The following is a 44972-nucleotide window of genomic DNA, read 5'->3' as shown; positions in this document are numbered from 1 at the left end:
GCCGGACTTGGCCGTCGCGCTTGGTCGTCTTGACCACACGCCGTCGCTCCGGCCGTTCGGTGGCCGGCGAGATGCCCCAATAATTGCGATAGATGTCTTCGAACAGATGCTTGATCGGGTGCATGGCTTAATCTCCTCTAGCTTTTTGAATCGATCCAATCAGCGGGCACAAAAAATAGGCCGCCGATCAGCTCCACTTGCGTCCTACGAGGAAACGCAGGTCGCGAATCCACGGACCGGTCCTGTCGCGCCCCTTACCGGCCTCCGCGTTCGAGCGGATGCTCCAGTCGTTCCGGTAAATGTCCTCGAACAGATAATTGACGGGGTGCATGGCACTCTCCTCTTGTATCGATCCAATCAGCGGACGAAAAACGCTCTTGGATCGATTCAAAGAATATGCGTCGCACCATAAATGTCAAGCAAAAATTTGAATCGATCCAACGAAGGTGTTAGTTAATTGGCGATACTGTTGGACAGGAGTCCTGGAGACAAACAAATGGCATCACTCACCGAAGGCGGCAGGAGACCCATCCGGCTGGCGGACATCGCCAAAGCCGCGGGCGTATCGCACGGCACTGCCTCCAATGTCTTCAGCCGTCCCGAAATCGTGCGCGAGGAAGTCCGCGAGCGGGTCAAGGCGGCGGCCGACGCGCTGGGCTACGCCGGCCCGGATCCCAAGGGCCGCCTGCTGCGCGCCGGCAAGGTCAATGCAATCGGCGTCGCCACAACCGAGCCGCTGTCCTATTTCTTCGACGACCCCTTTGCCCGCGTGATGATGGCCGGCATCTCGGAAGCCTGCGACGCCACCGGCGCGGGAATAGCCCTCGTGTCGGCTGGCAACGAGGAAAAACTTGCCTGGAATATCCAGAGCGCCCTCGTGGACGGCTTCATCCTGTTCTGCATCGAGGGCGGTCCGCGCCTCGTTGAGCTGACGCGCGAACGAAAGCTCCCCTTCGTCGCGCTCGAGCTCGGCTCGCAGGACGACACGGTCTCCGCGATCAGTATCGACAATGTTGCCGGCGGCCGACTCGCGGCGCGCCATCTGGCGGAACTTGGACATCGCCGCTTCGCCGTGTTGTCGCTGGCCTTCGCCGACGACAGCACCGGTCTTGTCTCGCCCGAGCAGGTCCGGACGGCAACCTATACCGGAACCCGTGACCGCCTCCTCGGCTATTTCGAAGAGCTTTCCCGGTTTGGTGTCGACACCGCCGAGGTGCCGGTCTACGAGACCGAAAACGACAAGGCGAGCACAAGGGCTGGTCTCGAAACCATCTTCGCCTCGGCGGAACCGCCGACCGCCATCCTGGCGATGTCGGACCGGATCGCAATGGTGGCATTAGAATGGCTCAACGCACGGGGCATCGCGGTTCCCCGCGATGTTTCCGTCGTCGGCTTCGACGGCGTGCCTGAAGCCGCAACTTGCGAGCCTCCGCTCACCACCATCGCCCAGCCGATCGCCGAGATCGGCCGCCGGGCAGCGCGAAGAATCCTCGACTTCGACGGCACGGTGCGGCGAGAAACGCTCGATGTCGAACTTGTCGTCAGGGCATCGTCCGGACCGCCGCCGAGCATAGCTTGAGGCCGGCAGATCGACCGTCCAGGTCTATCGGTTCGCTTGTGCGGCCATCGGCCCGATTTCAAAAGACGAGCGGGCCGCCTCGTTGCGGACCGGCTTGCCCTTGCCGGACCAGCCGATGGCGGACAGCCACTCCAGATAGAAGGCGAGTGCGAACTGCATGGCGATGCCGGCGGCGAGCAGCAGACTGTCATAGGCAATGCCGCCCGGGTTGATCAGCTTCATCACCTGCGCCGCCATGGCAATCACCGTGCCGGCGATGAAAACCGGCAGCGAGCGTTTGCCCAATATGGCGAGCGGATTGTCGCGGCCGGTGCGGAACAGGTTCGAGACGAAAGGCAAGGCGACGACCAGATAGCTCATCGCCAGGATGTGCAGCAGCCGCGGCAACGACAGGAACGTCTTGTCGAAACCGGTCAGCACCACCGGCAGGTCGAGCCATGACACATGCCCCCACAGCGGGCTGTGCACCCAGACGAGCGCCGTCAGCACGTAGGCGGCCGCCACGCCGACCAGCCAGCGATTGACCGGGATGGTGCCGCCGCGCCGCACATGCAACACGCTGGCCATGCCGATATTGAACAGCAATTGCCATGACAGCGGATTGAGGAACCAAAACCCGGGCTCCGGGTAGTTCGGCGGCGCGATCTGGTAGATTCCGGCAACCAGCCAAAGGGCTGCGGACACGGCAAGCGCGGCCAGTGGCCTGTAGCTGATGAACAGCAGGAAGGCCGGCGCCATCAACAGCAGCGCCGCATAGACCGGCAGTATGTTGTTGTAACCGAGCTGATGGCCGAGCGTGACGATACCGACCAGGACTTGTGGTGGGTTCCTGACGAGCGGCTCGATGTTGATCAGCGTCAGAAGGTCCGGCCGTTTCGCAAACACCGCCGCCGCGCAGAAGATAGCCATGACCACCATCGTCGTGACGATGTGGGTGACATAGAGCACACCGGCGCGGCGCCACATTTTCAGCGTTGCAATCAGCCGGTTTCCCGGCTGGAATTTAGTGCCGTAGGCGAGAGCGACGGACATGCCGGAGATCAGCACGAAGGCCTCGGCCGCATCCGAAAACCCGAAATTCTTGTAGGTCAGGGTTTCGAAAACAGTGCCCGGCACGTGGTCGACGAATATGGTCAGGAGAGCGAGTGCCCGGAACACATCAATACGCGTATCGCGTTCCGGCGAAACTGGCATGGTCATCGATAAAAGGCCTTAAAGCTGGTTGTTCATGCGCGGCAATGCGACCACCCGGGCGCACACTGCTTCGATCCCTCCCGCGGGGATTATATCGGCGAAGAAACGGACTGAAATGCGCCCGGTTCAATCAACTTTGGCGGAGCTTGAAAATATTTCGTTTTGAAGCCGGCAAATTAACGAAAGTAACGCAAAATCAAAAGGATGCGACTATGGCCGAGGAGAGCCTCGAAGACGGTATTTTGCAGGAAAATTCAGGCTTTTTCTACCGGCTCCTTCGACCCGCCAATTTACCCGGTGACTGGCTGTTCCTGTTGCATGGATCGGGTGTAGACGAGACGACCTTGCTGCCGCTTGGTCGGCAAATCGCGCCGCACGCGGCGCTGGTTGCGGTCCGTGGCCGCATTCCTCAGGAGCACGGGTTCCGTTGGTTCACGCGAATCACCCCGACGCGTTTCGAACAGGCCAGCATCCGTGCTGAGGCGGACGCATTCGCGGGCTTCGTCGACGGCATCGCGAAGCGCCGCCGCTTCGATCTCAGCCGCGCGACCTTTCTCGGTTATTCGAACGGCGCCAACCTGGTCTCAAGCGTCATGCTGCTGCGTCCGGGCCTGATCGAGCGCGCCGCATTGCTGCGTCCGATGCCGGTGCTCGACTCGGTGCCGCCGGCCGACCTGTCGAAGGCGCGAGCGTTGATCATCGCCGGCGCTGCCGACCTGACCTACGCGCCATTCGCGCCGGCGCTGGCCGCTCTACTGAGCTCGCATGGCGCCAAGGTCGAGACCCACACCATTGCCTCCGGCCATGAAATCGGCGATCCGGACGCCGAGATCGTCAGGCAATGGCTGACGGATCCTGCAGTCGCCGTTGCATCGTCAAATCGATGAGCCTCGAAGCTACCCTCGCCCCATGCGGTTCCAGGCGTCCAGCCCGGCGATCTTGTAGGCTTCGGCCAGCGTCGGATAGTTGAAGGTGTTGTTGACGAAGAAGTCGACAGTGCCGCCGAGATTAATCACCGCCTGGCCGATGTGGATGAGCTCGGTCGCGCCCTCGCCGACAATATGGGCGCCGAGCAGACGGCGTGTTTCGATCGAGAACAGAAGCTTCAGGAACCCGGTGTTGACGCCCATTATGTGGCCGCGCGACGTCTCGCGGAACCGCGCCACGCCGACCTCGTAGGCAGCACCACTCTCGCGCACCTGCTCCTCCGACTGGCCGACGGTGGAGATTTCCGGCACGGCGTAGATGCCGTAGGGAAAGGTTTCGGGCGGCGGCGGCAAGGGCACGCCGAACGCATGGCAGGCGGCCACCCTGCCCTGCTCCATCGAGGTCGAGGCCAGGCTCGGAAAGCCGATGACGTCGCCGGCGGCATAGATATTGGGCGCGCTGGTCTGGAAGGTGTGCGGATCGACCTTGATGCGGCCCCTGGGATCGGCCTCGATGCCGACCGCTTCCAACCCCAGGCTGCCGACATTGCCGGTACGCCCTGCAGCGTAGAGCACGATCTCGGAACGGATGGTGCGGCCGTCGGCCAGCGTCACCTCGGCGCAATCGGGTTTCGAGGCGATCTCCTTGACGGCACTGCCTAATCTGATCGTCATGCCGCGATCGCGCATCTGATGGATGAAGTCGTCGACGATCTCGCGGTCGACGAAATCCAACATTGTGTTGCGCGGCTCGACCAGCGTCACTGGAACGTCGAGCGCCGAAAAGATCGTCGCATATTCGACGCCGATAACGCCCGCGCCGATCACCGTCAGCGTGCGCGGCAGGCGGTCGAGTTCCAGCATCTCGTCGCTGTCGAAGATCCGTGTCTTGTCGAACGGCACGTCGCGCGGCCGGTGCGGCCGGGTGCCGACCGCGATCAGCGCATGGGCGAAGCCAACCTCGCTGTAGTCGCCGGTGTCGGTGGTCAGGCTGACCTTGTTGGGGCCGAGGAATTTTACCGCGGCGCGCGCACTCTTGACCGTGTTGCGCATGAACTGGTGCTGCAGCACCTCGACCTCGTGGTCGAGCGTCTTGTGCAGGCGCTCGACCAGATCGCCGACCGAAATGTCCTGCTTGACGCGGTAGCCGCGTCCATAAAAGCCGCGCTCACGCCAGCCGGAGAGGTTGAGCACCGTCTCGCGCAACGTCTTCGACGGTATGGTGCCGGTATGCACCGAAACGCCGCCGAGACGCCGGCCTCTGTCGACCACCAGCACCGACTTGCCGAGCTTGGCCGACTGCACCGCGGCGCGGCGCCCGGATGGGCCGCTGCCGATGACCAGCATGTCGTAGTCCATGTCGCCCCGTCCCCTCGGCTCGGCGCCTTTTGTTGCGCCGCAGCAAGCTAACGCTATCCGCGCCATGAATTCAACAAGTCAGACGGCTCAGACGACATCAGGCAGTCCGTCACCATCTACACGGCGGCGAAAGGCTCGATCTTGATTCCGCCGCGAACCTTCACCATTTCACCAAGGAGCGGCCCCGTGCATTAACCCGGGTTCGATTACGAGGAAATGACATGAACGCTCGCGTTCTCGACGGCGAAATCATCACCAGCAGGCTCGAAGATGTCCGCGCTTATGAGGGCGTGCGCACGCGGCGCATTCTCGCCTTCGTCATCGATTATTTCATCGTCGCGCTGCTCACCATTCCATTCGCGATCCTGGTGTTCTTGTTCGGGCTGTTGACGCTCGGCCTCGGCTGGATGCTGTTTTCCATTCTCGTGCCGGCCGTCGCCATCCTCTACATCTGGAACACGCTCGGCAGTAAAGACCAGGCCACCACCGGCATGAAGGTAATGGGCATCCGGCTCGACCGGCTCGACGGCAGCCGCATCGACGGGCTGACCGCCGTCGTGCATTCGGTGCTGTTTTGGGCCGGCAATGTCATCCTCTCACCGCTGGTCCTGCTGGTGAGCCTGTTTTCCGACCGCAAGCGCACGCTGCACGACCTGTTGCTCGGCACCGTCGTCAGCCGCAGCGGCCGCTGAGCAGACTTTTGAAGCGCGGCCGCAGCCTTTGCGCACAAAAGTGAAGACCTCCAGTCAACCAGGCTTTCACAATCCTGTTGAATTTTTCGGCGTCCGCGCCAAAGGTAGAACGATTCGCAGGAGTGTTTCCAAGGCTCGATGACGCAGCACCCGACCCAGTCGCCACAGTTCTTTCTGACCGCGCCCTCGCCGTGTCCCTATCTCGAGGGCCAGTTCGAGCGCAAGGTGTTCACACACCTGGTCGGCGACAAGGCCCCGGAGATGAACGATCTGTTGACACAGGGCGGTTTCAGGCGGTCGCAGAACATCGCCTACAGGCCGGCTTGCGAGACCTGCCGCGCCTGTGTGTCGGTGCGCATCCTCGCGCAGGAATTCACCGCCAGCCGCAACATGAAACGGGTCATACAGCATAATTCGGATCTGGTCGGCGCCATGCACGACGCCGAACCCTCCACCGAACAGTATTCGCTGTTCCGCAGCTATCTCGACGCCCGCCATCGCCGTGGCGGCATGTCCGATATGACCGTGCTCGACTACGCCATGATGGTCGAGGATACCCATGTCGACACCAAGGTCATCGAATACCGTCGCCGCGGACCCGACAGCTTCATCACCGGCAAGGGCCAGGGCGAACTGATCGCCGTGGCCCTCACCGACAAGATGGCCGATGGCCTGTCGATGGTCTATTCCTACTTCAACCCGGATTTCGAGGACCGCTCGCTCGGCACCTTCATGATCCTCGACCACATCGCCCGCGCCAGGGCGATGGGCCTGCCCCATGTCTACCTGGGTTACTGGGTCAACGGCTCGCGCAAGATGAATTATAAGATGCGCTTCCAGCCGCAGGAGCATCTCGGCCCGAAAGGCTGGGAACGCCACAATCACGAAGCGGTTTCGCGCTGATCTCCGCTTTCGGTATTCACTCTTAAATTGTTTCGAGGAGGATGCCGCTGGGCTTCCGGCCGATCGGCTGGAAGACCGGGCGAGTCAATTTTGCGCCTCCAAGCCTATCGCGAGAATTGCCGCATGCCTTCCCACAACGACCACCAGAGAGGCCTTCTGATCACCGCCATCGGCGGGCTGACGCTGACCTTCGACATTCCGCTGATCCGGCTCGCCGATGGCGAGGCGTGGACGATCCTGCTGTTGCGCACCGGCACAACCTTCGTCACCACGCTCATCATCTGGGCCGTCTGGCGTTCGCTGAGCGCAAAGGCACCGCAGCTTGTGCCGGGCTGGTCGGGGCTCATCGTTGCCGCCCTCTACGGGCTCGGCTCGATCGCCTTCATCACCGGCGTCTACAACACCTCGACAGCCAACCTCGTTTTCATCCTGGCGTTCACAACCATGTTCGCGGCCCTTTTGTCATGGCTGTTCCTGAAGGAGAGGCCACGACCGCTGACGCTTGCCGCGCTGGCATTGATGATCGTCGGCGTCACGATCATTGTCGGCGATTCCGTTGGAACCGGACATCTCTTCGGCGACTTGATGGCGCTATGCTCGGCTTTCATGATCGCCGCGGCCATCACCATCTCGCGCGCCAGCGGCAAGGATATGGGTTTCACGGCGCTGATCGGAGTGGTCCTGCCGCTGGCCGTTGCCGCCCTGATGGTTTCCAAGGTAGGTTTTCACGTCAACGCACCCTGGTGGATCATCTTCAACGGTGCCGTCATCATGCCGATCTCGTTCTTTTGCCTCGCCAACGGCCCGAAATACATCTCCGGGCCGGAAGTGGCGATGTTCTACCTGCTCGAAACCGTGCTGGCGCCGGTCTGGGTGTGGATGATCTTCGCCGAGACCCCGTCGCACAACAGCCTGATCGGCGGCGCGATCCTCATCGTCACCTTGATCGGCCATTCGCTCTGGCAGTTGCACGAGGGGCGCAAGCGCCGCGCCATGTTCGCCGTCAGTCACCCGGCCTGATTCTTTTTCGCGGCGGCGCGTTCGGCGACAATTTCGATCTGCGGCGGTGCGTCATCCTGCTCCGCCGGTTCGGCGGCAGCGAGTTCATCGGTCAGTTCCACCTCGCGCAGCCATTCGCGCCAGATTGCGACCAGCAGCGCCATCAGCACCGGGCCGATGAACAGGCCGAGAAAGCCCATCGTCTTGACGCCGCCGATCAGGCCGAAAAAGGTTGGCAGGAAGGGCAGCTTTATCGGCCCGCCGACCAGCTTCGGGCGCAATGTCTTGTCGACGATGAAGAGTTCGACCGCGCCCCAGATGAACAGCGCCAGCCCGGCCATCGGCGAGCCGCTGGCCGCGAGATAGATCGAGACAAGCGTGAAGGACAGCGGCGCGCCGCCGGGGATCAGCGCCATGATGCCGGTCAGCGCGCCGAGCGTCACCGGCGACGGTACGCCGGCCAGCCAGTAAGCGATACCCAACACCAGCCCTTCGCCGATGGCGATAACGGTCATGCCGGTCACCGTCGAGGAAATAGTCGCCGGCACCACGCGTGAGATCCGTTCCCATCTGGCCGGCAGGATGCGTTCGCCGAGGCGATCGATCTGTCCGGCGAAATGCTCGCCGTCGCGATAGGCGAAGAACAGCGCGATCATCATGAACAGCAGCGTCAGCAAAAGGCCGAAGGCGCTGCCGCCGGCGGCAAGCACGCCGCGATAGATGCTGCCGATATTGGCGCCACTGATCAGCTGGATCAGTTCGCCGATACCGCCGGGGTGGCCAACGTTGACCGTCCATTGTTCATTGAGCCATTCGCCCACCACGGGCATGGTGGCGATCCAGTGCGGCGTCGGCGCACCATAGCGGTTGGTCTCGATGGCCCAGCTGACCCATTCGCGCACCTCATTGATGGCGTAGGTGCCGGCAAGCGCGATCGGCACCACCAGGAAGGTCAGGATGAACAAGATCGCAAGCGTCGCGGCGATCGTGCGGTTGCCGCCGACGCCAGCGAGCAACCGCCGATAGAGCGGCCAACTGGCGAAAGCGATAACCAGGGCGGCAAGGACCGGGAACAGGAAGCCGTGGAAGAAATAAACGCCGGCGGCGACGATCAGCACCAGGAGCCAGCGCGCCGCCGACAGCGGCGGAATGACAGCGGCCCTGAGCGGCGTCGACAGGCCAAACAGGCGCTGCTGCCGCTCCGGCTTCTGTATCCTGACTTCCTTCAAGCGCCCAACTCTCCCTGGCCCATCGCATCGCTTATGCACTGATATAGTGCAGCAATCGTGACGACATTCCAAATGTTTGGGTGGAGCTGCTAATCTCCCCCCTTGAGGGGGAGATGGCCGGCAGGCCAGAGGGGGTCGCCGCGCGTGAGGCGCCAGCCTCCTCTGTTCGCGATTGGAGGTCGCGTCAGGACGTGCCGACCCCCTCTGTCGCCTTCGGCGACATCTCCCCCTCGAGGGGGGAGATTAGCAGCTACCCAAATTTCCCAGTCCTCGGGAATCCCTTCGGCACCATGCGTCCGGCCGAGGCTCGGGCACCGATCCATTCGATCAGCTCTTCACGCGACTTGACGAAGGTGCGGTCGGCCGAATCCTGCCAGGAGAGACCTGCCGCGAGCGTGAAGGTCTTGACGTCGAGGACACCGCCATCCTTGTACTTCTGCAGGCGCACGCCCTTGCCGCGCCCCATCTCCGGGATCTCGGCTAGCGGGAACACCAGCATCTTGCGGTTCTCGCCGACAATGGCGAGATGGTCGCCCGCGACGCTCACGCAGCGCTGGGCCTCGTCGGGCGCCTTGACGTTCATCACCTGCTTGCCCTTGCGGGTGTTGGCGACGACTTCTTCTTCCGGCACGATGAAACCGTTGCCGTCATGCGACACCAGCAGCAGCTTGCGCTTGGGATCATGGACGAAGGCGGTGACGATGTCCTGGTCGTTGTCCATGTCGACGATGATGCGGATCGGCTCGCCATGGCCACGCCCACCCGGAAGCCGGTCGGCGCCGATCGTGTAGAACTTGCCGCCGGTGGTGAAGACCAGCACCTTGTCGGTCGTCTGGGCGTGGAAGGCGAGCTTGAGGCTGTCGCCTTCCTTGAAGGTCAGGGCCGAATGGTCGGTCAGATGACCTTTCATGGCCCTCAGCCAGCCCTTTTCCGACACGACGACGGTGACCGGCTCGCGCTCGATCATGGCATGGGCGATATCGGTCAGGTCATGTTCGGGTGCATCTGCGAACTCGGTCCGGCGCTTGCCGATCTCGGTCTCGGGCCCGTATTTCTGGCGAACATTGGCGACTTCCCACTTGATCGTCGCCCACTGCTTGGCGTCGGACGCAAGCAGTGCCTCGATCTGCTTCTTCTCGCCGGTCAGGCCATTGAATTCCTCGCGGATTTCGAATTCCTCGAGCTTGCGCAGCGCTCTCAGCCGCATGTTGAGGATGGCTTCGGCCTGGGTGTCGGTGAGTGACCAGCGCGCCATCATCACTTGCTTGGGCTCGTCCTCCTCGCGGATGATCCTGATCACCTCGTCGATGTTGAGGTAGGCGATCAAATAGCCGGCGAGGATCTCCAGCCGCCTTTCGATCTCGCCGAGACGGTGCTTGGAGCGGCGGATCAGGACGTCGCGGCGGTGCTCCAGCCATTCCTTGAGCACGCCTTTCAGCGACAGCACGTTCGGCACCTTGCCGCGCGACAACACGTTCATGTTGAGCGGAAAGCGGCTTTCGAGCTCGGTCAGCTTGAACAGCGATTCCATCATGATGCCGGGATCGACCGAGCGGCTCTTCGGCACCAGCACAACGCGGATGTCCTCGGCGCTCTCGTCGCGGATATCCTCGAGCAGCGGCAGCTTGCGCGCCATCAAGAGCTCGGCGATCTTTTCGATCAGCCTGGCCTTCTGGACGCCGTAGGGGATTTCGGTGACGACTATGTTCCAGGTGCCCCTGCCCTGATCCTCCTGGTTCCATTTCGCCCTGACGCGAAAGCCGCCGCGGCCGGTTTCATAAGCTTCGAGGATCGAGGCGCGGCTGTCGACGATGATGCCGCCGGTCGGGAAATCCGGACCTTGTACGAAATCCATCAGCTTCGTCACCGGCGCATCCGGATGCTCGATCAGGTGGAGCGCGGCGTCGCAAAGCTCGGCCGCATTGTGCGGCGGGATCGAGGTCGCCATGCCGACGGCGATACCGGAAGAGCCGTTGGCGAGCAGGTTCGGGAAGGCGCCGGGCAGCACGGCGGGCTCCTCGTCTTCCTCGTTATAGGTCGGTCGGAAATCGACGGCGTCCTCGGTGATGCCTTCCAGCAGCAGCGTCGACACTTCGGTCATGCGCGCTTCGGTGTAGCGCATGGCGGCGGCGTTATCGCCGTCGATATTGCCGAAATTGCCCTGCCCGTCGACGAGCGGGTAGCGCATCGAAAAATCCTGCGCCAACCGCACCAACGCGTCGTAGATCGACTGGTCGCCATGCGGATGGAATTTGCCCATCACCTCGCCGACGATGCGGGCGCATTTGGCAAAGCCCTGGTCGGGGTTGAGTCGCAACAGGCGCATGGCATGCATAATGCGACGATGCACCGGCTTCAGCCCGTCGCGCACGTCCGGCAGTGCCCGGTGCATGATGGTCGACAGCGCGTAGGCGAGGTAGCGCTCTTCCAGCGCCTTCTTCAGATCGACCGGCTCGATATTGTCGCCGCCGCCACTCTCGGGCGGCAAAAGCCTTTTTCCCATGGGCTGGCACTAGCCGAGCGGGTGATTCGCGGCAAGAGGCACCGGTATGCGTCCTCCTAAAGCGCGTCGCGTTCGACCGGCCTCATGCGACGCTTTAGGTTTGTTTTGATGCATGTCGTAATCGCAAAACCGCTGCACACTTTTGCGCGACATCCATTATGAAACAGGAATTGGAAGCGTCACGACGCCGGCCAACATCAACCCGTTACATCCTGCTTCTATCGCAAGCCTGATGGATCGGGTTTGCCTTTGGCCGCGATTTTCGATCATTGTGCCGAGGCACGCCTTTTTCCGGTCCAGTTCGTCACCGAATGGTGACGACGCGACGATTCGAAAAGAATTTCAGGACACTCTCAGGGGAGCTCTCGATGACGATCAGACACTCGACACTTATTAAAAGACTGGCTTTTTCAACCTTTTTGCTGACGCTGCCGCTGAACGCGGCCCTAGCGCAGGATACCGCGGTCGCCGACCGGCTGAAGGCTGCCCTCGCCGCCCAAGGCGTCGACCTCTCCTGGACCGGAGTAACCGGCGACACCTCCAGCATGGTTCTGCAAGGCGTAGCGGTCAAGCCGGCGGCCGAAAAGGAGGCGCTCAAGATCGGCGACGTCAAGCTCGAAGGCGTGACCGAAGCCAATGGCGGCTATCAAATCGCGACCGTATCGACGTCGCCGTTCGAACACAGCGAAGATGGCGTCACGCTCAATCTCAGCCCCTTCGTCATCCACGACATGACGGTTCCGGCCGAAGGCGCAACCGGTCCGCTGGGCTCGCTGATGATGTACAAATCGGCCGAGCTCGACAACATGACAGTCAAAGTGGCTGACAAGACCGCTTTCTCGATGGACGGGCTTGCCATCGCAATCACGCCGCCGGCCGACGGCAAGGCCTTGGCGTTTTCCGGCACCACGGAAAAATTCGCTGCCGACCTGACACTGGTCGAAGATCCGAAGTCCAAGGAAGTCATCAACGCGCTCGGCTACCAGAACATATCAGGCAATCTTGAGATGGAAGGCACCTGGCAGCCTACCGACGGCAGGATGGACTTGTCGAAATACGAAATATCCGTCGACAATGCCGGCACGCTCGGCATGACCTTCGATCTCGGCGGCTACACGCTGGACGTCATCAAATCACTGCAGGAGATGCAGAAGAAGATGGCAGCGCAGCCCGAAGGCGCGGACAATTCCGCTCAAGGCATGGCCATGCTCGGGCTACTGCAGCAGCTTTCGTTCAACAGCGCCTCGATCCGCTTCGACGACGATTCGCTGACCAAAAAGGTGCTCGATTATGCCGGCAAGCAGCAAGGCATGTCCGGCAAGGACATCGCCAACCAGGCCAAGGCGATCGTGCCATTCGGCATGGCGCAGCTCAACAATCCGGAACTGACGGCGCAGGTTTCGGCCGCGGTCAACAAGTTCCTCGACGATCCGCAAAGCATCGAGGTCTCGGCCGAGCCGTCGGCAGCGGTGCCGTTCGCGCTGATCATGGCGGGCGCCATGTCCAACCCGCTCGACCTGCCGAAAACGCTCGGCGTGACGGTTACGGCGAACGAAGATTGATAGAGACAGGCTTCAAGCAAAAAGCCCGGCAGCGCTGCCGGGCTTTTTTATGAATCAATAGCACCCGGTTCGGAGCGTTTCCTAAACCTCTTTCTTCGTCGCCACCACGCGCAGCGACAATTCGCGAAGCTGCTGCGGGCTGGCTTCCGACGGCGCGTTCATCAACAGGTCGTAGGCCTGCTGGTTCATCGGAAACATGGTCACTTCGCGCAGGTTCCTTGCGCCGACCAGAAGCATGACGACACGGTCGATGCCGGCCGCCATGCCGCCATGCGGCGGGGCGCCATACTGGAAGGCGCGGTAAAGGCCGCCGAAGCGTTCCTCGACTGTTGCGCGGTCCAGCCCGACGGTTTCGAACGCCTTGACCATGGTTTCGGGCAGATGGTTGCGGATGCCGCCTGAGGCGATCTCGAAACCGTTGCAGACCATGTCGTACTGGAACGCCTTGATGCCGAGCAGATCCTCGCCGTTAAGCGCATCGATGCCACCTTGCGGCATCGAGAACGGATTGTGCGCGAAGTCGATCTTCTTCTCCTCCTCGTTCCATTCGAAGAACGGGAAGTCGACGATCCAGCACAATTCGAAGCGGTCGCGGTCGACAAGATTGAGCTCCTCGCCGGCGCGGCTGCGCGCCGCTCCCGCGAAGGAGACGAATTTCTTCGGGTCGCCGGCGACGAAGAAGGCGGCATCGCCATCGGCAAGGCCGAGTTGTTGGCGGATCGCCTCGGTGCGCTCCTCGCCGATGTTCTTGGCCAGCGGCCCGGCCCCTTCAAGCTTCTCGCCCTCCTTGCGCCAGAAGATGTAGCCCAGCCCTGGCTGGCCCTCGCCTTGCGCCCATGAGTTCATGCGGTCGCAGAAGGCGCGAGACCCGCCGGTTTTCGCTGGAATTGCCCAGACCTCGGCCTTCGGATCGTTGGCAAGGATGTTGGCGAATACCTTGAAGCCGGAATCGCGAAAATTATCCGAGACGGCCTGCATCTCGATCGGGTTGCGCAGATCCGGCTTGTCGGTGCCGTATTTGCGCATGGCGACATCATAGGCGATGCGCGGAAACTTCTGCGTCACCGGCTTGCCGGCGGCAAAGGTCTCGAACACCCCCCGCATCACCGGCTCCATGGTGGTGAACACGTCCTCCTGCTCGACGAAGCTCATCTCCACGTCGAGCTGATAGAATTCACCCGGCAGACGGTCGGCGCGCGGATCCTCGTCGCGGAAGCACGGCGCAATCTGGAAGTAGCGGTCGAAGCCGGACACCATGATCAGCTGCTTGTACTGCTGCGGTGCCTGCGGCAGCGCGTAGAACGTGCCGGGGTGAATGCGCGACGGCACCAGAAAGTCGCGCGCCCCTTCCGGCGACGAGGCGGTCAAGATCGGCGTCGAGAATTCGGTGAAGCCGACCTCGCCCATCAGCTTGCGCATCTCGGCGATGATTTTCGTCCGCGCGACGATATTCTTGTGCAGCGTGTCGCGGCGCAGATCGAGGAAGCGGTATTTGAGGCGGATGTCCTCCGGATAGTCCGGCTCGCCGAAGACCGGCAGTGGCAATTCCTTGGCCGCCGACAGCACCTCGATCTCGCGCGCAAAAATCTCGATCTCGCCGGTCGGCAAATTAGGGTTAACAGTGTCGGCGAGGCGCGCCTTGACCTCGCCGTCGACGCGGACGACCCATTCGCCGCGCAAGGTCTCGGCAATCTTGAAGGCCGGCGAATCCGGATCGGCGACGATCTGCGTCAGGCCGTAGTGGTCGCGCAAATCGATGAACAGCAAGCCGCCATGGTCGCGCACGCGATGCACCCAGCCCGACAGGCGAACGGAGGAACCGACGTCGGCCTTCCTCAACTGGGCACAGGTATGGCTGCGGTAACGATGCATTGTCATTCTTAAAGTCCGGATGTTGGGTTGCGGCCGAGGCATGATGGCCCAGCCTGAAAATTTGCGCGAAAAGCACATGAGAGGGTGCATTTGTCAAGGCAAGCGGCGCACGGGTCGATTTCGCGTTTCTTCCCGCCCCTGCCCCACCAGCATCAATTTATCCCAGAGGCCTCAATCCTAATTCGCTGCTCTGTGCGGCAGTTCAACTATCCACCTTATCCCTTGACCCCGCCCGCCGTGAGGCCGGAGACGATCTTGCGCTGGAAGATGAGGACGAGGATGACGAGCGGCACGGTGACGATCACCGATGCGGCCATGATGTTGCCCCACGGGATCTCGAACTGCGAGTTGCCGGAGAGCAGCGCGATCGCGACCGGCACGGTTCGCTGCTCGTTGCTGGAGGTAAACGTCAGAGCGAACAGGAACTCGTTCCACGCACCGATGAACGCGAGAAGCCCGGTGGTCGCCAGCGCCGGCCACATCAGCGGCAGGAAGACGCGGCTGATGATGATCCAGGGCGTGGCGCCATCGAGGATCGCCGCTTCCTCCAGCTCGATCGGCAGGTCGCGAACGAAGGCGGTGAGCACCCAGACGGTGAACGGCAAGGTGAAGATCATGTAGGACAAGATCAGCGCGAACGGCGAATTGTAGAGGCCGAAGGTGCGGATCAGCTCGAAAAGACCGGCAAGCACCGCCAATTGCGGGAACATCGAGACGGACAGGATAATGAGGAGCAGAGCCGAGCGGCCTCTGAAGCGGATGCGCGCCAGCGCATAGGCGGCGGTGACGCCGAGGAACAGCGAAATGACGACAACGGCGCTCGAGATGAACAGCGAGTTCACGAGGTTGCGCAGGAAGGTCCCCTCGGTGAAAACGGTCCGGTAATTGCTGAAGGTAATCGTCGTCGGCCAATAGTCGATCTGGAAGAGCGCCGTCCCCGATTTCAGGCTGGTGATGATGGCGTAGTAGAACGGGAACACCGCGACGACGACGATGACGGCGACGAGGAGGTAGAAAGCCGTGCGCTTGACGATCCACATGGTCAGTAGTCCCACATGATCAATAGTCCTTGTCCAGTCTTATCCGGCCGAGCCAGAGAACGAGCATGGTCAGCAGAGCTAGGATGAGGAAGAGCAGCGTCGAGGCGGCGGAACCGTAGGCGAACTTGTCGAACTCAAACAGGCTCTCGCGGGCAAACACCGACATCGACTTGGTGTGTATGTTGTTTGGCGTGAGCACGTAGATCAGATCGAAGATGCGCAAGGCATCGAGACCGCGAAAGATCATGGCCACCATCAACGCCGGTCGGATGAGCGGCAAGGTGATCTTCCAGAAAATTCTCCACGCGCCGACGCCGTCGAGCTTGGCGACCTCGTAGATTTCCTGTGGAAGCATCTGGAGACCGGCGAGAATGAGAAGCGCCATGAAAGGGGTCGCTTTCCAGATGTCGACAACGAGGACGGCGACCATCGCCGTGTCGGCGCTGGCCGCCCAGGCGATTTTTGTGCTGATCAGGCCAAGCTTGAGCAGGACGTCGTTGATGATGCCGAACTGGTCGTTGAGCATCCACTGCCACATTTTCGCCGAGACGATCGTCGGGACCGCCCAAGGGATGAGGATCGCGGCGCGCACGATGCCACGGCCGCGAAACTTGGTGTTGAGCACCAACGCGACGATCATGCCGAGCACCGTCTCGCAGGTCACCGAAATCACCGCGAAGCGCACCGTGTTCCAGACAGCGCGCCACCAGACCGGATCGGCGAGCAGCCCGTCATAGATGACGCGGCCGCTCGGCATTTGCAGGACGGAGAAATAGTTGGCGAAGCCAACCCAGCGGCGGGCTTCGAGGTCGGCGAGCGAGGCATCCGTGAACCCGAAATAGATCGTGCGCATCAACGGCCAGCCGGCAACGGCGGCAAGCACGATGAGCATCGGGGCAAGCAGCAGCCATGCCGAGCGCGCACGCTGACGCGCCAGCAGCGAGCCTGAGCGCGGCGAGGTCACCAGGCGGTGCCTTTGAGTCTGGTCAAGGAGAACTCCAGATCGGCAAGGTTGTCCGCAGCCGTGCCCTCGCCGGAAATGGTGTTGTGGACGGCGGTCCAGAACTCGCTCGATGCCTCATTGTACCTGCTCTTGGCCTGGGCCGAGGGACGCGGCACCGCGTTGAGGACGACTTCCTTCCAGCGCGGAATCACCGGCTGGGCGCTGGCGATGTCGGCATCGTCATAGAGTGCCTCGATGGTCGGCAGATATGCCCCCTTCAAGGCGCGGTACTTCTGCATCTGAGGCGAGGCGATCCATTTGACCAGCTCGATCGCTGCATCCGGGTTCTTCGAATATTTGGAAACCGCGAGATTCCAGCCGCCAAGCGTTGCTGCCGGGCGGGCGCCCTCACCCGACCCCGGCGGCAGCGTCGTCACCTCGAACTTGGCTTTGATGGGTGAGCTTTCGCTGTTGCCAAGCGCGTAGGCGTAGGGCCAGTTGCGCATGAAGACGGCGTTGCCGGTCTGCCAGACACCGCGCGACTCTTCTTCCTGGTAGGCCAGAACGCCGGGCGGTGAGATGGTTCCCACCCAGCTCCTCGCCATTTCCAGCGCCGCGGCTGCTTGCGGATTGTTGATGGAGATCGTGCCGTCCGGCTCGATAACCTGGCCGCCGCCGTTCGACTTCACCCATTCGAGTGCATCGCAGGTCAGCCCCTCGTAGGCGTTGCCCTGGAAAACGAAGCCCCACATGTCCTTGTTGCCGGCCTCGCGCTCCTTGTCCATGACACGCTTGGCGGTGTCGGCAAGCTCGGCCCAGCTGGCCGGCACCCTGGCGCCGTATTTGTCGAGGAGATCCTTGCGGTAGTAGAGCGCCGGAGCGTCGGTGAAGATCGGCAACGCGACGAGCTTGCCGTCCACGGTCTGCGATTTGATGATCGATGGGAAATGGGCGCCAACGACATCCTTGGTCGCTTCGGTCAGGTCGATGAACTGCCTTGCAAGCTGGGGGGCCCAGATGATGTCTGTTTGATAGACGTCGACGTCGCTGCTTCCGGCAGCGAGCCAGAGCCGGTATTGGCCAAACTGGTCCGTCGCCGAGGGCGGCAGCGGAACGACGCTAACCTTGTTGCCGGTCTTCTTCTCGTACTGATCGAGGATCTCGCGAAGGATTCTCTGGCCGTTGCCGGTGTCGCCGGACACCATCGCGAGGTCGACAGCCCGCGCCGGCCCGGCCGCCAGAACTGCGGCCACGGCAAATGCAGCAAATGCGGGATGAAATTTCATGATGGCGGACCTCCCTTTGGAGCTTCAGGCCGGGCAGCAGAAACGGACGTCGATGCCCGACACCGTCTCCGCACACCGGCAGCTCACAAGACGCGTATTCGCCCACCAGCACTGAACTACAAAGATACGCCTTGGTTCCCAACACGGAGCGTCGGGCGCCACGCGGCAGCGCAAGCTCCCACGTCGGTAGTGGACCTAAAGCGCGTCGCGTTCGATCGGCCTCATGCGACGCGCTTTAGGTTCTTGTTTTTATGCATGTCGTTATCGCAAAACCGCTGCACACTTTTGCGCGACATGCATTAAGGCCCCCCGGCTGGCCCCAACGCCACCGGGAATTGCCGCTGGCATTGGCGAAGGCGATGGTTCAAGAAGGATCAACGACAGGCATTCCTTCATGTCCTCCATCCGCCCGCTGATCCCGCTCCTGATCGCCGCCGGCATCCTGCTCGGCGGCAACGGCCTGCAGAGCACCTTGATTGCGCTGCGTGGTGCGCAGGAGGGTTTTCCCGCTTCCTCGATCGGCCTGATGGGCACGTTCTATTTCGCCGGCTTCCTGCTCGGCTGCCTTGCCGTGACCCGCATCATGAAGTCCGTTGGCCATGTGCGCGCCTTTTCGGCACTCGCGGCGATCGCCTCGGCGGGAACGCTGCTTCTGGTGCTGGTCATCGATCCGGTGATGTGGTGCGCCGTGCGCTTTGCCGGCGGGTTCTGCTTTGCCGGCCTGTTCACCATCATGGAAGCCTGGCTGAATTCCGGCGTCACCAACACCGACCGGGCGCGGGTGCTTGCCATCTACCGCATGGTCGACATCGGCTCGGTGACGGGCGCCCAGTTCCTGATCCCGATCTTCGGCGCCGGCGGCTTTGCCATCTTCGCCATCATGTCGATGATGATCACCGTTTCGCTGGTGCCGGTTTCGCTCGGCGACCGCTCCAATCCGACGCCGCCGGAAGACGTCAAGCTCGATTTGGCGCGCGTCTGGCGGATTTCACCGCTCGGCTGCTTCGGCTGCATCGCCGTCGGCGTCACAAACAGCGCCTTCCGCACCCTGTCGCCGGTCTATGCCGAGCAGATCGGCATGTCGGTCGCCGACGTCGTCACCTTTGTCAGCGTCGGCATTTTTGGCGGCGCCATCATCCAATACCCGCTTGGCTATCTCTCCGACCGCTGGGACCGGCGCTCGGTCCTGCTGATGACGACGTGCTGTGCGATGGTGGCGGCACTGGCGCTGGCGTTCGTGGCAGGCGGCAGTCCGTTCCTCAACTTCCTGCTCGTCTTCATCTTCGGCTGCTTCGCCATGCCGCTCTATTCGCTGTCGGCCGCGCATTCCAACGACCGCGCCGACAAGGGCGAGTTCGTGCTGATCAATGCAGCCTTGATGCTGTTTTATTCCTTTGGCGCCATCGGCGGGCCGTTCGCCGCCTCGACGGTGATGCAATTTTTCGGGCCGAGCGCGCTGTTCGTGTTCAGCGCCACCGTCTATGCGATCTTCGTGGCCGTCATCCTTTACCGGATGCAGGCGCGCTCCGCCGTGCCGGCCAGCCATCGCAGCCGTTTTACGGCGCTGTTGCGCACGTCTACGGTTTTTGCCCGGTTGGCGAAGCGGAATGCTGATCCCGATGAACCCGTAAAGCCCCGATAGAGGTGCTTGCGCTTGACGAAAGCGCGCGCGGCTGAAATTGAAAGAGACCCTATCCCTTGCCAAAAGCGATTTGATGCACGTCATCACCACCCAGAAAGAACTCGAGACCGTTATTGCCGCTTTCGAAAAGGCGGAGTTCGTCACCGTCGATACCGAATTCATTCGCGAAACGACCTTCTGGCCGATCCTGTGCCTGATCCAGATGGCAGCGCCCGGGGTGACGGCGCTGATTGATCCGCTGTCGCCCGACATCGACCTGAAACCGTTCTTCAGGCTGATGGCCAATGAGGCGATCGTCAAAGTCTTCCATGCGGCGCGGCAGGACATCGAAATCATTGTGCATCTCGGCGATCTGGTGCCGCATCCGGTGTTCGACACCCAGGTCGCGGCGATGGTCTGCGGCTTCGGCGACAGCGTCTCCTACGACCAGCTGGTGCAGCGCATCACCGGCGCGAGGCTCGACAAGTCCTCGCGCTTCACCGACTGGCGCCACCGTCCGCTGTCCGAAAAGCAGCTCGACTACGCGCTCGCCGACGTCACCCACCTGATCGAGGTCTACAAGCATCTCAGCGCCGAGCTGGTGCGGGAAAACCGCGCCCACTGGCTGAACGAGGAGATGGACGTGCTGACCTCGCGCGAGACCTACGATCCGCATCCCGAGGATGCCTGGAAGCGGCTCAAGATGCGGCTGCGCAAGCCGCAGGAACTGGCGATCGTCCAGGCGGTGGCCGCCTGGCGCGAACGCGAAGCGCGCGAGCGCGACGTGCCGCGCGGCCGGGTGCTCAAGGACGATGCGATCTACGAAGTAGCGCAGCAGGCGCCGCGCGACGCTGCGGCGCTGAGCAAGCTGCGCACCACGCCGAAGGGCTGGGAGCGCTCGTCGACGGCTACGGCACTGCTTGGAGCAGTAAACGCTGCGCTCGCCCTGCCCAGGGAAGAGATGCCGAAGCTGCCGAAGAGCTTCCAGCCGCCAGAGGGGTCGAGCGCCGCGGCGGAGTTGCTGAAGGTGCTGCTGCGGATCGTTGCCGAAAAGGAAGGCGTCGCATCCAAGGTACTCGCCTCCAGTGACGACATCGACCGCATCGCTGCCGAGGGCGAGGAAGCCGACGTGCCTGCATTGCAAGGTTGGCGGCGTGCCGTTTTCGGCGAGGCCGCGCTCAAGCTGGTGCGCGGCGAACTCGCCATCAGGTTCGACAAGCGCAAGATTGCAGTGTTCGATTTGTAGCCTTGAGCTTGCTCAGACCAAGCCGAGCAGATGCAGCGCCAGCCATATCCAGCCAAGTGCGAGAACTACCGCGCCCAGGTAGAATGCCCTGCTGCGCAGGAGTAGCCGATTGCTGGTCAAGTGGACCGATGCGTGAAGATAGCGGGAGACGACAAAGATCCACATCAGTGCCAAGGTCAGATAATTGACGCCATTGGTCACGTGCAGGGTCAAGCATAAGACGTAGAAGAGCACCGGCAGTTCGAACTGGTTACTCAGATTGTTGGCGACGCTGATGCTGGAACCAGGCTCCGTCGAGCGCGTCTTGAACTGGCCGGTCTTGGCTTCGCCCGATCTGACCGCACCATAACGGCGCCGGCCCATTACGAAATAGACGATATAGACCAGCAGCACCTGCGCCAGCATCGGCCAGAAGATCGCGGTCTGGTTCAAGACGCCCCCTGTCGTTGTCACCCAGCCTTCAAGGCCGTTTCTGAGCCATCAGAGTGAAAGCCGCAATGACGGTCACCGGTATCGCCAGTAGGGCGAATTTGGTGACGATCAGCGCCGAGGCGAAGGATAGCGAATCCGGATTGGCTGACAGGAAATCGGACAATAGACGAGCCACGGTGATGTTCTGGGCATAGTCGGCAAGCGTGTAGGGCAGCACCAGCACGGCTGCGAATATCGCCTGGGTTTGCGCAGGCAGTGCACGGAAGTTTTTCAGCCGCCTGCCCGTGGCCAGGATCAGGCTGACCATCGTCAGCGATAGCAGCGCCGGAAAAAGCAGGTCGAAGGTCAGGTAATGCCAGACGAGAATAATCTCGCTGCCGCGCCGGCCGAGGGCCGTTAGCCAGGCCATGCCCTCATCCGGAGTGAAACCGGCATAGCGCATGTCGAGCGACGGCAGACCGCCGCTCAATTGGCGAAAATAGAGGAACTCCATCGCCGTCATGATGATGAAAACCGCCACGGTGGCGACACACAGTGCGGCCGCGTGGCGCGACAGCCGCAGGATCATTGCCGCCAGATTGCGCCAAGACGCATGACGGTCAGGCTCCGCCAGGATAATTCGGGCTTTCGCGGGTAATCGTGACGTCATGGGCGTGGCTTTCACGAAGTCCGGCATTGGATATCCGCACAAAAGTGGCGCGCTCGCGGAAATCGGCAAGGTCGCGGCCACCGACATAACCCATAGCGGCTTTCAGGCCGCCTGCAAGCTGGTGCAGCACGCCAGACACAGGTCCTTTGTACGGCACCTGCCCTTCGATGCCTTCCGGGACCAGTTTCAGCGTGTCGCGCACCTCGGCCTGGAAGTAGCGATCGGCGGAGCCGCGCGCCATCGCGCCGACCGAGCCCATGCCGCGATAGGCTTTGAAGGAGCGGCCCTGATGCAGATAGACCTCGCCCGGGCTCTCGTCGGTGCCGGCCAGCAGCGAACCGATCATCGCCGCGCTGGCCCCGGCGGCCAGCGCCTTGGCGAGATCGCCCGAATATTTGATGCCGCCATCGGCAATGACCGAGACGCCCGATTTCTGCGCCGTCTCGACCGCCGACATGATCGCCGAGAGCTGCGGCACGCCGACGCCGGCGACGATGCGGGTGGTGCAGATGGAACCCGGCCCGATGCCGACCTTGACTGCGTCGGCGCCGGCATCGATCAGCGCCAGCGTGCCTTCTGACGTGGCGACGTTGCCGGCCAGGATGCGAACCGAGTTGGAGAGTTTTTTGGCCCGCGTCACCGCATCCAGGACGCGCTGCGAATGACCGTGCGCGGTGTCGATCACCAGAAGGTCGACGCCGGCGTCGATGAGGCGCTCGGCCCGTTCGAAACCGTCATCGCCGACGCTGGTGGCGGCGGCGGCCCGCAAGCGTCCCTGCGCATCCTTGGTGGCGTGCGGGTTGAGCTGCGACTTCTCGATGTCCTTGACCGTGATCAGCCCAACGCAATTGCCGTCCCGGTCGACCACAACAAGCTTCTCGATGCGGTGCTGATGGAGCAGTCGCTTGGCCTCGTCCTGATCGACGTTCTCCTTGACCGTGATCAGGTTCTCGCGGGTCATCAGCTCATAGACCTTTTGCGCCGGGTCGGAGGCGAAGCGGACGTCGCGGTTGGTCAGGATGCCGACCAGCCGGCCCACCGTGTGGCCGCCGCTGCCGCCGTTCTCGACCACCGGAATGCCCGAGATGCTGTAGGTGCGCATCAGACCCAGCGCATCTGCAAGCGTCGCCTCGGGACCGATGGTGACGGGGTTGACCACCATGCCGGATTCGAATTTCTTCACTTGCCGCACCTGCTCGGCCTGTTCGGCCGGCGAGAAATTGCGGTGGATGACGCCGATGCCGCCGGCCTGGGCCATGGCGATGGCAAGCCTTGCCTCGGTGACCGTGTCCATGGCGGCCGACAGGATCGGCACGTTGAGGTCGATGTCGCCGGCGATGCGGGTGCGGATGTCGGTCTCGCCGGGCATGACCTCGGAATGACCCGGCTGCAGCAGCACGTCGTCAAAAGTCAGCGCCAATGCGCCGGTGGACGTCTCGATGATTTTTGCCATGGCCAGCCCTCGGAATGCAGGAAAGGCGCTCGCCCTGATGGACAGCGCCGACTCGTCTTCTTCCCTTTCAGGATTGGCGCTGGCTCGTAACACGTCCCGTCGCCGTTGAAAAGCCGATGGTTGTGTAGTGGCAAAGCTGCATTTGCCCCAGGTGCTGCAAGACTTGCGGTCGCACAAACGTGACAGCAATTTAATGCGACATCCGGGCCAAGGCATGATAACCGCCCTACGTGTCGGTTTGGCCCTCAAGGCCGGCAAGCAAGCGGCGACGCACATTTCAAGGCCGGATCCATCGTGAACCGCACCATTCCGCTTATTCTGGCGGTCGCTCTATTCATGGAGAACATGGATTCGACCGTCATTGCGACATCGTTGCCGACGATCGCCATCGACATCCACACCAGCCCGATCGCGCTCAAGCTGGCGCTGACCGCCTATCTGGTATCGCTGGCGATCTTCATTCCGATCAGCGGCTGGATGGCCGACCGCTTTGGCGCCAAGAATGTCTTCCGTGCCGCGATCGCCGTGTTCATCGCCGGTTCGGTCGCGTGCGCCATGTCCAATTCGCTGCCGGCTTTCGTGGTGTCACGCTTCCTGCAAGGCATTGGCGGCGCCATGATGACGCCGGTCGGACGCCTGGTGCTGGTACGCGCGACGCCGAAAAGCGAACTCGTCGCCGCCATGTCATGGCTGACCGTCCCGGCTCTGGTCGGCCCGCTGGTCGGCCCGCCGGTCGGCGGCTTCATCACGACCTATTTTTCCTGGCACTGGATTTTTCTGATCAACGTGCCGATCGGGCTGATCGGCATCTGGCTGGCCACGCGTTTCCTGCCAAAGACCGACCCTGCCGAGACACCGCCACTCGATTTCATCGGTTTTGTGCTGAGCGGGCTGGCGGCATCGGGCATTGTGTTCGGCCTGTCGGTGGTCAGCCTGCCGGCTCTGCCGCCCGCTGCCGGCTTTTTCACCGTAGCCGTCGGGCTGGCGTCGGCGGTGCTTTATCTGCTGCACGCGCGCCGCGCCAAGAATCCGCTGCTGGCGCTCGAGCTGTTTCGCAATCGGGTGTTCCGCTCGTCGGTGCTCGGCGGCGGATTGTTCCGCATTGGCATTGGTGCCGTACCTTTCCTGTTGCCGCTGATGTTCCAGATCGGTTTCGGGCTGACGCCGTTCCAGTCCGGCATGATCACCTTTGTCTCGGCGATCGGCGCCATAGGCATGAAATTCGTCACCGCGCTGATCTTCAGGGTCGCCGGCTTCCGCCGTGTGCTGATTTCAGGCTCGCTCATCGCTGCCGCGTCCATCGCCATCAACGGCCTGTTCACACCCGATACGCCCTATGGGCTGATCCTCGCCATGCTGCTCGCCGGGGGCTTCATCCGCTCGATGTTCTTCACCGGCATCAATGCGCTTGCCTACGCCGAGATTTCGGCCGCCGACACCAGCAAGGCGACGCCGATCACGGCGGTGTTCCAGCAGTTGGCGATCGCGCTCGGCGTGGCGCTGGCCGGCGGCATCCTGGAAGTGTCGACCAAGATCCATGGCGGCCCACTGACGCTGAGCGACTTCCACACCGCCTTCTTCATCGTGGCGGCGGTGTCGGCGGCGGCCTCGCTGTCGTTCATGCGGCTGGCGCCGGACGCCGGCAATGCCGTGTCGGGACATGGCCGACTGACGCCGCCGAAGACCCTGGAGCCGGTGAGCCCGCCGGGGAGTTGAGGGGGCGGAGCGGTACAGAACGGAGCAATGCAGAACCGTAGCGATCCTTCCCACCCCCCTCTGTCCTACCGGACATCTCCCCCGCAAGGGGGGAGATCGGTTGTGCTACCGCTTTCGCCAATGTTCAACGTTGCAGGATTAGACGGCGCGCCGAAGCTGCCAATCTCCCCCCTCGTGGGGGAGATGTCCGGCAGGACAGAGGGGGGTGCTGTCCCTCCAGCGTCAACAAGCTGAGGCAGCTTAACCCTTAAAATCCTTCGCCAACAAATAGAGCTCCACCGACTCATCGCGCGAGGCCGGCGGCTTGACGTGATGGACCGAGCGGAAATTCCGCTTCAGCCTGGCCAGCAATTCGTTCTCGGCGCCGCCCTGAAACGTCTTGGCGAGGAAATGTCCGCCCGGCTTCAATACCGACAGCGCGAAATCGGCCGCCACCTCGCACAAATGCATGGTGCGGATGTGGTCGGTCCGCTTGTGGCCGGTGGTGGGTGCGGCCATGTCGGAGAGCACGATGTCCGGCGGCCCGCCCAGCGTCTCGGCCAGCTTCTGCGGCGCCTGGGGATCGAGGAAATCCATCAGCAGCACCGGCGCGCCCGGCACCGCGTCCATCTCGAGGTAATCGATGCCGACGACGTTCGGGTGTTCCGCCGTAGATTTCGTACGTGCGGCGGCGACCTGGCACCAGCCGCCGGGTGCCGCACCAAGGTCAATCACCTTCATGCCGGGCTTGAGCAAATGGTGCTTGTCGTCGATCTCGATCAGCTTATAGGCGGCGCGCGAGCGATAGCCATCGGCCTTCGAGCGCTGGACATAGGGATCGTTGATGTGGCGCTGCAGCCAGCGGCGCGACGATTCCTTCAGCCCGCTTTTCTTCTTGATCTTCGTCTTCAGCACGCGAATGCCGGCCGAACTCGGTCTTTCCGGTTTCTTCGTCATTGCCGGCCACGCCCACTGTTGCGCCAGACGCCGTCATCGGCCATCAATTCGCTCAATATTCCCTCGCGCAGGCCACGGTCGGCGACACGCAGCCGCTCCGACGGCCAGACGGCGCGGATCGCCTCCAATATGGCGCAGCCGGCCAGAACCAGGTCGGCGCGGTCGGCGCCGATGCAAGGGTTGGCGACGCGCTGTTGGAAATCCCAGCCGACCAGTTTTTCGACCATGCGATCAACGCTGTCGCGATTCATCCACAGCCCGTCGACGCGGCGGCGGTCGTAGCGTTCGAGATCGAGGTGGACGCCGGCCAGCGTCGTCACCGTGCCCGACGTGCCGAGCAAATGGAATTTCGGGCTGGACAGGAGGTGGCTCAGCCGGTCGCGCCCGTCGAAGGCGCGCAGCCGCATTGCGACATCCTCGACCATGGCGCCAAAGATCTCGCGCGTCACCGCGCGGCCGCCGAAACGCTCCGCCAGCGAGACGACGCCGACCGGCAGCGAGGTCCACGACACGATATGGTTGGCAAGCCTTGGCGAGCGCTGACCGGTGAGGTCGATCAGCGCGATTTCGGACGAGCCGCCGCCGATGTCGAACAGCACGACGCCTTGCGTGTCGCGCTCGACCAGCGAGCCGCAGCCCGACACAGCCAGCCGCGCCTCGGTCTGGCGGTCGATGATTTCGAGCTTCAGGCCGGCCTCGCGCTCGACGCGCTCGAGGAACTCGACGCCGTTGGCGGCGGTGCGGCAGGCCTCGGTTGCGATCAGCCTGGCCTTCCTGACCTTGCGGTTACGCAATTTGTCACCGCAGATCTTCAGCGCCTCGACAGCGCGGTCCATTGCAGCCTCGCCGAGCCGGCCATTGGCGGTAAGGCCCTCGCCCAGCCTGACGATGCGCGAGAAGGCATCGATGACGCGGAACTGGCCATGACGCGTCGGCACCGCGACCAGCAGGCGACAATTGTTGGTGCCGAGATCTAGCGCGGCAAAGACCGGCAATTCCTGCAGCGGCGGCGGCGTGCGGGCACCTTGCCCCGGCCTTGGCGAGGCTGGAGGCAATTGCGCGATTGAAGCCGATTGCGCGATCGAGGACTGGGGCGCGATCGAAGCCGCTGGCTGGGGCTGGCGAGCGGCCGGGGCATCGCCGGCGGCTGGCACCGAAGTGCCTGATATCACCGGACGAGCCTCGTCGCGTGCGAAAACCTTGCGCCCGCGCCGCCGCTTGCGCCGCTTCTTGGGTTTGCCGTTCTGATGAGGGCCGTTCTGACCCTTGTGATCGTGGGACGTGTCGCCAGCCTGTCCATTGCCGGACCGGGGCTGCGCCTGACGGCCGTAGCGTCCGGCGGATGGGCTTGCCTGGCCGGGCGGCGGCGAACCCCTGGACACGCCCACTTCCGGCGCGCCAGCGCCGGCGTCGTGGTCTTCCACTGTCGTTCCTTCCGGCGCCGCGCGAACCGAGACCGGACGCAGCAGGCGCTTTTACATGTTCAAGTTGCGGCCAGACTATCAGCGCCGGGCCGGATCACCAAGAGTGCTCGCGGCGAATTTTGCCGGCGGCGTTGTCTCGCCCCTGCCCTCGGCGGATGATGGCGCGCCTTCCCGGTTGAATAGCCGGCTTCAATGAGGCATTTCTGAAATGAACCATTCGGGAGCGCCGGCGATTTTCCTGCTGCGAACCGGAAAAACGGGTACGGGCTGCAACGCATGATCGTCACGCCATGAACTGGAGGCGTTATTTCTGGCCCGTCATCGGCATCGCCGCGGTGGTGTTCTCGCTGTGGCTGCTGCTGCACGAATTGCGCGGCATTTCGCTCGACGACGTCTGGGACGGCATCGTCGCCATCCCGGCGCGCGGCTGGATGCTGGCGGCGCTGAGCTCGGTCATCGCCTATGCCTCGCTCGCCGGCTACGACCACATAGCGCTGCTGCACATCGGCAGACGAGTCTCGTGGCTGTTCGTCACCTTCTGCTCGTTCACCACCTACGCGCTGTCGCACAATATCGGCGGATCGGTATTTTCCGGTGCGGTGATCCGCTACCGCGCCTACGGCACCAAGGGCCTGACCGGCCAGGATGTCGGCATTCTGGTGGCGATCTGCTGGATCACCTTCGTGCTGTCGACGCTGTTCGTCTCAAGCATCGTCCTGCTGCTCGAGCCTGAGGTGATCGACCGGTTTTCCGGCACGCCGCACCACAAGCTGTCGCAAGCGGCAGGGCTCGCCATGCTGCTCTTGGTGGCGGCCTATGTCTTCGGCAGCTGGCTGCATCTGAGGCCGCTGAGGATCGGCAGCTTCCAGTTGCACTACCCGGCGCTGCCGATCGTAGCACGGCAATTGCTGGTCGGCCCGATCGAGCTGCTGGCGGCGGCGGCGATCATCTTCTTCGCCCTGCCCGCCACCGGCAATCCCGGCTATTTCGTCGTGCTCGGCGTGTTCCTGGTGTCGTTCTCGATCGCGCAGATCTCGCATGCGCCGGGCGGGCTCGGCGTCTTCGAGGTGGTGTTCCTCGCCGGCTTGTCACATATGGACCAGGTCGGCGTGCTGGCGGCGCTCCTGGTATTCCGGCTGTTCTACCTGATCATCCCGCTGCTGATCGCGCTCGGCGTGGTGCTGTATTTCGAGCGCTCGCAATTCAGCCGTAGCGCGAATTGACGCGCCGGAAGCCGACGATTGAGCCCAGACACAGGGTTGACTATTTTCCGGCGGCGGCTACAAGGCACGCGCGGCGACATCGTCGCCCTGCCCGCGTGGTTTTCAACAGCCGCGCCTGCTGGGGAATAGGTTAACGGTAGACCCACGGACTCTGACTCCGTTAGTCCTGGTTCGAATCCAGGTTCCCCAGCCAAAAACTTCATGAATGAAAACAATCGGTTACGCAGCACCATCGCGACCGGTGCGTGTTGCATGGGTTTTCACGTCCTGTAGCGCTCAACCCCTTGCTTTCCGGGCCTGTCTCGGTCCGTCCCTTGTTGTCATTGCAACATGACTGCAACACGGATCAGCCCATTTGTTCCCGCCATGTTCGCAGCGAAGAAAGCCCGCAACTGTGAGGCAGCGGGCTTGTTTGATTCGCAGTTGAGGGATTTAGGCGCTCGCCTTTCTGTGCCTTGGCGTCGGCCATCGCCTTATCGATACACGCGCCAGCCGCCTCGTTCAGGCGTTCGGCGAGGTCGCGGGCGATCATGGGCAGCGCGCTTATTTGGTCCGCCAAAGCGACCCTCTTCCCGTCGCGTTCGAACTCCTGTTCCGTGGTCTGGTCGTAGAGCACTTCGAGACCCAAAGCTGTCATTCCGCCCGAACGTGTCGTAGTTTCTAATGGCTCTGCCGATGGGAGGGGTCATGTCCGAGCGCCCGATTGCCGATGGAGGCCGCCAGCTACATCGCAGACGCACTCGTTATGAGCGATAACTTTGAATGGAGTGACGATGCAGTGGCCGAGGCTCTATTCTTCCTCTCCGATGAGAGCCGACCGCAAACGGCCTTTTGAGCAAACCGCAGAGAGGCAGAAGGCACTGTCAAGTCAACTACTTGGACGGATGGCCAAACGGTGTGAAAGCCACGTGTGCTGTGAGTAGGACATCAATTCGTGCCAGTCGTTTTGCGGTCATTGTCCTATTCTCAACACCACTTTGCGCCCGTCGGAAAGGGTTCCCGTTCCTGTGCCAACCGGGGGTTGTCTGCTGGTCAGCGAGAACACGAATCGGGTTGAGAGTTGCCCGCAAACCATCGTTCCTTCTCCACGCGAGAAGGTAAGATTGGCAGTGGTCGTGCCTCGGCATTCGACCCCAGTGTTGGTCTGTCCGCGAATAGTACCGCGCCGTGTAATACTGTTGACGAAAGCCGTCCCGGAAAAGGAGAGCGTCCCATCAACAGTCTGACCGGAGACTGGTGCGGTGATGGTGAGCAGATTTTGCGCCTGCGCGTAGCCGGCAGCGTCTGCGACACCACAGGCAATCAACATTGTCGCCAAGATTCCCCGGAAAGTACGGTGCATATGGACGGTTCCTTTGAGACCGCTCCTGCGAGGCTAAAGCAAATCCGCCTTCAAATCCGCAAATGCCGTTGAAAGAAATTGCAGACTGCTGCAGCGCCTTGCGAGCGTTCGGCATTAGGCATGAACGGTAGTGGTTTTCTGCCCTTTCACGGCGGTAACCGGGGTTCGATTCCCCTTGGGCGTACCAGCAAAATCAAGCACTTAGCCGAATTTCGGGTCGATACGTCGAATGTGCACCGAATAAACGCCCGCGAATTTCCGTGAACAGCTTCGGGGTGAGCGCCCGGCGGATACCCTAGAGAAGGTCGTGCGACTGTAGCCGTAGGGGAATGGCGCTGGCCTGTGTCGAGGATAGTAGCGCCTCCATATTAGGAATCGCTATGGTTGTGTTACGCTACGTAACGAGATAGACAGATTCGACAACCGGCACCCTATTTCCTCAAAGATAACAACCGGTTAGTTCGCAAAATGGCCACCCAACCGGCACCCCTTGGACAGCTCGTTTTAGATATTGGGATTGAAGTTCAGCGTGACGTGAACGGCATTGAGATGGGCGTGCCGCTTTCAGGGCCTGGTCGGCAAGATCCCTAATGGCGAACGGATCGCTTGACCTTGCGTTAGGCAGATGCTCTGCCATCCATTTGTCGAAGAAGTTGACGCCACGTGTGCTCATCCAGCCATAAGCTGGCGAATGGGATTAAGTTCCTTCTTCCCGTACCATGATCATTTTATTAAATTAGCAATGATGCATGAACGGGCGTATGATCCGCTCCAGCTGGAGCCAAACGCTCTCAGCCGGTACGCCCAGCGGCCAAATCGTCCCCAAATGCCGTCGCGCTATCCCAACAGGTTGTGATGGGTGACGACGTGAGACGGGATAAGCACAATCCGCCAACTATGAAGGGCAAAATCCACGGTTCGCCGGACAACGACGAACGGGGGCATTTGGAGTTCTGCCCAATTTGCGGCCAGACATTCGATAAGCGAAAGCTTGTCGAAGTGCTGCATCATCACCTTCCCGAGCATGAGCCGTTCACGACGGATCGGTGACGGAGGTCGAAGCCACTTCGGTTTTCTGCCAGTTGGATAAAAGTCCCGCCGCACATGCCCCATGACGGCGGGACCCGATCAAGCGACTTGCACCAGTCTGGGGGGATGCGGGGGTGGGCTCGCCCGGTGCACGCAGACCGTCAGGAATCATAGGCGCATCAACTGCAACGCGTCCACCAACCGACGGTGGAAGAAGACTACTGCAGAGCCGGGGGACTGGCTACCCACAGAAGCAGGGCAACACCGATCCCGTAGGGAACCAGCACGACGAGAAGCGTACCCAAAAGCCGGGATCCGCCAAAACAGCCATTTCACTGCGAAGCTGTTCCATCGCGTGTTTCCAAGGAGGGTGTGTTTTCAGCCCTCAGCCGCTGTTCGCGGAGCCGAGCCGTCTTCGCGTCTCGGGCCGCGCGCTCAACATCGATCAATGACCGTGCAGCATCTGACGTGCGCTGCTCTCTCTCATCTCTTTGTGTCCAAGTGGCCAAGCGGCGCTCCCTAAAGTGCATGCCGCCGACCTGGCGGCACGGTGCTGCTTTATCGAACCATGGTCGCAGGCGAGTGTTCCACCAAGACAGCAAAAAATCCCGCCGGACCTTCGGCGCGGTCAGGCTAGGTGGAGAAGTACAGGGCGCCGAAACGCAAGAACCCCCTACGGGACATGCGACAGGCGCGCTTCACGAACGAGCGCGCGACAGCTTGGTGTCCCTCATTCCCAAGGCGCTTTCACCGGGCGGTTCTGGCTGACAAACCCAATCGAAAATAGGAATATGCCAGGACGCCGGGACCCGATCAAGTGACTTGCACCTTTCGGCGGCCCACGTCAGCTAAATTGCAGGTAGCCGCTGACGAGCGCGTTGGCGTTGTTGTCGGTCATGTCGATCGTGTGATTTGCTGGCGATGAATTGTATATTTTGTAGCCGGCAATGGCGAAATTAGCGCTGCCGAAGTTTTCCGTCGCGTCAAAAGCAGGCGATGCCGTGGAGAATGTCGTGTTCCCATTCGTGCCAATATTGGCACCAAAGACGACAAGAGGCGGTGCACCCGCCGAAGCTAAAACCGTCTGTGGAGCAGGATCGCCAGTCGTCGCCTCAGAATTCCATGTCGATGGTACTACAGCAGTTATCGGAACGTTGCCGCGATATATATAGAGGCACTTTCCGGCGCCGATACCGCTGGAGATACCCATGATATTGCCCGCTTCTGTTCCATCCAGAATTTTGTAGTCGACCATGAGCCTATGAACGACGCCGGGGCAATCAACAACGTTCGTAAAGCCTGTGGGTGTCACGGAAGCCGGGGCGCCAATGCCGCTCCCGGCATCGGCTAACACAGCGACATCGCCGGCCTGAAGGCCTGCCGGCCAAGCGATCGTTGCCGCCGAGGTTATCGTGATCGAGATCAGCGTAACGGAGGTCACGCCGGACGGAGCGTATGTGCCCATCATCGCCATCTGACCAATTAGTGCCATCAGATCAATCCTCCGCCAGAGATGCACAGTGTGCGTCAGAACCTTTAGAAAAAACAATGGCGGTCATCTTGCACTCCTATCGATTGGCCGCTGCGGCGTCCGGCAGGCCCAAGGCATCACCGGTAGCGGCCTCGATCCGGTCGAACAGCGTGCGAACGAAGAAAAGATTCTGGATCGGCAGCAGCTTGCGCACGGTATGCAGATCGCTCTGCTTGAAATCCCCGGCCGAAATGGCGCCGGAAATCTGAAACAGGTCGGACGCAGCGTCGAGCGTTGGCCCTAGCAGGGCGCCAGCGGTGTTCCTGGAGGCGTAGCGAGATATCTGCTTGCCCGTGACCATCGAAAGGCCCAGCTTGGCCGGGCGAGATGCCGGAGCCGATGGACCCGTTTGCGGCGCTCGAATATCTGAACAAGAAGGACAGCTACGATATCACGGAAGCGGATCAACAGATGATGGCCACCGGCATGGGGCAGCTCGTCGGCCAGTTCCTGCTCGACCGCGACGGTGTCGTTCGCTGGACCTCCACCGAGGTTCTCGATGGCGGCCTGTTCGGCGCTCCGAATATGCAGGAGCTAATGTCGGCAGCGTCGCACATTGGTCAGTAGCGGCGCAGTTGCGGACATCGGCTGCACGGATAGCAGGTGTTATGCAAACCGTTAGTTCGAGCCGGGGTCGACGCGCTTCGGCGCGAAGCGTTTCACCCACTCGTCAATGCTGGTGGGTGTCCGGAATGGGCGAATGGGCTTCCTGATCGTGCTGTTGATCTCTGCCTTGTCAACGACAAGGCCCAGCAGTCGGGCCTTGGCCATGATTGACGCGGGCGGCGCAGCTGTCCGCCCATCCAGATATGCCAAGGCATCGTCGGCCCATCTCATCTACGTGGAAGTCTAACGCTTGGTGCCCCATGCGGGATGCCTGTTCCGACCTCGGTGGACAATCAGCCTGGCCAGCCGGCAGGCACACCACGCGGGGTTCTGGTAAAGTCCATGAAGAATGGGCAGGTGGGAGGGTTGAATGAGCTTCGAGCTAGCAATGCTTGCGGCGAGCTGCGTGCTCTGTTTGATCCAAATTGTTATCTCCTCCCACGCAGCCGGCCTTCAGCGAGGTTATCGGTGGACTGCCAGCTCCCGTGACGCCGAAGTCCCCCCGCTCACGGGCATAGCTGGGCGCTTGGAAAGAGCGCTTCGAAACTTCCTTGAGACGTTTCCGGTGTTTGTGGCTGCGGTCTTCCTTGTTCACTTGCTCGGCCGCGAGAGCGCTCTCAGCGAATGGGGAGCTGGTCTCTATGTTTCGGCCAGGTTGGTTTACCTTCTACTCTATGCAGCGGGCGTTCCCTTGCTCCGCTCGCTCGTCTGGAACGCCGCGTTCGTTGGAATTATCCTTCTTTTGCTCGCGTCAGTCTGGCCTTAGCTGTCGTGACCGTATGCCGATCGCCGCTGCGGCGACGTCCGCTTCCTTGACCATCGCGGAAGTTCCAAGAACAACTCTCGAACGACCTCATTGGGTCAGGTTTTGCCGCTTGAGCCGGCGGCCCGAACCGGTAACTAGCGCCAATTCCGGTCGTTTGCGGTTATGGCGAACAAGGTCGCATGTATATCCCGCAAGCAGACTTTCGGCCTTTGCGGCATTTGGGAGTTCACTTGACGACCGAAAATTCGAACTGGTCCCAGCGGTAAACGGCCTTGTATTCGTCGTCGCGCCCCGGCGTCCTGAACACATTGCGATAAATTGCTCCACAGCTTGTCAGCTCTACCGGAAAGGCATTGCACAAGAAATTGCCTTGCACCCACGAGGTTCCCGAGTGGGTCGTTTGGCCAATGGTCTCGCTGACGGCGCCATCGACGGAGGTCGTGCGCTGCATAGGCAGGAACTTGTCAAACGCCAATTTTCCGCGCGTTTCGTGGCCGAACATGAGAGACCTTATTTCCGCGCCTGTGAGCCGGTCCTTCGGATTCATGCCTGCCCTTGCCAATGCCGGCAGATCGGGCACACCTGCCTTGGTCAGGCCGGCCAAAAGGCGTTCGATATCGGCCGTATTCTTGAACACCATGTAGTCCTGGGTGATCAACTGGCTCGTGTCGTATTCCATTCTGCGCGCAACAGCCTTCCTAAACATTTCCAAGGCGGCCGCGGCCTGGTCGGTGCGCCCAAGATGCCCATAGGCCGAAACAAGGACTTGCAGGGCATAGAAGTTGGCCGGTGGATCGGGCGAAGCAAGGTCCATCTTCTCGATGGAGCGAACCGCGCCCTTGAATTTCTCTTGACCGAACTCGGCCAGTCCGGCCTGGTAGCGCCTGTAGTCCATCCACGAGATCGGGTCGACGCGCGCAGCCGCATCGAGATAGCTCAGCGCTTCCTTCGGCCGGCCGTTGAAATTCAGGGCATTGGCCAGCGAGAGATAATTCCAGGAATCGCTAGGATCGAGCGCCACCGATTTCAGAAGAACGGTGACTGCTTCGTCCGAGTTGTGCTCCCTGACCATCAACTCGGCGACCAGTTGATAATAACCCGGCGAGGGATGTCGGGCGGCGAGCTTCAGGGTTTCGTGGACTTTGTCATAGGCCTCGGCTCGCGTGAGTCCCATCACCACGGCCCGGGTGATGTCCGCGTCCCAATAGGCCCAGGCGAGTTGGGCATGAGCCGCGCCGAAATCGGGGTCGAGTTGCACCGCGTGCTGGAAATGCTTCACAGCCTGCGCAAACTCCTCGGGGGTGTTGATGCGGTTATAGATGTCCATCCCTTTGAGATAGACATCATAGGCCTCGGGATTGTTTGTGCCTCCCACGCGGGCGGCCGGCGCGACGCTCACCAGGCGGAGCTGGAGCGCGCCGGCAATGCTGCCGACGACCTTGTCCTGCAGCGCGAACACGTCCGCCCACCGGCCGTCGAAGCGCTCCGCCCAGAGATGTCCGGATGTCGAGCTGTCGATCAGTTGCGCATTGATGCGCATGTTGTCGCCGACGCGGCGAATCGAGCCTTCCAGCAGATAGCGGACGCCCAATGCCGCAGCAATCTCCGCCGGCTTCGTGTCCTTGTGCTTGTAGGCAAAGGCCGCGTTGCGGGAGACGACGAAAAGGCCGGGCACGCGCGCCAGTTCGGTCGTCAGGTCCTCGGTGAAGCCGTTGGCGAGATATTCCTGTTCCTTGTCGTCGCTGAGATTGTCGAAGGGCAGGACTACGAGCGACGGCCGGGCATCTACCGCCTCGCTGGCCGCGGGCGCAGCAGGTTGCGCAGGCCTCTCCCACGGCTGCCACCATGCCGCGGCAAGGCCGAGGGCCAGGATGAGAACAGCCGCCGCTACCGGAAGGCGCCAGGCGCGCGGCCGGCGGCGAGCTTTGAGGGTCGTGCCCGCTGCCGCTGGATCAAGCACCACGCGATAGGTCTGAACTGGTTGGGCAATGTTTTTGACCCTCTGCTCGCCCATCGGCTCGAAGGCGAAAGCCAGTTTCCTCTCCACCTCCTTGGCCACTTTTCCCGACAGGCAGATGCCGCCGGGCTCCGCCAGTTGCTGAAGCCTGGCTGCGATGTTGACCCCGTCACCATACCGGTCCTCGCCCTCGACGATCACCTCGCCGAGGTTGATGCCGATCCGCACGTGAATCTGCTCGGTTTCGGGAAGCGAAGCGTTGCGTTCGCCAAGCCCGCGCTGCAGCGACGCCGCACATTCGACGGCATCGATGACGCTGCCGAATTCGGCCAACATCCCGTCGCCCATCAGCTTGAAGATATGGCCGTGGTGGCGTGCAATTTCGGGTTCAAACAGTTCCTTGCGTCCGGCGCGAAGGCGCTCGAACGTGCCGGCCTCACCGCGCTCCATCAGAGCCGAATAGCCCACGACATCGGCGGCGAGAATCGCGGCAAGCTTGCGGTCCATTGTTGGCCTGGCCCCGCAGGATCATAGTATCAGTTGTTCTGAAAGGAAACCGACCTCACCGGCGCTCAGCAAATCCCTTCTTTCCGCGCTTTCATCGACGGCTGAGGTTTTGTCAATGTCGTATTCACCACATTCGAGACATTCGAGCTTGCCTGCCGGAATGGCTCGTTTGGGTCACGGAGCGCCGCTTCGGGAATGCGACGCTCCGAGTTGCTCTACAATTCGACTTGTTCAGAAATAGCCAACGCGTCGTCCACTTCAATGCCAAGGTAGCGGACGGTGCTCTCAAGCTTAGTGTGCCCGAGGAGCAGCTGCACGGCCCGGATATTGCCGGTCTTCTTGTAAATCTGCGAAGCTTTCGTGCGTCTCATGGAATGTGTTCCATACCGCTTCGGGTCGAGCCCGATGCTCGAAACCCATTTGTCGACAATCCTTCCATACTGCCTGGTCGACATGTGCGGTTTCGCCCGCACGCGACTTGGGAACAAATAGTCCCTTTCGGTGAGACCGCGACGGGTTATCCAGGCACCGACGGCGGCTCGGGTCTGCTCCGTGATCTCGAATTGTACCGGCCGCCCCGTCTTTCTTTGAACAATCACTGCTCGGTCGCGGACAACGCCGGAAAGCGCAATGTCGCCAACCGTGATGGTGACTAGGTCGCAACCTCGAAGCTTGCTATCGATGGCGCGAGATTGAAGAGTGCCAGATCCCGTTCCGCGCCGGACACCTGCAGCCGTGTTCGAATGCTCCAGACCTCGCGCGGTTTGAGAGGAGGCTTCTGACCGACGATGTGGCCTCTGTTCCTGTTAGGCATGGCTCTTCTCCCATGCCACCCTCCGCAGCCGCAGCGCTCAACGCGAGCAGGCGAATGTAACAATGGGCTGACCGAGGATTCAGCCGAATGGTTTACCGGACTCCGGTCGATCGAAGCCGCGGGCCGTCAATGGGCGCAGTCGCGCCATATCCAGACGTTACATCCCGGGGAATTTTAACCGGCATCCTCGTGACAGAAGCGGACCTTCCTCGCCAGGCAGCTATCTCGACAGCCAATCCGGTTGCCTTGCACTCCGGCATCCGTCTTCAAGTCGTCTCGCGCTGAATACACGACTGCGTATATGGAGGTCGCCAAGTGAAACGTTGAGCGCGCCGGGCACATGGGCCAAGAACAAACTCGTCCGGCGGCTGACGTCGATGACGGGTCACGAGGTCCTCGCGTATATGCCCGGGTAAGTTCCTCGCGCATGACCGGCTCCATGTCATCGCGACGATCAGTAGCCGCGTACAATGCGGTCCACCTCGGCGAAGTGGCGCTCGGCAACGCTGTGGTCTTCCCTCGACTGTGTGCGGAGCTGTATACCCTTGAACACCTTGTCGGCGGCTTCGTTGTTGCCTAGTTGTGGGCCACGGGCCGAGTGAACTGGAACCGCCATGACCATGCGCGGGCAGAGACCCAGGCCGCCTCGAGGCTGATTGGTCATGATACCCCTCGGCGCCGACCAGAACAGGCTGCCATCCTTGCGGCGATAGGAAATTTCTGAACCGCCGACCGCGTTTCCCGCGAACGCGGCTTCGATGCGCGCCAGCGAATCAGGATCGGTTCCGCGCGCCATCAGGAAGTTGAAGCTCTGCCCGAGCACCTCCTCCCGGCTGTATCCGGTCAGTTCGAGAAAGGCGTCGTTGACAAAAATTATCGGATTTTCGTGTTTTGCGTCCGTAAACACCATCGCCATTCGTGTCGTCTCAGCAGCGACGACGAAAGGGCCAAGATCTTTCCGAAAACCCTCGACCTCGGCCTCGGCGATTTTCTGACCGTCGGATTTGATGGGCTACTTCTGGCATGCACCACCCTGTCCTGTTATCTGCCAGGCCGCAGCCAGTAAGCGGCATCATAAGCCGCTCAGAGTTCTTCCGCCAGTGGACAGGAAGCTATGCCTTCCCGTGAGTGGGTATCTTGCCGAATGATTTCGGTATTGAGGCGTTGCTCAGTACCAGCGACCGCGGCCAAACCAGCCGCCGCCGCCTAGCAGGACAAGGACGATAAGTATAATGAGCAGCGTGGTGGTATCCATGTGAGTCTCCTGGGAGTACTCTTAGACATCTCGCCGCTCTTTTTTACTAAATGGTGAGTTGTCGGGTCATCGCACTCCAACCTCAAACAACGTTCCGCGCGCTTTCTTGTCCATTGGAACGAATGCACATCCACAGTCGGTCAGTTGTGAGGGTTTTCAGATGCCGGCGGGTCAATGACGGCTGCCAGCGCTGCTGCAGCCGACGAAGTTCTACCGCCTACACACCCATTAGGGCCCTTCTCGGTACCACCGGGGACGGTCTGGAACGGGTCAGTTTTTCCGGTTCCTGAACCGGGAGGTTGCGCCATGAGCCGACCTTGCATCCCGTGATCCTCGACGACTTGTCTCACCTCGATAGCGGACGAGATCATTGTTGATGGTCGCGAGCCCGGATTACGGCCGCGAAGAGGTCAGAAATCCAAATCCATATCGTGATGATGATGCTCGTGACCGGGAAGCTCCGGCGGCGGCGGGCCAGGCACTTCGGCCACCATGGCCTCCGTCATGATGAGGAGGCCCGCCACCGAGGCTGCGCCCTGGAGCGCCGTTCGCACCACCTTGGCCGGGTCGATGATGCCCTTTGACACCAGATCCCCGTACTCGCCCGATTGGGCATCGTAGCCATAGGCGTTGTCGTCCTTTTCGAGGATCCCGGCGATGACGACCGAGCCTTCCAGCCCGGCATTGATCGCGATCTGCCGAGCCGGCCAGGTGATCGCCTTCCTGACAATCGCGATACCGACCTGCTGGTCCTCGTTGCTGCCCTTGAGCTTCTTGAGCGCCCTGCCGGCGCGCAGCAAGGCGACCCCACCGCCCGGGAGAATGCCCTCTGCAACCGCGGCTCTTGTCGCGTTCATAGCGTCATCGATGCGATCCTTCTTCTCCCTGACCTCGACTTCGGTGGCACCGCCGACCCGGATCACGGCGACGCCACCGGCGAGCCTGGCCAGCCGCTCCTGGAGCTTCTCGCGGTCGTAGTCGGAGGTGGTTTCCGCAAGCTCCAGCTTGATCTCGGCGATGCGGGCCTCGATTCCTTCCCGCTTGCCGGCGCCGCCGACGATCGTGGTGTTTGCCTTGTCGATCATCACCTTCTTGGTGCGCCCGAGCATATCGAGGGAAGCATGCTCGAGCTTGATGCCCAAATCTTCCGAGATCACCGTTCCGCCGGTCATCAGCGCGAGATCCTGCAGCATCGCCTTACGACGGTCTCCGTAGGCCGGCGCCTTCACGGCTGCAACCTTGAGAGCGCCGCGCAATTTGTTGACCACCAGCGCCGCAATCACCTCACCCTCGACATCTTCGGCGATGATGAGCAGCGGCTTGCCGGCCTGCACCACCTTCTCCAGCAGCGGCAGTATTTCGTTCAGGCTGGACAGTTTCTTCTCGCTGATGAGGACAAAGGCATCCTGCATCTCGACCCGCATCTTTGCGCGATTAGTGACGAAATGGGGCGAGATATAGCCGCGGTCGAACTGCATGCCCTCGACGAATTCGAGTTCGGTTTCGAGCGACGTCCCGTCCTCGACAGTGATCACGCCGTCATTGCCGACCCTCTTCATGGCGTCGGCGAGGCAGCGGCCGATCTCCCTGTCGCCGTTGGCCGAGATGGTGCCGACTTGCGCAATCTCGACGTTCGAGGTGACCTTCGTGGTGTTGTTTTTGAGTTCCGCGACGACGGCTTCGACCGCGAGATCGATGCCGCGCTTCAGGTCCATGGGATTCATGCCGGCGGCCACCGCCTTGGCGCCCTCCCGGGCGATCGCATGCGCGAGCACGACGGCGGTGGTCGTGCCGTCGCCGGCCAGATAGGAGGTTTTTGTTGCTATCTCGCGCACCATCTGAGCGCCCATGTTCTCGAACTTGTTGTCGAGTTCGATTTCCCTGGCGACGGTCACGCCGTCCTTCGTGATCCGCGGTGCGCCGTGCTCCCTGCCGATCGCGACGTTGCGCCCCCGCGGGCCAAGCGTGACGCTCACCGCATTCGCCAGAGTGTCAATGCCGCGCAGCATTCTGTCGCGAGCCTCGAACGAAAACATGATTTCCTTGGCAGCCATTTCCTTGATCCTTAAGACCCAATTTTCGGGAAAGGCGACGCCTCATTCGGCCGCTCAGGCGAGATTGTCCCGTGGCAGCCCAAGCCGGTTCCAGACATCGAACAGAGCTGCCGCGAGCCGATCAATCATGATGTCCTCATGACAGGGTGTCGGCGTGATGCGCAGCCGCTCAGTTCCCTTCGCCACGGTCGGATAATTAATCGGCTGGATATAGATGTCGTGCTCGCTCAGCAGCAGGTCGCTCGCCGCTTTGCAATGCGCCGGATCGCCGACTGCCACCGGAACGATATGGGTGTCGCTCAGGATGACCGGCAGCCCAGCGGCACCGAGCGCCGCCTTGACCCGCCGGACCCGGTCCTGCTGGCACTTGCGCTCCCACTGCGAGGTTTTCAGATGCCGGATCGCCGCTGTGGCCGCGGCGCAGATCGCCGGCGGCAACGCGGTGGTGAAGATGAAACCCGGAGCATAGGAACGAACCGCATCGATCAGCACAGCACTTCCCGTGATATAGCCGCCGAGGCAGCCGAAGGCCTTGGCGAGCGTGCCTTCGATCACATCGATCCGGTTCATGGCGCCGTCGCGCGCGGCGATACCGGCGCCGCGAGGGCCGTACATGCCCACAGCATGGACCTCGTCGAGGTAGGTCAATGCGCCGTAACGATCGGCGATTTCGCAAATGCGATTGATTGGCGCGACGTCGCCGCCCATTGAATAGAGACTTTCGAAGACGATGAGTTTTGGCCGATCCGGATCCGCCGCCTTCAACAATTCCTCGAGATGATCGACGTCGTTGTGGCGGAAGATGCTCTTCTCCGTACCGGACTGGCGGATGCCCTCGATCATCGAATTGTGGTTGAGCGCATCGGACAGGATCAGACAACCGGGGATCAGCTTGGCGATAGTCGAGATGCCAGTCTGGTTCGAAACATAGCCGGACGTGAAGACCAGTGCCGCCTCCTTGCCGTGGAGATCGGCAAGCTCGCCCTCAAGCTCTACGAGCGGATGGCTGGTGCCGGAGATATTGCGCGTCCCGCCGGCCCCCGTTCCCAGGCGGATAGCAGTCTCCACCATGGCGGCGACCACCCTTGGGTGTTGACCCATCCCGAGATAGTCGTTGGAGCACCAGATCACGACGTCCTTCGGTCCATGCGGGGAATGCCACACGGCATTGGGAAAGCGCCCGGCGATGCGCTCAAGGTCCGCGAACACACGGTAGCGCCGTTCCTCCTGCAGACGCGCGATCGCATCCGCAAAGAAACCGTCATAACTCGTAATGCCTGGCTCCAAGATATTGCCTTGCCCATCGGCCATATCGCCCGCATTTCCGGTCATCGGAGGTCCAAATCGCCGCGGCGCAATGACGTTCTTTACGCCGCCGGGTTTGCCGGTGTGCAACGCTGTGGATTCCGCCATCGCCCGATTCCCCTGCTTGCATACGAACGATGTCGAAGCGCAATGCGCGCCGGTCCCGCTCGCATCGTTCCTCACGACCCGCGTTCAGGAAGGTCGAAGTTGAGCTGCAGCATTCGCGCTATGTTTATCAGAATCGTCTCGCAGACCTTATCTTGATTGGGATCCAGATATTTGACAGTCCAGTTTGCCCCGTTCTCCTTGGTTTCGAGCCGCTGAATCACAAAATCGGTGACGTGCTCGCATCCCGGCTCCTTATGAAGATCCGCGAGGATCAATGCCTTAAGCTCCGAAGCTTCCTTTGTATGCCTTTGCATGGCCGCTTTCCTTCCGGATGACAACTGCTATGCATTGATCAACTGCATAATCGTGATCTCCGTCATGCCAGGGCTCGTGTCATCGCACCAATTCACCCAACGCAGCGGCAATACCGCTGCTTGGTGTGTCAGAGTCTAGCCCCTCCACGAATTGCCCCTGTGGGTTCATGATGTATATGTAGGTGCCATGATCCATTAGGTAGTCGTCATCGCCCGCCTCGCCCTGGCGCGCCACACCATAGGCGCCATATGCCTCCGAAACCGCAGCGATCTGTTGCGGGCTGCCGGTCAGCCCGACGATCCGCGGATCGAACGCCGCGGTAAAGCTTCCCATCACCTCAGGCGTGTCGCGTTCGGGATCGACGGTGATGAAGAGCGGTTGCAGTTTTGCGGCGTCGGGGCCGAGTTCCTTAATCGCCGCGGCGATTGAGGACAGCGTCGTCGGACAGATGTCGGGGCAAGACGTATAGCCGAAGAAAACCAGCAGCCATTTGCCGCGATAAGTCTCATCCGTGACCGTCGTTCCGTCCGGCGCCGTGAGCGTGAATGGGCCACCGACCGTCACAGGCGCCGTGTCGGCCCGCACGAGCGGTGGGCAGATCGACAGGGCCGCTGCGAATATGATGCAGAAGAGGGTATGCAGACCGTAGGCCCAGGGACTGAGGAGTCCATGCCGCCGCTTCATCAAGTACCTCCGGCACTTCAAGAATGACGCTTCAACCTCCGCGTGTGTTTGTGATTAACACACTCGCCTAAACTATCCCACTTTATCATATTTTGATGCTGAATGGCTAGACATGGTACTGGTTTAGCTCTACTTTTAAGCATTGCCCCTCATCTCTCTAGAAGGAGGCGGCTTTTATGACGATTCGCGAATTGATGAGCGGACTAGCGGCGATCGCTTTCGCTGCGACAATGTCCGCGCCTGCCCAAGCCTACGAAGTGGGTCCGGTCACGGGAGGCGGAACGATCGAGGGTACGATCGTCTACCGCGGCGACGTGCCGACAACAAAGATCATCCCCACCAAGAATATCGAGGTGTGCGGCGACCCCCGCGAGGAGCCGCTGATCCAAGTCGGCAGCGAGCAGGCCGTGCTGAACGCGGCGGTGCAGCTGGTCGACGTGGCACAGGGAAAGGCCTGGCCGCAGCCCGGAAAGCTGCCTGAGCTTAACAACCTCAAATGTCGCTTTGAGCCCGCGGTGCAGATGATACCGGCCGGTTCGTTGGAGGTGGTCAACAGCGACCCAGTGCTCCACAACACTCACGGCTATTATGGCAAGCGCACCGCCTTCAACGTGGCGTTGCCCAATAAGGGCCAGCGTATACCGGTCGAACTGAAGCGTGCCGGTACTGTCCGCATCGATTGCGACGCGCATGGCTGGATGGAGGGCTGGGTCTATGTGGTGGACAATCCCTACTACGCGGTCACCGGCGCCGATGGCAAATTCAGCATAACCGATGTTCCGCCGGGGGAATACAAGCTCGTGGCGATCCATCCCTTCACCGGGCCCATCGAGCAGCCCGTAACGGTAGAGGAGAATAAGGCCACCAGTCTGACGATTGAACTGAAAAAATAACAAAATGGGCGACCTGCTGATTCAACAGGGTCGCGTTCCCTGCGAGAAGACCGACGCTTTAAGAAACGGTCTGCACTGAGGAGGAACCCTGATGTCTGACGAGCTTGACCGCATTCGGCGCGAAATGCATGCGGTGCTGCAGCAGCCTGGCGTACGCCCCGACGACTCGCTCCAAATCACCCGCCGCACCTTCATTCACAGATCGCTGCTGTTCGGCGCTGCTTCCGTCGGCCAGACGTTCGCGTGGTGGCCGCTGCTCAACACCATCGACGTCGCTCACGCCGCCGAAGCGCCCTTCAAGTTTGCCTGGATTTCGGACACCCATCTCTACGAGAGATCCCTCAACACGCGCTTCGTCGACAAGGTGGTGCGCGCCGTGCAAGAGGTCCAGGCCATGGATCCGCCGGCCGACTTCCTGATCTTCGGCGGCGACCTGGCCCAGCTCGGAAAGATCGAGGAACTTGAGCTTGGCGTTGAGCTCCTCAAGGATCTGACGATCAAGAAATACTACATCCCGGGCGAGCATGACTGGTATCTGGATATGGGCAAGAAGTGGGGCGAGTTGTTCGGCCAACCCAATTGGACCTTCGATCACAAGGGCGTGCGCTTCATTGGGCTCGATACGGTCAGCCGGGGACCGGACTACTGGACAGCGAAGAAGATGACGCCAGAGGAGCGCATGGGCCATATGGCTACCCTCGACGGCACGGTAGCCGGCGCGTGGGCCGGCGTCGGCCGCGACCAGCTCGACTGGATGCAGAAGACACTCGCCGACTGGGATAAGTCCAAACCGATCGTCATCTTCAGCCATAATCCGCTGTACGAGTACTACCCGCCCTGGAACTTCTGGGTGCGCGACTGGCGCGAAGTGAATGACGTGCTGAAGCCTTATACCAAAGTCACCAACATCCACGGTCATGTGCACCAGGTGCTCTACAACGAGATCGGCAGCATGCGCTCGATCGGCATGCTGGCGACCTCCTGGCCGTGGCCGTATGCGCCGGAAGGCCTGCCCAAGC

The 44972-nt window shown here is 61.6% G+C and carries 38 protein-coding genes, 2 tRNA genes and 2 pseudogenes (1 of these 42 cut by a window edge); 16 read left to right on the top strand and 26 right to left on the bottom strand.

All coding sequences use genetic code 11. From position 1 onward, the window contains the following. Positions 1–187: 187 nt before the first annotated feature. A complete protein-coding gene (locus tag NKH70_RS07590; protein WP_352910895.1) occupies positions 188–331 on the bottom strand; it encodes a hypothetical protein in 144 nt (47 codons plus the stop codon). A 165-nt stretch (positions 332–496) separates the two neighbouring features. Between NKH70_RS07590 and NKH70_RS07585 the strand changes: the two genes are divergently transcribed. Next, complete coding sequence (locus NKH70_RS07585; protein ID WP_352714867.1) at positions 497–1579, top strand: LacI family DNA-binding transcriptional regulator; 1083 nt, start codon at positions 497–499, stop codon at positions 1577–1579. Positions 1580–1603: 24 nt separating this feature from the next. On the opposite strand, the gene NKH70_RS07580 is transcribed toward NKH70_RS07585, so the two are convergent. Then, positions 1604–2779: an OpgC family protein gene (locus NKH70_RS07580; RefSeq protein WP_292656152.1), complete on the bottom strand. Its 1176-nt coding sequence runs from the start codon at positions 2777–2779 to the stop codon at positions 1604–1606. On the opposite strand from NKH70_RS07580, the gene NKH70_RS07575 reads away from it, so the two are divergent. Then, positions 2725–3660: an alpha/beta hydrolase gene (locus NKH70_RS07575; RefSeq protein WP_352714869.1), complete on the top strand. Its 936-nt coding sequence runs from the start codon at positions 2725–2727 to the stop codon at positions 3658–3660. The two genes, NKH70_RS07580 and NKH70_RS07575, sit on opposite strands and share 55 nt — an antisense overlap. Before the next feature lie 9 nt (positions 3661–3669). Here the strand turns inward: NKH70_RS07575 and sthA are convergent, their stop codons facing one another. Further along, positions 3670–5058, bottom strand: a complete 1389-nt coding sequence (sthA, locus tag NKH70_RS07570) for a Si-specific NAD(P)(+) transhydrogenase (protein ID WP_352465511.1) — start codon at positions 5056–5058, stop codon at positions 3670–3672. Between the two features lie 221 nt (positions 5059–5279). Here sthA and NKH70_RS07565 point away from each other — a divergent pair, with 221 nt between their 5' ends. From NKH70_RS07565 to NKH70_RS07555, 3 genes are all read left to right on the top strand, one after another. Next, positions 5280–5750 carry an RDD family protein gene (locus NKH70_RS07565; protein ID WP_352714871.1) on the top strand — a complete coding sequence of 157 codons (471 nt, stop codon included), beginning with the start codon at positions 5280–5282 and terminating at the stop codon, positions 5748–5750. Between the two features lie 138 nt (positions 5751–5888). Further along, positions 5889–6653 carry an arginyltransferase gene (locus tag NKH70_RS07560; protein WP_352714873.1) on the top strand — a complete coding sequence of 255 codons (765 nt, stop codon included), beginning with the start codon at positions 5889–5891 and terminating at the stop codon, positions 6651–6653. Positions 6654–6776: 123 nt separating this feature from the next. Then, a complete protein-coding gene (locus tag NKH70_RS07555; RefSeq protein ID WP_353025034.1) occupies positions 6777–7673 on the top strand; it encodes a DMT family transporter in 897 nt (298 codons plus the stop codon). On the opposite strand, the gene NKH70_RS07550 is transcribed toward NKH70_RS07555, so the two are convergent. Together NKH70_RS07550 and parC are read right to left on the bottom strand one after the other, a co-directional pair. Further along, the gene (locus NKH70_RS07550; protein ID WP_352714876.1) at positions 7661–8881 is read right to left on the bottom strand and encodes an AI-2E family transporter; all 1221 of its coding nucleotides are present in this window, start codon (positions 8879–8881) and stop codon (positions 7661–7663) included. The two genes, NKH70_RS07555 and NKH70_RS07550, sit on opposite strands and share 13 nt — an antisense overlap. Positions 8882–9131: 250 nt before the next feature. After that, positions 9132–11384, bottom strand: a complete 2253-nt coding sequence (gene parC / locus NKH70_RS07545; protein ID WP_352714878.1) for a DNA topoisomerase IV subunit A — start codon at positions 11382–11384, stop codon at positions 9132–9134. A 368-nt stretch (positions 11385–11752) separates the two neighbouring features. Between parC and NKH70_RS07540 the strand changes: the two genes are divergently transcribed. After that, positions 11753–12946, top strand: coding sequence for an aq_1923 C-terminal domain (locus NKH70_RS07540; protein ID WP_352714880.1), 1194 nt, complete (start codon positions 11753–11755; stop codon positions 12944–12946). 81 nt (positions 12947–13027) lie between these two features. Here the strand turns inward: NKH70_RS07540 and aspS are convergent, their stop codons facing one another. The 4 genes from aspS to NKH70_RS07520 form a co-directional block, all read right to left on the bottom strand. Then, positions 13028–14818: an aspartate--tRNA ligase gene (aspS, locus tag NKH70_RS07535; protein ID WP_352715234.1), complete on the bottom strand. Its 1791-nt coding sequence runs from the start codon at positions 14816–14818 to the stop codon at positions 13028–13030. Between the two features lie 215 nt (positions 14819–15033). After that, complete coding sequence (locus NKH70_RS07530; protein WP_352715235.1) at positions 15034–15858, bottom strand: carbohydrate ABC transporter permease; 825 nt, start codon at positions 15856–15858, stop codon at positions 15034–15036. Positions 15859–15877: 19 nt separating this feature from the next. Further along, positions 15878–16750: a carbohydrate ABC transporter permease gene (locus tag NKH70_RS07525; RefSeq protein WP_353025041.1), complete on the bottom strand. Its 873-nt coding sequence runs from the start codon at positions 16748–16750 to the stop codon at positions 15878–15880. Positions 16751–16818: 68 nt separating this feature from the next. Further along, complete coding sequence (locus NKH70_RS07520; protein ID WP_352977383.1) at positions 16819–18087, bottom strand: ABC transporter substrate-binding protein; 1269 nt, start codon at positions 18085–18087, stop codon at positions 16819–16821. Between the two features lie 394 nt (positions 18088–18481). Here NKH70_RS07520 and NKH70_RS07515 point away from each other — a divergent pair, with 394 nt between their 5' ends. Then, positions 18482–19729 (top strand): MFS transporter, encoded by a 1248-nt coding sequence (locus NKH70_RS07515; protein WP_352714884.1) that lies wholly within the window; start codon positions 18482–18484, stop codon positions 19727–19729. 73 nt (positions 19730–19802) lie between these two features. Continuing rightward, a complete protein-coding gene (gene rnd / locus NKH70_RS07510) occupies positions 19803–20954 on the top strand; it encodes a ribonuclease D (RefSeq protein ID WP_352506534.1) in 1152 nt (383 codons plus the stop codon). 12 nt (positions 20955–20966) lie between these two features. Here rnd and NKH70_RS07505 read toward each other — a convergent pair whose 3' ends face one another. From NKH70_RS07505 to guaB, 3 genes are read right to left on the bottom strand one after another with little or no spacing between them, the layout of a single operon-like run. Beyond that, on the bottom strand, positions 20967–21386 hold the full coding sequence (locus NKH70_RS07505; RefSeq protein ID WP_352910905.1) for an MAPEG family protein: 420 nt from the start codon (positions 21384–21386) through the stop codon (positions 20967–20969). A 28-nt stretch (positions 21387–21414) separates the two neighbouring features. After that, positions 21415–21954 carry a hypothetical protein gene (locus tag NKH70_RS07500; RefSeq protein ID WP_352977382.1) on the bottom strand — a complete coding sequence of 180 codons (540 nt, stop codon included), beginning with the start codon at positions 21952–21954 and terminating at the stop codon, positions 21415–21417. A gap of 31 nt (positions 21955–21985) precedes the next feature. Further along, the gene (gene guaB, locus NKH70_RS07495) at positions 21986–23488 is read right to left on the bottom strand and encodes an IMP dehydrogenase (protein WP_352714887.1); all 1503 of its coding nucleotides are present in this window, start codon (positions 23486–23488) and stop codon (positions 21986–21988) included. A gap of 294 nt (positions 23489–23782) precedes the next feature. On the opposite strand from guaB, the gene NKH70_RS07490 reads away from it, so the two are divergent. Next, on the top strand, positions 23783–25204 hold the full coding sequence (locus NKH70_RS07490; RefSeq protein ID WP_352977381.1) for an MFS transporter: 1422 nt from the start codon (positions 23783–23785) through the stop codon (positions 25202–25204). A 240-nt stretch (positions 25205–25444) separates the two neighbouring features. On the opposite strand, the gene NKH70_RS07485 is transcribed toward NKH70_RS07490, so the two are convergent. After that, the gene (locus NKH70_RS07485; protein ID WP_352714891.1) at positions 25445–26140 is read right to left on the bottom strand and encodes an RlmE family RNA methyltransferase; all 696 of its coding nucleotides are present in this window, start codon (positions 26138–26140) and stop codon (positions 25445–25447) included. Further along, on the bottom strand, positions 26137–27564 hold the full coding sequence (locus tag NKH70_RS07480; RefSeq protein WP_352714893.1) for a Ppx/GppA phosphatase family protein: 1428 nt from the start codon (positions 27562–27564) through the stop codon (positions 26137–26139). Before NKH70_RS07480 ends, NKH70_RS07485 begins: the two co-directional genes overlap by 4 nt. A gap of 290 nt (positions 27565–27854) precedes the next feature. On the opposite strand from NKH70_RS07480, the gene NKH70_RS07475 reads away from it, so the two are divergent. Then, positions 27855–28787, top strand: a complete 933-nt coding sequence (locus tag NKH70_RS07475; protein WP_352714895.1) for a putative bifunctional lysylphosphatidylglycerol flippase/synthetase — start codon at positions 27855–27857, stop codon at positions 28785–28787. A gap of 119 nt (positions 28788–28906) precedes the next feature. Continuing rightward, positions 28907–28980: transfer RNA gene (locus NKH70_RS07470), tRNA-Gln, on the top strand. Between the two features lie 153 nt (positions 28981–29133). Here NKH70_RS07470 and NKH70_RS07465 read toward each other — a convergent pair. Next, positions 29134–29415 (bottom strand): hypothetical protein, encoded by a 282-nt coding sequence (locus NKH70_RS07465; RefSeq protein WP_352910914.1) that lies wholly within the window; start codon positions 29413–29415, stop codon positions 29134–29136. A gap of 324 nt (positions 29416–29739) precedes the next feature. Continuing rightward, positions 29740–30129: a hypothetical protein gene (locus tag NKH70_RS07460; RefSeq protein WP_143744454.1), complete on the bottom strand. Its 390-nt coding sequence runs from the start codon at positions 30127–30129 to the stop codon at positions 29740–29742. A 124-nt stretch (positions 30130–30253) separates the two neighbouring features. On the opposite strand from NKH70_RS07460, the gene NKH70_RS07455 reads away from it, so the two are divergent. Continuing rightward, positions 30254–30316: transfer RNA gene (locus NKH70_RS07455), tRNA-Ser, on the top strand. Positions 30317–32002: 1686 nt separating this feature from the next. On the opposite strand, the gene NKH70_RS07450 is transcribed toward NKH70_RS07455, so the two are convergent. After that, a complete protein-coding gene (locus NKH70_RS07450; RefSeq protein WP_353025031.1) occupies positions 32003–32650 on the bottom strand; it encodes a hypothetical protein in 648 nt (215 codons plus the stop codon). Positions 32651–32726: 76 nt separating this feature from the next. After that, positions 32727–32990 carry a hypothetical protein gene (locus NKH70_RS07445; RefSeq protein ID WP_352910939.1) on the bottom strand — a complete coding sequence of 88 codons (264 nt, stop codon included), beginning with the start codon at positions 32988–32990 and terminating at the stop codon, positions 32727–32729. A gap of 17 nt (positions 32991–33007) precedes the next feature. Here NKH70_RS07445 and NKH70_RS07440 point away from each other — a divergent pair. Then, positions 33008–33256, top strand: a pseudogene (locus NKH70_RS07440) (AhpC/TSA family protein); the annotation flags it as partial. Positions 33257–33307: 51 nt separating this feature from the next. Here the strand turns inward: NKH70_RS07440 and NKH70_RS07435 are convergent. After that, positions 33308–33460, bottom strand: a complete 153-nt coding sequence (locus tag NKH70_RS07435) for a hypothetical protein (protein ID WP_353025030.1) — start codon at positions 33458–33460, stop codon at positions 33308–33310. A 205-nt stretch (positions 33461–33665) separates the two neighbouring features. Here NKH70_RS07435 and NKH70_RS07430 point away from each other — a divergent pair, with 205 nt between their 5' ends. After that, positions 33666–34061, top strand: a complete 396-nt coding sequence (locus tag NKH70_RS07430; RefSeq protein WP_353025029.1) for an MAPEG family protein — start codon at positions 33666–33668, stop codon at positions 34059–34061. Positions 34062–34287: 226 nt separating this feature from the next. Here the strand turns inward: NKH70_RS07430 and NKH70_RS07425 are convergent, their stop codons facing one another. From NKH70_RS07425 to NKH70_RS07395, 7 genes and pseudogenes are all read right to left on the bottom strand, one after another. Next, on the bottom strand, positions 34288–36525 hold the full coding sequence (locus tag NKH70_RS07425; RefSeq protein ID WP_353025028.1) for an adenylate/guanylate cyclase domain-containing protein: 2238 nt from the start codon (positions 36523–36525) through the stop codon (positions 34288–34290). A 215-nt stretch (positions 36526–36740) separates the two neighbouring features. Continuing rightward, positions 36741–37339, bottom strand: a pseudogene (locus tag NKH70_RS07420) (tyrosine-type recombinase/integrase). A 454-nt stretch (positions 37340–37793) separates the two neighbouring features. Beyond that, complete coding sequence (locus tag NKH70_RS07415) at positions 37794–38255, bottom strand: PAS domain-containing protein (protein WP_502908326.1); 462 nt, start codon at positions 38253–38255, stop codon at positions 37794–37796. Positions 38256–39004: 749 nt separating this feature from the next. Continuing rightward, positions 39005–40648 carry a chaperonin GroEL gene (groL, locus tag NKH70_RS07410; RefSeq protein ID WP_352910950.1) on the bottom strand — a complete coding sequence of 548 codons (1644 nt, stop codon included), beginning with the start codon at positions 40646–40648 and terminating at the stop codon, positions 39005–39007. Positions 40649–40702: 54 nt separating this feature from the next. Beyond that, positions 40703–41959 carry a 5-aminolevulinate synthase gene (gene hemA / locus NKH70_RS07405; protein WP_353015233.1) on the bottom strand — a complete coding sequence of 419 codons (1257 nt, stop codon included), beginning with the start codon at positions 41957–41959 and terminating at the stop codon, positions 40703–40705. 173 nt (positions 41960–42132) lie between these two features. Then, a complete protein-coding gene (locus NKH70_RS07400; RefSeq protein ID WP_027154144.1) occupies positions 42133–42375 on the bottom strand; it encodes a hypothetical protein in 243 nt (80 codons plus the stop codon). Between the two features lie 79 nt (positions 42376–42454). Then, positions 42455–43060, bottom strand: a complete 606-nt coding sequence (locus tag NKH70_RS07395; protein WP_352910953.1) for an SCO family protein — start codon at positions 43058–43060, stop codon at positions 42455–42457. Between the two features lie 194 nt (positions 43061–43254). Here NKH70_RS07395 and NKH70_RS07390 point away from each other — a divergent pair, with 194 nt between their 5' ends. Both NKH70_RS07390 and NKH70_RS07385 read left to right on the top strand, forming a co-directional pair. Then, positions 43255–43953, top strand: coding sequence for a carboxypeptidase regulatory-like domain-containing protein (locus NKH70_RS07390; RefSeq protein ID WP_502908328.1), 699 nt, complete (start codon positions 43255–43257; stop codon positions 43951–43953). Positions 43954–44044: 91 nt separating this feature from the next. Next, positions 44045–44972, top strand: the 5' portion of a protein-coding gene (locus NKH70_RS07385) for a metallophosphoesterase family protein (RefSeq protein ID WP_353025026.1). 218 nt of this gene lie beyond the right edge of the window; the window shows 928 of its 1146 coding nt (coding positions 1–928); the start codon lies at positions 44045–44047; its stop codon lies beyond the right edge, outside the window.

The organism is Mesorhizobium sp. M0991 (assembly GCF_040318915.1).
Classification (GTDB): Bacteria; Pseudomonadota; Alphaproteobacteria; order Rhizobiales; family Rhizobiaceae; genus Mesorhizobium.
Note: the sequence above shows the minus strand (reverse complement) of the source record. Positions and strands in the feature narration are given on the sequence as shown.

Excerpts from the sequence above, each read along its gene's own strand:
- NKH70_RS07590 (WP_352910895.1), bottom strand. The coding sequence starts at position 331 with ATGCACCCCGTCAATTATCTGTTCGAGGACATTTACCGGAACGACTGG.
- NKH70_RS07585 (WP_352714867.1), top strand. The coding sequence starts at position 497 with ATGGCATCACTCACCGAAGGCGGCAGGAGACCCATCCGGCTGGCGGAC.
- NKH70_RS07580 (WP_292656152.1), bottom strand. The coding sequence starts at position 2,779 with ATGACCATGCCAGTTTCGCCGGAACGCGATACGCGTATTGATGTGTTC.
- sthA (WP_352465511.1), bottom strand. The coding sequence starts at position 5,058 with ATGGACTACGACATGCTGGTCATCGGCAGCGGCCCATCCGGGCGCCGC.
- NKH70_RS07565 (WP_352714871.1), top strand. The coding sequence starts at position 5,280 with ATGAACGCTCGCGTTCTCGACGGCGAAATCATCACCAGCAGGCTCGAA.
- NKH70_RS07560 (WP_352714873.1), top strand. The coding sequence starts at position 5,889 with ATGACGCAGCACCCGACCCAGTCGCCACAGTTCTTTCTGACCGCGCCC.
- NKH70_RS07555 (WP_353025034.1), top strand. The coding sequence starts at position 6,777 with ATGCCTTCCCACAACGACCACCAGAGAGGCCTTCTGATCACCGCCATC.
- parC (WP_352714878.1), bottom strand. The coding sequence starts at position 11,384 with ATGGGAAAAAGGCTTTTGCCGCCCGAGAGTGGCGGCGGCGACAATATC.
- NKH70_RS07540 (WP_352714880.1), top strand. The coding sequence starts at position 11,753 with ATGACGATCAGACACTCGACACTTATTAAAAGACTGGCTTTTTCAACC.
- aspS (WP_352715234.1), bottom strand. The coding sequence starts at position 14,818 with ATGCATCGTTACCGCAGCCATACCTGTGCCCAGTTGAGGAAGGCCGAC.
- NKH70_RS07530 (WP_352715235.1), bottom strand. The coding sequence starts at position 15,858 with ATGTGGATCGTCAAGCGCACGGCTTTCTACCTCCTCGTCGCCGTCATC.
- NKH70_RS07525 (WP_353025041.1), bottom strand. The coding sequence starts at position 16,750 with ATGCTCATCGTGCTTGCCGCCGTTGCCGGCTGGCCGTTGATGCGCACG.
- NKH70_RS07520 (WP_352977383.1), bottom strand. The coding sequence starts at position 18,087 with ATGAAATTTCATCCCGCATTTGCTGCATTTGCCGTGGCCGCAGTTCTG.
- NKH70_RS07515 (WP_352714884.1), top strand. The coding sequence starts at position 18,482 with ATGTCCTCCATCCGCCCGCTGATCCCGCTCCTGATCGCCGCCGGCATC.
- rnd (WP_352506534.1), top strand. The coding sequence starts at position 19,803 with ATGCACGTCATCACCACCCAGAAAGAACTCGAGACCGTTATTGCCGCT.
- NKH70_RS07500 (WP_352977382.1), bottom strand. The coding sequence starts at position 21,954 with ATGATCCTGCGGCTGTCGCGCCACGCGGCCGCACTGTGTGTCGCCACC.
- guaB (WP_352714887.1), bottom strand. The coding sequence starts at position 23,488 with ATGGCAAAAATCATCGAGACGTCCACCGGCGCATTGGCGCTGACTTTT.
- NKH70_RS07485 (WP_352714891.1), bottom strand. The coding sequence starts at position 26,140 with ATGACGAAGAAACCGGAAAGACCGAGTTCGGCCGGCATTCGCGTGCTG.
- NKH70_RS07475 (WP_352714895.1), top strand. The coding sequence starts at position 27,855 with ATGAACTGGAGGCGTTATTTCTGGCCCGTCATCGGCATCGCCGCGGTG.
- NKH70_RS07460 (WP_143744454.1), bottom strand. The coding sequence starts at position 30,129 with ATGCACCGTACTTTCCGGGGAATCTTGGCGACAATGTTGATTGCCTGT.
- NKH70_RS07450 (WP_353025031.1), bottom strand. The coding sequence starts at position 32,650 with ATGGCACTAATTGGTCAGATGGCGATGATGGGCACATACGCTCCGTCC.
- NKH70_RS07445 (WP_352910939.1), bottom strand. The coding sequence starts at position 32,990 with ATGGTCACGGGCAAGCAGATATCTCGCTACGCCTCCAGGAACACCGCT.
- NKH70_RS07435 (WP_353025030.1), bottom strand. The coding sequence starts at position 33,460 with ATGGCCAAGGCCCGACTGCTGGGCCTTGTCGTTGACAAGGCAGAGATC.
- NKH70_RS07430 (WP_353025029.1), top strand. The coding sequence starts at position 33,666 with ATGAGCTTCGAGCTAGCAATGCTTGCGGCGAGCTGCGTGCTCTGTTTG.
- NKH70_RS07425 (WP_353025028.1), bottom strand. The coding sequence starts at position 36,525 with ATGGACCGCAAGCTTGCCGCGATTCTCGCCGCCGATGTCGTGGGCTAT.
- NKH70_RS07415 (WP_502908326.1), bottom strand. The coding sequence starts at position 38,255 with ATGGCGATGGTGTTTACGGACGCAAAACACGAAAATCCGATAATTTTT.
- groL (WP_352910950.1), bottom strand. The coding sequence starts at position 40,648 with ATGGCTGCCAAGGAAATCATGTTTTCGTTCGAGGCTCGCGACAGAATG.
- hemA (WP_353015233.1), bottom strand. The coding sequence starts at position 41,959 with ATGGCCGATGGGCAAGGCAATATCTTGGAGCCAGGCATTACGAGTTAT.
- NKH70_RS07400 (WP_027154144.1), bottom strand. The coding sequence starts at position 42,375 with ATGCAAAGGCATACAAAGGAAGCTTCGGAGCTTAAGGCATTGATCCTC.
- NKH70_RS07395 (WP_352910953.1), bottom strand. The coding sequence starts at position 43,060 with ATGAAGCGGCGGCATGGACTCCTCAGTCCCTGGGCCTACGGTCTGCAT.
- NKH70_RS07390 (WP_502908328.1), top strand. The coding sequence starts at position 43,255 with ATGAGCGGACTAGCGGCGATCGCTTTCGCTGCGACAATGTCCGCGCCT.